The organism is Agathobaculum sp. LCP25S3_E8 (genome assembly GCF_052117165.1).
Taxonomy (GTDB): domain Bacteria; phylum Bacillota; class Clostridia; order Oscillospirales; family Butyricicoccaceae; genus Agathobaculum.
In genome coordinates, this window is the sequence record NZ_JBQKJR010000001.1 from 113,461 (window position 1) to 167,827 (window position 54,367).

71 protein-coding genes (2 of these 71 running past the window's edge) are annotated in these 54,367 nt (G+C 57.6%); 9 read left to right on the forward strand and 62 right to left on the reverse strand.

The genetic code is table 11. The features are described 5' to 3' along the window. From ACTQ34_RS00610 to ACTQ34_RS00620, 3 genes are all read right to left on the reverse strand, one after another. Positions 1-1,321: the 5' portion of a DNA translocase FtsK gene (locus ACTQ34_RS00610; protein ID WP_441362017.1), read on the reverse strand. Its footprint begins 1,190 nt before the window's first position; 1,321 of the gene's 2,511 nt are visible here — the first part of the coding sequence; the start codon lies at positions 1,319-1,321; the stop codon falls past the left edge of the window. A 150-nt stretch (positions 1,322-1,471) separates the two neighbouring features. After that, complete coding sequence (locus ACTQ34_RS00615) at positions 1,472-2,305, reverse strand: undecaprenyl-diphosphate phosphatase (protein WP_441362018.1); 834 nt, start codon at positions 2,303-2,305, stop codon at positions 1,472-1,474. Between the two features lie 106 nt (positions 2,306-2,411). Beyond that, positions 2,412-3,233 carry a Cof-type HAD-IIB family hydrolase gene (locus tag ACTQ34_RS00620; protein WP_441362019.1) on the reverse strand — a complete coding sequence of 274 codons (822 nt, stop codon included), beginning with the start codon at positions 3,231-3,233 and terminating at the stop codon, positions 2,412-2,414. 207 nt (positions 3,234-3,440) lie between these two features. Here ACTQ34_RS00620 and ACTQ34_RS00625 point away from each other — a divergent pair, with 207 nt between their 5' ends. The 6 genes from ACTQ34_RS00625 to ACTQ34_RS00650 are packed head-to-tail and all read left to right on the forward strand — an operon-like array spanning position 3,441 to position 8,231. After that, the gene (locus ACTQ34_RS00625) at positions 3,441-3,614 is read left to right on the forward strand and encodes a hypothetical protein (protein WP_441362020.1); all 174 of its coding nucleotides are present in this window, start codon (positions 3,441-3,443) and stop codon (positions 3,612-3,614) included. Between the two features lie 20 nt (positions 3,615-3,634). Next, on the forward strand, positions 3,635-4,909 hold the full coding sequence (locus tag ACTQ34_RS00630) for a phage terminase large subunit (RefSeq protein WP_441362021.1): 1,275 nt from the start codon (positions 3,635-3,637) through the stop codon (positions 4,907-4,909). A gap of 13 nt (positions 4,910-4,922) precedes the next feature. Next, positions 4,923-5,117: a hypothetical protein gene (locus tag ACTQ34_RS00635; RefSeq protein ID WP_441362022.1), complete on the forward strand. Its 195-nt coding sequence runs from the start codon at positions 4,923-4,925 to the stop codon at positions 5,115-5,117. Then, positions 5,107-6,669 carry a hypothetical protein gene (locus ACTQ34_RS00640; protein ID WP_441362023.1) on the forward strand — a complete coding sequence of 521 codons (1,563 nt, stop codon included), beginning with the start codon at positions 5,107-5,109 and terminating at the stop codon, positions 6,667-6,669. Before ACTQ34_RS00635 ends, ACTQ34_RS00640 begins: the two co-directional genes overlap by 11 nt. Further along, positions 6,641-7,168 carry a hypothetical protein gene (locus ACTQ34_RS00645; protein WP_441362024.1) on the forward strand — a complete coding sequence of 176 codons (528 nt, stop codon included), beginning with the start codon at positions 6,641-6,643 and terminating at the stop codon, positions 7,166-7,168. Before ACTQ34_RS00640 ends, ACTQ34_RS00645 begins: the two co-directional genes overlap by 29 nt. Before the next feature lie 31 nt (positions 7,169-7,199). Beyond that, entirely contained in the window at positions 7,200-8,231 is a 1,032-nt protein-coding gene (locus ACTQ34_RS00650; protein ID WP_441362025.1) for an FN3 associated domain-containing protein, read from the forward strand. A gap of 79 nt (positions 8,232-8,310) precedes the next feature. Here the strand turns inward: ACTQ34_RS00650 and ACTQ34_RS00655 are convergent, their stop codons facing one another. After that, positions 8,311-8,580: a hypothetical protein gene (locus ACTQ34_RS00655; RefSeq protein ID WP_441362026.1), complete on the reverse strand. Its 270-nt coding sequence runs from the start codon at positions 8,578-8,580 to the stop codon at positions 8,311-8,313. A gap of 138 nt (positions 8,581-8,718) precedes the next feature. Here ACTQ34_RS00655 and ACTQ34_RS00660 point away from each other — a divergent pair, with 138 nt between their 5' ends. From ACTQ34_RS00660 to ACTQ34_RS00670, 3 genes are read left to right on the forward strand one after another with little or no spacing between them, the layout of a single operon-like run. Further along, the gene (locus ACTQ34_RS00660) at positions 8,719-9,087 is read left to right on the forward strand and encodes a hypothetical protein (RefSeq protein WP_441362027.1); all 369 of its coding nucleotides are present in this window, start codon (positions 8,719-8,721) and stop codon (positions 9,085-9,087) included. Beyond that, complete coding sequence (locus ACTQ34_RS00665; protein WP_441362028.1) at positions 9,087-10,907, forward strand: hypothetical protein; 1,821 nt, start codon at positions 9,087-9,089, stop codon at positions 10,905-10,907. The genes ACTQ34_RS00660 and ACTQ34_RS00665 overlap by 1 nt, the downstream gene beginning before the upstream one ends. A gap of 18 nt (positions 10,908-10,925) precedes the next feature. After that, a complete protein-coding gene (locus tag ACTQ34_RS00670) occupies positions 10,926-11,840 on the forward strand; it encodes a hypothetical protein (protein WP_441362029.1) in 915 nt (304 codons plus the stop codon). Between the two features lie 352 nt (positions 11,841-12,192). Here ACTQ34_RS00670 and eno read toward each other — a convergent pair whose 3' ends face one another. From eno to ACTQ34_RS00960, 58 genes are all read right to left on the reverse strand, one after another. Continuing rightward, a complete protein-coding gene (gene eno / locus ACTQ34_RS00675; RefSeq protein ID WP_297283952.1) occupies positions 12,193-13,512 on the reverse strand; it encodes a phosphopyruvate hydratase in 1,320 nt (439 codons plus the stop codon). 44 nt (positions 13,513-13,556) lie between these two features. Then, positions 13,557-15,242 carry a 2,3-bisphosphoglycerate-independent phosphoglycerate mutase gene (gene gpmI / locus ACTQ34_RS00680; RefSeq protein ID WP_441362030.1) on the reverse strand — a complete coding sequence of 562 codons (1,686 nt, stop codon included), beginning with the start codon at positions 15,240-15,242 and terminating at the stop codon, positions 13,557-13,559. Positions 15,243-15,351: 109 nt separating this feature from the next. Next, positions 15,352-16,122 (reverse strand): triose-phosphate isomerase, encoded by a 771-nt coding sequence (gene tpiA / locus ACTQ34_RS00685; RefSeq protein ID WP_373164402.1) that lies wholly within the window; start codon positions 16,120-16,122, stop codon positions 15,352-15,354. Between the two features lie 114 nt (positions 16,123-16,236). Then, a complete protein-coding gene (locus tag ACTQ34_RS00690; RefSeq protein ID WP_441362031.1) occupies positions 16,237-17,427 on the reverse strand; it encodes a phosphoglycerate kinase in 1,191 nt (396 codons plus the stop codon). Positions 17,428-17,647: 220 nt separating this feature from the next. After that, on the reverse strand, positions 17,648-18,523 hold the full coding sequence (locus tag ACTQ34_RS00695; protein ID WP_441362032.1) for a DegV family protein: 876 nt from the start codon (positions 18,521-18,523) through the stop codon (positions 17,648-17,650). Positions 18,524-18,533: 10 nt separating this feature from the next. After that, entirely contained in the window at positions 18,534-19,019 is a 486-nt protein-coding gene (gene trmL / locus ACTQ34_RS00700; RefSeq protein ID WP_441362033.1) for a tRNA (uridine(34)/cytosine(34)/5-carboxymethylaminomethyluridine(34)-2'-O)-methyltransferase TrmL, read from the reverse strand. Positions 19,020-19,147: 128 nt separating this feature from the next. Further along, on the reverse strand, positions 19,148-20,137 hold the full coding sequence (locus tag ACTQ34_RS00705) for a hypothetical protein (protein WP_441362034.1): 990 nt from the start codon (positions 20,135-20,137) through the stop codon (positions 19,148-19,150). Next, positions 20,085-20,624 carry an RNA polymerase sigma factor gene (locus ACTQ34_RS00710; RefSeq protein WP_441362035.1) on the reverse strand — a complete coding sequence of 180 codons (540 nt, stop codon included), beginning with the start codon at positions 20,622-20,624 and terminating at the stop codon, positions 20,085-20,087. The genes ACTQ34_RS00705 and ACTQ34_RS00710 overlap by 53 nt, the downstream gene beginning before the upstream one ends. Positions 20,625-21,171: 547 nt before the next feature. Then, positions 21,172-22,077, reverse strand: coding sequence for a riboflavin biosynthesis protein RibF (ribF, locus tag ACTQ34_RS00715; protein ID WP_441362036.1), 906 nt, complete (start codon positions 22,075-22,077; stop codon positions 21,172-21,174). Between the two features lie 42 nt (positions 22,078-22,119). Further along, positions 22,120-23,037: a tRNA pseudouridine(55) synthase TruB gene (gene truB / locus ACTQ34_RS00720; protein WP_441362037.1), complete on the reverse strand. Its 918-nt coding sequence runs from the start codon at positions 23,035-23,037 to the stop codon at positions 22,120-22,122. Continuing rightward, on the reverse strand, positions 23,024-23,983 hold the full coding sequence (locus tag ACTQ34_RS00725) for a DHH family phosphoesterase (RefSeq protein ID WP_441362038.1): 960 nt from the start codon (positions 23,981-23,983) through the stop codon (positions 23,024-23,026). Before ACTQ34_RS00725 ends, truB begins: the two co-directional genes overlap by 14 nt. After that, on the reverse strand, positions 23,980-24,351 hold the full coding sequence (gene rbfA / locus ACTQ34_RS00730) for a 30S ribosome-binding factor RbfA (protein WP_373164391.1): 372 nt from the start codon (positions 24,349-24,351) through the stop codon (positions 23,980-23,982). Before rbfA ends, ACTQ34_RS00725 begins: the two co-directional genes overlap by 4 nt. Positions 24,352-24,694: 343 nt before the next feature. After that, positions 24,695-27,043, reverse strand: coding sequence for a translation initiation factor IF-2 (infB, locus tag ACTQ34_RS00735; protein ID WP_441362039.1), 2,349 nt, complete (start codon positions 27,041-27,043; stop codon positions 24,695-24,697). A 170-nt stretch (positions 27,044-27,213) separates the two neighbouring features. Then, positions 27,214-27,837 carry a L7Ae/L30e/S12e/Gadd45 family ribosomal protein gene (locus ACTQ34_RS00740; protein ID WP_441362040.1) on the reverse strand — a complete coding sequence of 208 codons (624 nt, stop codon included), beginning with the start codon at positions 27,835-27,837 and terminating at the stop codon, positions 27,214-27,216. Further along, positions 27,827-28,108, reverse strand: a complete 282-nt coding sequence (gene rnpM / locus ACTQ34_RS00745; protein WP_297275425.1) for an RNase P modulator RnpM — start codon at positions 28,106-28,108, stop codon at positions 27,827-27,829. Before rnpM ends, ACTQ34_RS00740 begins: the two co-directional genes overlap by 11 nt. Positions 28,109-28,130: 22 nt before the next feature. Then, positions 28,131-29,195, reverse strand: a complete 1,065-nt coding sequence (nusA, locus tag ACTQ34_RS00750) for a transcription termination factor NusA (RefSeq protein ID WP_441362096.1) — start codon at positions 29,193-29,195, stop codon at positions 28,131-28,133. A 22-nt stretch (positions 29,196-29,217) separates the two neighbouring features. After that, the gene (gene rimP / locus ACTQ34_RS00755) at positions 29,218-29,682 is read right to left on the reverse strand and encodes a ribosome maturation factor RimP (RefSeq protein ID WP_373164387.1); all 465 of its coding nucleotides are present in this window, start codon (positions 29,680-29,682) and stop codon (positions 29,218-29,220) included. 265 nt (positions 29,683-29,947) lie between these two features. Then, a complete protein-coding gene (gene rplQ / locus ACTQ34_RS00760; protein ID WP_297275428.1) occupies positions 29,948-30,292 on the reverse strand; it encodes a 50S ribosomal protein L17 in 345 nt (114 codons plus the stop codon). Between the two features lie 105 nt (positions 30,293-30,397). Next, entirely contained in the window at positions 30,398-31,345 is a 948-nt protein-coding gene (locus ACTQ34_RS00765; protein ID WP_441362041.1) for a DNA-directed RNA polymerase subunit alpha, read from the reverse strand. Between the two features lie 84 nt (positions 31,346-31,429). Beyond that, a complete protein-coding gene (gene rpsD, locus ACTQ34_RS00770; RefSeq protein ID WP_373164385.1) occupies positions 31,430-32,023 on the reverse strand; it encodes a 30S ribosomal protein S4 in 594 nt (197 codons plus the stop codon). A gap of 19 nt (positions 32,024-32,042) precedes the next feature. Beyond that, complete coding sequence (gene rpsK / locus ACTQ34_RS00775; protein WP_031472201.1) at positions 32,043-32,447, reverse strand: 30S ribosomal protein S11; 405 nt, start codon at positions 32,445-32,447, stop codon at positions 32,043-32,045. A 16-nt stretch (positions 32,448-32,463) separates the two neighbouring features. Further along, entirely contained in the window at positions 32,464-32,832 is a 369-nt protein-coding gene (rpsM, locus tag ACTQ34_RS00780; protein WP_125115736.1) for a 30S ribosomal protein S13, read from the reverse strand. A 287-nt stretch (positions 32,833-33,119) separates the two neighbouring features. Beyond that, positions 33,120-33,233: a 50S ribosomal protein L36 gene (gene rpmJ / locus ACTQ34_RS00785; protein WP_441362042.1), complete on the reverse strand. Its 114-nt coding sequence runs from the start codon at positions 33,231-33,233 to the stop codon at positions 33,120-33,122. Positions 33,234-33,333: 100 nt separating this feature from the next. After that, positions 33,334-33,552: a translation initiation factor IF-1 gene (infA, locus tag ACTQ34_RS00790; RefSeq protein WP_016148769.1), complete on the reverse strand. Its 219-nt coding sequence runs from the start codon at positions 33,550-33,552 to the stop codon at positions 33,334-33,336. Positions 33,553-33,572: 20 nt separating this feature from the next. Continuing rightward, positions 33,573-33,851, reverse strand: a complete 279-nt coding sequence (locus ACTQ34_RS00795) for a KOW domain-containing RNA-binding protein (protein ID WP_441362043.1) — start codon at positions 33,849-33,851, stop codon at positions 33,573-33,575. After that, entirely contained in the window at positions 33,851-34,615 is a 765-nt protein-coding gene (map, locus tag ACTQ34_RS00800) for a type I methionyl aminopeptidase (RefSeq protein ID WP_441362044.1), read from the reverse strand. Before map ends, ACTQ34_RS00795 begins: the two co-directional genes overlap by 1 nt. Positions 34,616-34,618: 3 nt before the next feature. Beyond that, a complete protein-coding gene (locus tag ACTQ34_RS00805) occupies positions 34,619-35,248 on the reverse strand; it encodes an adenylate kinase (protein ID WP_373164382.1) in 630 nt (209 codons plus the stop codon). Between the two features lie 20 nt (positions 35,249-35,268). Continuing rightward, complete coding sequence (gene secY / locus ACTQ34_RS00810; protein WP_441362045.1) at positions 35,269-36,558, reverse strand: preprotein translocase subunit SecY; 1,290 nt, start codon at positions 36,556-36,558, stop codon at positions 35,269-35,271. Position 36,559: 1 nt separating this feature from the next. Next, entirely contained in the window at positions 36,560-37,000 is a 441-nt protein-coding gene (gene rplO / locus ACTQ34_RS00815) for a 50S ribosomal protein L15 (protein ID WP_441362046.1), read from the reverse strand. 3 nt (positions 37,001-37,003) lie between these two features. Beyond that, positions 37,004-37,186 (reverse strand): 50S ribosomal protein L30, encoded by a 183-nt coding sequence (gene rpmD / locus ACTQ34_RS00820; protein WP_031472218.1) that lies wholly within the window; start codon positions 37,184-37,186, stop codon positions 37,004-37,006. Positions 37,187-37,203: 17 nt separating this feature from the next. Beyond that, entirely contained in the window at positions 37,204-37,707 is a 504-nt protein-coding gene (rpsE, locus tag ACTQ34_RS00825; protein ID WP_054326956.1) for a 30S ribosomal protein S5, read from the reverse strand. Between the two features lie 18 nt (positions 37,708-37,725). After that, on the reverse strand, positions 37,726-38,085 hold the full coding sequence (gene rplR, locus ACTQ34_RS00830) for a 50S ribosomal protein L18 (protein WP_373164379.1): 360 nt from the start codon (positions 38,083-38,085) through the stop codon (positions 37,726-37,728). Between the two features lie 21 nt (positions 38,086-38,106). Further along, a complete protein-coding gene (gene rplF, locus ACTQ34_RS00835) occupies positions 38,107-38,652 on the reverse strand; it encodes a 50S ribosomal protein L6 (protein ID WP_441362047.1) in 546 nt (181 codons plus the stop codon). A 15-nt stretch (positions 38,653-38,667) separates the two neighbouring features. Beyond that, positions 38,668-39,066: a 30S ribosomal protein S8 gene (gene rpsH, locus ACTQ34_RS00840; RefSeq protein ID WP_373164377.1), complete on the reverse strand. Its 399-nt coding sequence runs from the start codon at positions 39,064-39,066 to the stop codon at positions 38,668-38,670. 368 nt (positions 39,067-39,434) lie between these two features. After that, on the reverse strand, positions 39,435-39,620 hold the full coding sequence (locus ACTQ34_RS00845) for a type Z 30S ribosomal protein S14 (RefSeq protein WP_125115726.1): 186 nt from the start codon (positions 39,618-39,620) through the stop codon (positions 39,435-39,437). A 15-nt stretch (positions 39,621-39,635) separates the two neighbouring features. Continuing rightward, positions 39,636-40,181, reverse strand: coding sequence for a 50S ribosomal protein L5 (gene rplE / locus ACTQ34_RS00850; RefSeq protein WP_441362048.1), 546 nt, complete (start codon positions 40,179-40,181; stop codon positions 39,636-39,638). Between the two features lie 20 nt (positions 40,182-40,201). Continuing rightward, complete coding sequence (gene rplX / locus ACTQ34_RS00855; protein ID WP_302666247.1) at positions 40,202-40,519, reverse strand: 50S ribosomal protein L24; 318 nt, start codon at positions 40,517-40,519, stop codon at positions 40,202-40,204. 17 nt (positions 40,520-40,536) lie between these two features. Then, on the reverse strand, positions 40,537-40,905 hold the full coding sequence (rplN, locus tag ACTQ34_RS00860) for a 50S ribosomal protein L14 (protein WP_054326962.1): 369 nt from the start codon (positions 40,903-40,905) through the stop codon (positions 40,537-40,539). A 12-nt stretch (positions 40,906-40,917) separates the two neighbouring features. Continuing rightward, complete coding sequence (gene rpsQ / locus ACTQ34_RS00865) at positions 40,918-41,175, reverse strand: 30S ribosomal protein S17 (RefSeq protein WP_031475647.1); 258 nt, start codon at positions 41,173-41,175, stop codon at positions 40,918-40,920. Positions 41,176-41,190: 15 nt separating this feature from the next. Next, complete coding sequence (rpmC, locus tag ACTQ34_RS00870; protein ID WP_300185749.1) at positions 41,191-41,391, reverse strand: 50S ribosomal protein L29; 201 nt, start codon at positions 41,389-41,391, stop codon at positions 41,191-41,193. Continuing rightward, the gene (gene rplP, locus ACTQ34_RS00875; protein ID WP_441362049.1) at positions 41,391-41,819 is read right to left on the reverse strand and encodes a 50S ribosomal protein L16; all 429 of its coding nucleotides are present in this window, start codon (positions 41,817-41,819) and stop codon (positions 41,391-41,393) included. The genes rpmC and rplP overlap by 1 nt, the downstream gene beginning before the upstream one ends. Then, a complete protein-coding gene (gene rpsC, locus ACTQ34_RS00880; protein WP_441362050.1) occupies positions 41,819-42,604 on the reverse strand; it encodes a 30S ribosomal protein S3 in 786 nt (261 codons plus the stop codon). The genes rplP and rpsC overlap by 1 nt, the downstream gene beginning before the upstream one ends. 13 nt (positions 42,605-42,617) lie before the next feature. Continuing rightward, entirely contained in the window at positions 42,618-42,953 is a 336-nt protein-coding gene (gene rplV / locus ACTQ34_RS00885) for a 50S ribosomal protein L22 (RefSeq protein ID WP_125115721.1), read from the reverse strand. Positions 42,954-42,970: 17 nt separating this feature from the next. Continuing rightward, a complete protein-coding gene (gene rpsS / locus ACTQ34_RS00890) occupies positions 42,971-43,252 on the reverse strand; it encodes a 30S ribosomal protein S19 (RefSeq protein WP_054326968.1) in 282 nt (93 codons plus the stop codon). Positions 43,253-43,270: 18 nt separating this feature from the next. Further along, complete coding sequence (gene rplB, locus ACTQ34_RS00895) at positions 43,271-44,104, reverse strand: 50S ribosomal protein L2 (RefSeq protein WP_373164372.1); 834 nt, start codon at positions 44,102-44,104, stop codon at positions 43,271-43,273. A gap of 245 nt (positions 44,105-44,349) precedes the next feature. Then, positions 44,350-44,643, reverse strand: coding sequence for a 50S ribosomal protein L23 (rplW, locus tag ACTQ34_RS00900; protein ID WP_373164371.1), 294 nt, complete (start codon positions 44,641-44,643; stop codon positions 44,350-44,352). Continuing rightward, positions 44,643-45,266, reverse strand: coding sequence for a 50S ribosomal protein L4 (rplD, locus tag ACTQ34_RS00905; protein ID WP_302666242.1), 624 nt, complete (start codon positions 45,264-45,266; stop codon positions 44,643-44,645). Before rplD ends, rplW begins: the two co-directional genes overlap by 1 nt. An 18-nt stretch (positions 45,267-45,284) precedes the next feature. Then, positions 45,285-45,980: a 50S ribosomal protein L3 gene (gene rplC, locus ACTQ34_RS00910; protein WP_373164609.1), complete on the reverse strand. Its 696-nt coding sequence runs from the start codon at positions 45,978-45,980 to the stop codon at positions 45,285-45,287. 127 nt (positions 45,981-46,107) lie between these two features. Further along, positions 46,108-46,419 (reverse strand): 30S ribosomal protein S10, encoded by a 312-nt coding sequence (gene rpsJ, locus ACTQ34_RS00915; protein WP_054326972.1) that lies wholly within the window; start codon positions 46,417-46,419, stop codon positions 46,108-46,110. 502 nt (positions 46,420-46,921) lie between these two features. Further along, positions 46,922-47,923, reverse strand: coding sequence for a zf-HC2 domain-containing protein (locus ACTQ34_RS00920; protein WP_441362051.1), 1,002 nt, complete (start codon positions 47,921-47,923; stop codon positions 46,922-46,924). Continuing rightward, complete coding sequence (locus ACTQ34_RS00925) at positions 47,920-48,522, reverse strand: RNA polymerase sigma factor (RefSeq protein WP_441362052.1); 603 nt, start codon at positions 48,520-48,522, stop codon at positions 47,920-47,922. Before ACTQ34_RS00925 ends, ACTQ34_RS00920 begins: the two co-directional genes overlap by 4 nt. Before the next feature lie 32 nt (positions 48,523-48,554). Next, entirely contained in the window at positions 48,555-49,526 is a 972-nt protein-coding gene (gene dusB, locus ACTQ34_RS00930; RefSeq protein ID WP_441362053.1) for a tRNA dihydrouridine synthase DusB, read from the reverse strand. A 130-nt stretch (positions 49,527-49,656) separates the two neighbouring features. Continuing rightward, a complete protein-coding gene (locus ACTQ34_RS00935; protein ID WP_441362054.1) occupies positions 49,657-50,166 on the reverse strand; it encodes a DedA family protein in 510 nt (169 codons plus the stop codon). Positions 50,167-50,334: 168 nt separating this feature from the next. Next, complete coding sequence (gene rd / locus ACTQ34_RS00940) at positions 50,335-50,493, reverse strand: rubredoxin (protein ID WP_373164366.1); 159 nt, start codon at positions 50,491-50,493, stop codon at positions 50,335-50,337. 106 nt (positions 50,494-50,599) lie between these two features. Then, positions 50,600-50,857, reverse strand: coding sequence for a hypothetical protein (locus ACTQ34_RS00945; protein WP_441362055.1), 258 nt, complete (start codon positions 50,855-50,857; stop codon positions 50,600-50,602). 54 nt (positions 50,858-50,911) lie between these two features. Continuing rightward, positions 50,912-53,257 carry a SpoIIE family protein phosphatase gene (locus ACTQ34_RS00950; protein ID WP_441362056.1) on the reverse strand — a complete coding sequence of 782 codons (2,346 nt, stop codon included), beginning with the start codon at positions 53,255-53,257 and terminating at the stop codon, positions 50,912-50,914. Between the two features lie 171 nt (positions 53,258-53,428). Then, the gene (locus tag ACTQ34_RS00955) at positions 53,429-54,208 is read right to left on the reverse strand and encodes a sirohydrochlorin cobaltochelatase (protein WP_441362057.1); all 780 of its coding nucleotides are present in this window, start codon (positions 54,206-54,208) and stop codon (positions 53,429-53,431) included. 1 nt (position 54,209) lies between these two features. After that, positions 54,210-54,367 carry the 3' portion of a precorrin-8X methylmutase gene (locus ACTQ34_RS00960; protein ID WP_441362058.1) on the reverse strand. The gene runs 481 nt beyond the window's last position, so only the last 158 of its 639 coding nucleotides appear in the window; the start codon falls outside the window, past its right edge; its stop codon occupies positions 54,210-54,212.

A 54,367-nucleotide genomic window follows, 5' to 3' on the forward strand; every position in this document is an offset into this window, starting at 1 on the left:
TCTTGTTCGGCACCTCGATACCGACGGCGATTTTGTCCGGGATGGGCGCGATACGCACATTTGCCGCGCCGAGTGACAACGCAATATCGTCTGACAGAGCGGTAATACGCGAGATTTTGATGCCGCGCGGGATGGTCAGCTCAAACCGCGTAACCGACGGGCCGCGCACGATGCCGATAATCTGTGCGTCGATATTGAAGGATTCCAGCGTATCAATCAGACATTCGGAATTTTCCTTCAGTTCGGCTTCCGCACCGGCAACCGAGGTATGCTTGCCTTTGCTCAGCAGGTCAATCGGCGGATAGTCATACACCGGCACCGGAGTCTTCTGGTTCTCGTCCATCTGCTCACTTAGCTCCGCCTGCTCGTTTTCGCTGATTTTTTCCGTCTTTTCCGCCTTTTCCGGCTTTGGCGCAGGCTCGGCCGGCGGCTCCTCCTCGCGGTTTTCCACAAGGTCAAGGATGCTCACCTGCTCACCTGTGGTTTCCTCCTTCAAAGAGCGCAGATATTCGTCCGGCGCCATCGGCTTGCCGCCATGCGTGCGGCGCACAGGCGCATCCGGGTCCGCCCCCGGCTTATCCTCACCGGGCGGCTCGGTATCAATCGGAATATCAATATCTGCCTTGCGGCGGGCCGCGCGGCGCTCCTCACGACGCTGTGCGTGCGCATTGACCGCTTCGTGTACATTGGGCAGCTTACGCGGCGCTTCGTAGCGCTCACGTTCTTCTTCATCCTCATACTCATATTCCGGTGGGCGGAACATTTCCATCAAAACCTGCGGCGTGATGCGGCAGGCGACCAGAATTGCCGTCACCGTCAGCACCAGCAGCACCAGCAGCGCCCCAACCGAGGACAGCGCCCACTCCAGCACAATATACAGGCCGCCCGCCAGCAAACCGCCGGACTTCCCCTCAGTACCGGTTGTCAGCAGGTCGAACAGCGTTTTCATGGAAAAATCATATTCATTTGCACAAGCAAACGCATGAACAATGCTGCCGATAAACAGCGGCAACAGCGCGATGCTCGTACCGCGCAGTCGCACCGGCCCTTTTTGCCGCGCAAACAGCAGACCTGCCAACGCGAGCAGCGCAAACGGCAGCACATACCCGCCCTTGCCGATCAACGCACCGATGCCGCGATGCAGCCAGTCGAGCAGCACGCCATCAATCGGCAGAATCGCCAGCAGGCATAAAAGCCCGAGTATGCCCCAGATAGCGCCCCACGTGGCACGGGACATAACCGGCTCCGGTTCGGGCGCACGCCGCGCAGCCGTTTTCCCGCGCGACGCAGTTTTTTTGGTTGTGGTTTTCTTTGCAGCCAAAGTGTTTCCCTCGCTTTATTTGCTTTCCCGCACCTCTCAGCGTGCGGATGACGCCGGCCAATGGCCGGTATTTTTCGGATAAGTGCGAAGAAAAGTCCCGTTATCCGGAACTTTTCTTGACCCTTGCGGTATACACGCCCGCAAACGGCATTATATCATTTTTATCAGGCTTACCACGATGGTGATGGTACCTATCAAAGTGCAATACACCACGAACGGACGGAAGTTGCCGCGCTTGGAAACAAAACGCACCATACGGATGGCCGCAAGGCCGGACAGCATCGCCGCCAGAATACCCACCAGATAGCAGACGATGGATACGTCGCCCATGGACGCCGCCGGGTCCTTGAACACATCGACCAGCTCGAGAAGATTTGCGCCCAGAATCACCGGCAGGGACATGATAAACGCGAAACGCACGGCAAAATCACGCGAAAAACCGCGGAACAAACCGGTGCAGATAGTGGTGCCCGAACGGGACAGGCCGGGCAGAACGGCAAAGCACTGGCCGATGCCGACAATCAGTGCGTCCAGCCAGGTGGCAGTTTCCTCGGTCTTATGCTTTTTCGGGGCTTTCTCCGACAGGTACAGGATGGCTGCCGTCACCAGCAGCAGCAGACCCACCAGCAATGGGGAGGAAAACGCTTCCTCCAGCTTGCTTTTGACCGGCAGAATCGCAAACATCGGCACAATGGTCAGCAGCAGCATGACGATAAAGCGGCGGTATGGATGGCCGTTGATTTTAAATCCGTCATGAATCCAGCCGAAAAACTCCAAAAACAGCTCTTTAATGTCCTTCCAGAAGGCCACAATAACGCTCAGCAATGTGCCAAAGTGCAGCAGCACATTGAACAGCATATAGTTGGTTTCCACGCCGTCGCCAAACAGGGTCTGCACCAACACCAGATGACCGGACGATGACACGGGCAGAAACTCGGTCAGTCCCTGCACCAGACCCTGCAAAATCGCAAACCATAAACTCATGAAATATGTCTCCTTTTGATGGGGCAAATATTACATACGAAATTATTATAGCATATCTGCACGCCGGATACCACCATTTTCCGCAAAAATGCTGTATTTTGCACGATTATCCGTTCTCCGCCAGAATCCGATCAATTGCCGCAGCCACGCCGTCCTCCGCGTTGGTCCGTGTCTGCCATTTGCAGATTGTCTTGACCGCGTCGTTGGCGTTGCCCATGGCGATGGGCAGCTCGACCGCGCGCAGCATTTCCAAATCGTTTTCGCTGTCGCCGATGGCCGCTGCATGAGACAGGTCGGTGCCCAGCTCCCGACACAGCATCCCCAGCGCCGTACCTTTATCCGCCGCCGGTGTGACCACTTCGATATTATCCTCCGCCGAGCTCATGACGCGCACGCCCGGAATCTGTCGAATCTGATCGCGCACCATCTGCAAAGTGACCGGATCTTTGCTGCGGGCAAAAATTTTATCCACCGACACATGCCCCTCCGCGACAAACTCCGCAATCGAAGGTACAACCCGCTTGACCGCAAGATAGCCCTCGTTGGATTTGTATTTATCAAACTCAATTTCATCATAAGGGGTGATGAGCAGCGTCTCCCCAACGTAAACCATCACCATCAACCCGATGCGCTCCACCGCCGCCGCCGCACGCACGGCAGGCTCCCACGGCATGGACATGCGCATCATGCACCGTCCGGTGGACACGCGCGAGATGGACGCGCCGCCTGCAGTCACCATCAAATCGTCCGCTTTCATCTGCACGGCAAAATCACGCGCCTCACCGCAGATGCGTCCGGTCGAAATCACGACATACACGCCCGCTTCCCGCGCACGACGCACCGCGTCAACCGTTGCATCAGACACAGTATTATCCGGTGTGAGCGCTGTCCCGTCCAAATCGAGCGCGATCAGTTTGATGTTTTGCATGTTTGTTTTCCCCCTGTACATTCCCATTTCCTATTCAGAATACCGCAGAGGGCAATAAATTGCAAGCCTCAAAAGCATCAAACATTTGTTCTTGTTTTTTCTCCATTCCTCGGCTATTCTTTGACTCACGGGAAGACAAGCAAATCCACCCCAGAAGGAGTTGATGCCATCTTGCGAAGTTCAGACGACCCCGGGAGACTCGTCGGGATGCTCTACGAGATAGCCGGGGATGCCGATGCACCGGCAAACAGCCGACTGAGCGCAATCAAGGAAATCCTCGACCGGACAGTCGGCAAGGGCGCGATGCTGATGGACGAAGAGCAGGAAGCTGCGCCCATCGAAATCGTGTTTCGCATAGTAGACGATACGAATTCCCCGTAACACGACGGCAGGCAGCATTTGTGCAGTCGAGCGCATTTGAAACGCTGTTCGGCGGTGCGGCAGGCGGCGGCAAAAGTCACGGGCAGCTGCTCGACGCGCTGCGCTTCGCCGTCTGCTATCCCGGCTCGCGGCAGCTCATGCTGCGGCGCACGATGCCCGAACTGGAGCGCTCGCTCGTGCCTGCGTCGCTGCGACTGTTCCCACAGTCGATTGCCAGTTACAAGGTCAGCGACCACCTGTGGCAGTTTGCAAACGGTTCGGTACTGGAGTTCGGCTACTGCGATGCGGAAAGTGATGTGACCAAGTACCAGAGTGCGGAATACGATGTTTTGCGTTTTGATGAGCTGACTCACTTCACCGAAAGCCAGTTCACCTATCTCATCTCGCGTGTGCGCGGGGCGAACGGCTACCCCAAGCAGGTCAAAAGCACGACCAATCCGGGCGGCGTGGGCCACCAATGGGTCAAAGCACGGTACATCGACCCGATGCCGCCCGACACCGAAACTGAATTTGACGGCGGCTCTCGGCTATTCCTGCCCGCGCGGCTCAAAGACAACCCCTTCCTGCACCGTTCGGACGCAGGATATGAAAAGCGGCTGCGGCTGCTCTCGGTACGCGACCGGCGCGCGCTGCTCGACGGTGTGTGGGAGCTGGACGAAGGACGATACTTCAGCGAGTTCAGTCCTGACCTGCATATCGTGCGGCCGCATGCCATCCCCCGCGACTGGCGGCGGTATCTGACGATTGACTACGGTCTGGACATGCTGGCCGCGCTCTGGATTGCGCAAAGCCCGGACGGGTACAGCGTCGTATACAGAGAGTTATATCAATCCGGTTTGATTATCTCGGAAGCCGCAGCAGCCATGCTCGCCTGCGAACTTTCCGGCGAGCATATCGACTGCCGTCTGGCCCCGCCCGACCTGTGGAATCGACGGCAGGAGACCGGCAAAAGCGCGGTCGAGCTGTTTGCGGACTGCGGACTGGATTTTGAAAAAAGCTGTAACGAGCGCGTTGCCGGCTGGCTGGCGCTGCATGAACTGCTCGCCCCGCACAAGGACGAACAAGGACAGCCCCGTCCGCGGCTGACCATCTTCGACACCTGCCGCAACCTGATTCGCACGCTGCCGGCCTTACAGCACGATGCGCGCAACCCATCCGACGTGGCAAACACGCCGCACGAGCTGACCCACGCGCCTGATGCCTTGCGCGGTTACGCCGCGACCGTGTATGAGCCGCCCGCCCCTGTCCGCCCCACGGCATATGACTGTGAAGTCGGCGAATTTCTCGCCTATTAAAAGGAGGAACCCAATGACCATTTTACTTTACTGCATCGGCGCGGCACTTCTGGTGTTGACCGGCGCGGTCGTATCCGGCGGTCTACGCCTGCCGCGGCGCCCCGCAAAGGGCGACAACGACACGCCCACATCCGTGGACGATGCGCTCAGCCGTGATTTGGCCGCGCTGATGGCTTACGGACGGGAGGACAGCAGCGATGAAATTTGATCCGTCCCCCACCGCCATCTGGCGGAAATACGAGCGCGACCGCGACTATAAACGCTCAATTGGCCTGTACGACCGCGTGCGCCGCAACGAGGCGTTCTATCTCGGCCGCCAATGGGAGGGGCTGCGCGTGCAGTCGCTTGACCCGCTGATTTTCAACGTGCTGCACCGCTGCGTCAATCTGTTTGTATCCATGCTGGTTTCAGACGACGTGGCGGTGCGCGCCCAGCCGTTCGACATGGACGGCGATGGACGCAAGACCGCCCGTGTCCTCGAGCGCGCGTTCGCATCCGCAATTGAGCGCTCGGGCGTGAAAGCCCTTGGCCGTCCGCTGCTCAAAAACGCCTGCGTCGACGGCGATGCGTGCTTCTACATGCACTTTGACCCCGCGCTCGAAACCGGGCAGGCGGTGAAAGGCGATATCGTGGCCGAGTTGATTGATTCCACCAATGTCTGCTTCGGCAACCCGGCCTCCGACGAGGTACAGCGTCAGCCATACCTGATTCTTTCCATGCGGCGCGACGTGGACGAAGTGCGCAGGGAAGCGCGGGAAAACGGCCTGTCCGCAGAAGAAGTCGAGGCCATCGTGCCGGATGACACCGAGGACTATCTGCGCTATCGTCTAAACGGCGAAAACGACCGCGTGACCGTACTGCTGCACATGCGCCGGACCGAGCATGGCATTGCGTTTACCAAGACCACACGCACCGCGACCGTCATGCGCGAAAAGGAACTGCCTTACCGCTATTATCCGGTCACGCACCTGTGCTGGAACCGCGTGCGCGGCTCGTGCCACGGCGAAAGCCCGCTGACCGAAGCAATCCCCAACCAAATCGCCATCAACAAGCTGTACTCCATGTATGTGCAGTGTATCAAGCAGGTGGCCTTTCCCAAAATCATTTACGACATGACCCGCTTCCCGAATGGGTGGTCCAACGACGTGGGCAAGGCGGTCGGCATGCGTGGCAATCCCAACGAGGCGATTGCGACTGCGTTCAAAGCGCCTGATATCTCCTCGCAGGTGCTGGGGCTGCTCAAACAGATGATGAACGACACCGCCGAGCTGATGGGCGCGAGCGAAGCCGCGCTCGGCACGGTCAAGCCGGACAACACCTCGGCTATCGTTGCCGTGCAGAACGCGACCGCCGCCCCGCTCGAGCTGACCAAGATGGAGTTTTATCGCTTCACTGAGGACTGGGCGCGCATCTTCCTCGACCTGATGGGCGCGCATTACGGCATCCGCACGCTTGTCGTGGCCGACGAGGAGGGCGAAACGCCTTACCGGCAGAGTTTTGACTTCTCCCAGCTCGCCGGGCAGGATTTGCGCTTGCAGGTGGATGTGGGCGCAGCAAGCTACTGGTCGGAAACCATGCAGACCATGACCAACGACCATCTGCTCGAAAGCGGCGTCATCACCGACCCGCTTGTGTATTTGGAAAACGTGCCTGATTATCAGGTGCGCGGCAAAAACGACCTGCTGCACGCACTCCGCATGCAGCGACAGCAGCAAAAGGAGGCAAACACAAATGCAAACCAGACAGAAAACGACCAGTAACCAGATGACCGACGCAGCTCCGAACACACCCGTCGACCCGTTTGCGGTCGATACTGCGCAGACCGCACAGATGCCGCCCGACGGACAGGCGGCACAGTCCGGAGAGCAGACCTATCCGGTGCCGGTCGACGGTGAGATGCGTGAGCTGACGCTGGACGAGCTGATCCAAGCGGCCAGCCTGGGCCTGTCCAAGCAGAACGCTTACATTCGCCGGAATCGCGCGGCAAACGGCATGCCGAACGGCCAGATTTATGCGGCGTTTGTCGAGGAATATCCGGATGTGCGTCCGGAAGAAATCCCGCCGCAGGTATGGGAATGGGCGCAACAGGAAGGCTCGCTCGTCTCTGCCTACCGCAAGTGGGAAATCCTGACGCTCAAGGATGAACTGGCCGCGCTCGAGATGAACCAGAAAAACCGCCGCGCGGCAGTCGGAGCGGCCCAGTCGGACGGCGAGCCGGCCGGCGTTGACCCGGTTACGCTGGCACTGCTGGGAAAGTAAACAAATCGTATAATCAGGAGGTATTATACTTATGGCTATCAATCTTGCTACCAAATATTCCGACCAGATTGCAGAAGTATTCACCCGCGCATCCTTCATCAAGGGCAAGACTGCCGAGACTTTCGACCTGACCGGCGTGAAAACCCTCAAGGTGTACACGCCTATCACGGTGGAGGAAGTCGACTATGACCGCGACGGCGGTCTCAAGCGCTACGGCGACGTGACCGAAATGCAGGACGTTGTGCAGGAGCTGACCATGACGCAGGACAAGGCGTTCACGCTGACCATCGATAAGGGCAACAACCTCGACCAGAACCTGGTCAAGAACGCGGCCGACATGCTGCGCCTGCAGCTGAACGAGAAGTCCACGCCGGCAGCGGACAAATATGCCTTCCAGCGCTTTGTCACCATGGCGGGTACGCTGGCGGAAAGCGACAAACCGACCAAATCCAACATCATCTCCAAGATTGCAGACGCTTCGCAGGCGCTCGACGACGCGCTGGTGCCGGATGACAACCGTTATCTGTATCTGACCAGCGAAATGTACAAGCTGGTCTGCACCTCGGACGAATTTGCGGGCGTGGATGTGCTCGCGCGTCAGTCCATCGCCAAGGGTGTGTGCGGCGAGGTATTCGGCATGAACGTTGTGCGCGTACCCAAGAGCTACCTGCCGGACAACGTCTATTTCCTTGTCACCCACAAGGATGCGGTGCTCATGCCGTACAAGATTGCGGACGCGAAGGTACACGAGGACCCGGTCGGCGTGTCCGGCGCGCTCATTGAGGGCCGTCACTACTACGATGCCTATGTGCTGGGCGCGAAGTGCGGCGGCGTGTATGCGCTGGTGGCATCCGGTTCGATTTCCGCCGCGCCGATCATTTCGGGCAAAAAAATCACTGGTACCGGCACGATCCGCTATACGCTGGACGGTTCCGACCCGCGCTACTCGGATTCCGCTAAAGACTATGTCGCGGAAACCGAACTGACCGCCGAGGATGGCTGCCAGATTCGCGCCTTTGCAACCGAAGAAAGCAAATATCCGTCCCCTGTGGTCGCAGGCTAACCAAAAAAGCCGCCCATAGGGCGGCGTAGACAGGCTCCCAGCCTGACAGAAGTGCAGATGCAATGGTTTTAAAGTCGGTCTATATGCTGCTTGGCCCGCACCAGATCCAGGCCCGTTCTTTCCCGCAGGTATTTGACCGCTTGCACCATCTGTCATTTTGCTTCATCTGTTTTAATTCATTTTGTAATTTTTCATCTATATAATCCATTATGTATTCATCATGCCCTGTTTGAGCCGCCAAGCCATCCAGCCGCTCTTCCAGCATTTGTACACGTCGCTGTAGTGCCCGCAAAGAAATAAAGCCTGCCAGCAACAGGGCCGCTATCGCAATGAAAAGTGCGTATTCCATTTGTATCTATCTCCTACCCTAACCTTATTCGCCCAATAGTATATCTTGCGCACAGCACAAGTGCTTGAACAAACTGTAAACTTTTACGCATCTGCCTTTCTGTCAGGCTGGGAGTCAATTTTTATGAGGAGGAACTCTATGACCGGAACCGAATGCTACTACGCCGCACTCAACCTTTTAAGCGAAACACGCGATACCGGCGCATACTATGAGCAATTTGCGCTTCGCGCGCTCAACCAGTTGCTCACAAACAGCCTGCGTGAAATCAATGCGCTGCGCGCAGCACAGCACGAAGATACGCTGACCGTGCCGCCGCGCTTGACCTCACTGGAGGAGGATATCCCAGCGGATGACTGCCTTGTCAGCGAATGTTTTCCTTATGGACTGGCTGCATTGCTCGTAGCCGATGATGACAAAGCAAAATTCAACTGGGCAGCCTCGGAATATGCTGAGCGTCTGCTGTGCCATTGCCCGGCACAATTAACCGCTGTACAGGAGATGATCTGATGCGCGCCTATCAATTCCCGCAGCCCGAAACCGTGCATGAAACCGTTGTCAGCAGCTTCGGCGGCGTGGATTTTCGCACCCATCCGACCAAGCTATTGCTCTCGCGCTCCCCCGATATGCAGAACCTCATCTGCGACCAGAGCGACTATCTGGTCAAGCGAACGGGCTGGCAAACCAAATATACCTATGATGGGCCAATCTACGGTCTGTTCCCCCTGCCGGACAGCGCGGGCTGCGCGGTGCACGCGGGCAAAAAGCTGTACATCCGACAGGCGGACGGTACACAGACTGAATTATGCGCGGATATGAAAGAGGACTTTTCTCAGTCGTTCGTAATGAGCGGTGTGCTCTATCTGCTCGATGGCTCGACCTTTCGTGCCGTGCGCCGCAAAACCTCGGGAAGCGGCTGGGAAGCTGTGCGCGTACAGGACATCGCCTACGTCCCGACCACAACCATTTCCGCTCAACCAACCGGCGGCGGTACCAGTTATGAGGCGGTCAATCTGCTGACCCCCAAGCGCATCAACACCTTTATCGGAAACGGCTCGGCGACACAGTTTCAGGTGGATGCAAAGGATTTGGATGATGCTGCGGTGACTGCCGCAGTCAACGACAAAGCGGTAACGGTTTCATCCGTCAACCGTTCCACCGGCCTGGTGACGCTTGCCTCTCCTCCCGCCAGCGGCAATGGACTGGCAAACGTCGCCATCACCTTTTCCAAAACTGTCGAAGGCTATGCCAACAAAATCAACCACTGCCGCTTTGCCGGTCTGTACGGCGGCAAAAACGACACCCGCGTATTCCTCGCGGGCAACCCGGATGAGCCTGCCTGCGACTGGCAAAGTGGGCTGTATGACCCCACCTACTTTCCGGATACCGGCTATACCCGCATGGGAACGGACGCCTCCGCGATTGTCGGTTATCTCAAGCAGTACGAAAGCCAGCTTATCGTCAAGGCGGGCGGCGCACAGGAATCCGCCAGCTACCGACGCACATTTACCCTCTCCGATGACGGTACGGCGCTTTATCCGCTGACACAGGGCGCGCAGGGCGAAGGAGCGATTTGCTCACGCAGTTTCGCCTCCCTAAACGATTTGCCGTTGTTTTTATCTGCCCATGGCGTGCAGGGTGTGTTCGGCACAAGCGTTGCCGAGCAGCGCACCATCCATTCTGTATCCGAGGTGGTCACGCCCCGTCTGGAAACCGAGCCTGGGCTGGAAAACGCCTGCGCCATTGTATTTGAGGGCAAATACTATCTGGTAGTCAACGAACATGTTTACATTGCAGACGGCACGATTGCCGATACCGACGGCAGTCCCGCATGGTTTTACTGGACCAACGTGCCCGCACAGTGTCTGGCCGTTCTGGACAACGAGTTGTGGTTCGGCACGGCGGACGGCAGGCTGTGCCGCTTTCGACAGGCGGAAGAGGATGATGCCTACTGCGATGACGACGCTGCCATCGACGCTTATTGGCGCACTCCCACGCTACCGCTCGGCGACTGGGGGCGGATGAAAACCGTACGCGACGTCATTCCCACGCTGATGCCGCATTCACGCTCGGGCGCAACCGTGCAGTATGAAAGCGAGGATGGCAAAGTTCTTGCGCTCTCACGCAACATGGATTTGTTTTCCTTCAAAACGCTGGATTTTTCGCGGTTTTCCTTCCGCTGTATTCCGGGTGCGCTAAGCTACCGTACCCGCTACCGTCAGCATCGCATGCCGTTGCTCGCTGTACGCATCGGCAACGACCGCATTGGCGAGCCGTTCGGCCTGCTGGCGTTGACAATCCGGTGGACGACCGGACAAACCATTATCTAAGAAAGGAGGAGGTTTCGGATGGCATCTAATTACAAGAAGGATTTTGACTATGCCGAGGCAATCGCAGGCACGCAGGATGCCGACGAGCGTCAGCAGCTGCTTGCCGAGCGTCAAAACAAGATTGAGGCCGAGGGACTGGCAGGAAAAGTCGCATCCAATGACGCTGTTTCCACTTGGAACGGCAATTACCGGCCTTATTCGGTTTCCAGCACGGAGAGCGGCGGCAACGAGGTCAGCCAACTGTACGACGCGGCAGAACAAGCACGTCTGCAACGCTTGGAGGCCGCTCGTACTCGCATCCAACAGCAACTGCAACGCAACCTTTCCTCAATCGAAAGCGATTACACTGCCAGTATGACACAAACCGACATCAACGCACGCCAATCCGTCATTTCCAACGAGGAAAAACTCGCAGCACTCGGCCTGAACATGGGCGCACGGGGCGCGGCAGCGACCTCGGGTGCTGCGGAGACCAGCCGCATTGCGATTGACAACCAATATCGCAGCGACCTTAACGCGCTCGGTCAGGCACGCCTTACCGCACGCGCAGCGGCGCAGGACAGCGCCTCTGCACAGCAGGCCGCTTTGGAGAACGAGTTTTTCACTGCCACGGAAAACGCTGCACTCCAGCAGGCCCAATCCGCGCTGACGCAGTTCAATGCCGACCGGGATTACAGTCTGTCGGTCGCCGGACTGACCGGCTTTCTAAACGGCACACCCACATTGGCCTATCGGGATTACGCTTCGGGTTTAACCAGTCAGGCACAGACGCAGGCATACGAGCAGGCCTTCAATCGCTGGAAAACATCCGGCTATGTGCAGTCGGGCGACGCCACTATTCTCGGCGTGCCTGCCGGCACACCGACCGCAGATGTCAGCTACAAAAACGCCAGTCTGGCCTTGCAGCAGTGGAAGGCCGGATATTGGTATTAACATACATACTGTTGCATAAAAAGCCGGTCTCTGCTATAAAAGCAGAGACCGGCTTTTGAAAGAAATGAAGGTATGGGCTAAGTTATTAAATATTAGGCGTTATAGTTGTCTGTTATTTTCCAATGCAGCCAATTTTCATCTTGTATAAACAATCATAGCACAGCCCTATTCTCAGGTCAATACTTTCCCCTTACAAATACTTGTATTTTTTCTTATATGTTCCATTATTTTAGCTTTTTATCCCTTTTTCGCAAAATAATTCGTGTATTCGACCGATTCCTGTCCTGTTCTTCGCAAAACAAAAGCCGTTCATCTTTTGATGAACGGCTTTTTTCAAAGCATACGTTGATGCTTACTTGTTCTTCAGATTGAAGAAAGCGTCCTTGCCGAGGTACTTTGCAACATCCTCGCCCAGCTCTTCCTCGATGCGGAGCAGCTGATTGTACTTCGCAACGCGGTCGGTACGGCTCGGAGCACCGGTCTTGATCTGGCCGGCGTTGAGCGCAACAGCGATGTCAGCAATGGTAGCGTCCTCGGTCTCGCCCGAACGGTGAGAAACAACCGCGGTGTAGCCCGCACGGTTTGCCATCTGGATAGCGTCCAGGGTCTCGGTCAGAGAACCGATCTGGTTAACCTTGATGAGGATGGAGTTTGCAACACCCATATCGATGCCCTTCTTCAGGCGGGTGGTGTTGGTAACAAACAGGTCGTCGCCAACCAGCTGGATCTTGTCGCCAAGAGCCTTGGTCAGCATCTCCCAGCCTTCCCAGTCCTCTTCAGCCATGCCGTCCTCGAGGGAGATGATCGGGTACTTCTCAGCAAAGCCCTTCCACATCTTAACCAGCTGCTGCTGGGTCATCTTCTTGCCGGACTTGGGCTGGATATAGCACTTCTCTTCGTCGTTCCACCACTCGGAGGAAGCAGCGTCGATTGCAATCATGAAGTCCTCGCCGGGCTTATAGCCAGCCTCTTCGATTGCCTTAACGATAACCTTGAGCGCGTCCTCATCCTTCTTCAGGTTGGGAGCGTAGCCGCCCTCGTCGCCAACGCCCGCAGCCGGGGTGCCGTTCTCCTTGAGGGTGGTCTTGAGCTGATGGAACACTTCTGCACAGCGGCGCAGCGCCTCACGGAAGGACGGAGCGGAAACCGGCATAATCATGAATTCCTGAATCTCAACGTTGTTGGTCGCATGTGCGCCGCCGTTGAGGATGTTCATCATGGGCATCGGCAGGGTCTTGGCATTGCAGCCGCCGATATAGTTGTACAGCGGCAGAGACAGAGCCTCAGCAGCAGCCTTTGCAACTGCCAGCGATACGCCCAGGATAGCGTTTGCACCGAACTTGGTCTTGTTCGGGGTGCCGTCCGCATCGATCATCGCCTTGTCGATAGCCTGCTGGTCAAGCGCGTTCATGCCGATGATGGTCTCAGCGATCTCGCCGTTAACAGCGTCAACCGCCTTCAGAACGCCCTTGCCATTGTAACGGGACTTGTCGCCGTCACGCAGCTCGCAAGCCTCAAAGATACCGGTGGAAGCGCCGGACGGAACAGCCGCGCGGCCCATATAGGCGCCGGTGTCGCCCTCAACGTAAACCTCAACCTCAACGGTCGGGTTGCCACGGGAGTCCATGACCTCGCGGCCGAGTACATCAACAATTTCAATGTAGCCCTTCATAATTCTTACTCCTTTTTATTTGAAATTTGGGGATACGCAATAGTTTACTTGATGAGCAGGCTATGACCGGTCATTTCCTCCGGCTGCGGCAGGCCCATCATTTCCAGCAGTGTCGGCGCCAGATCCGCCAGCACGCCGCCCTCTGCCAGCTTGCCCGGATGGCCTACCATCACGAGCGGCACCGGATTGGTCGAGTGCGCAGTGAACGGAGTTACGCCGTCTGCATCGAGCATCTGGTCAACGTTGCCATGGTCCGCGGTAATCAGGCACTGGCCGCCCATCTTGAGGATAGCGTCCACAACCTTACCCACGCCGTCATCGGTCGCTTCGATCGCCTTAACAGCAGCATCGAACACACCGGTGTGGCCAACCATGTCGCAGTTGGCAAAGTTCAGCACGATAACGTCATACTTACCGGACAGGATGCGCTTGACACACTCCTCGGTCACGGCAGGCTCGCTCATCTCCGGCTGGAGGTCGTAGGTGGCCACCTTGGGAGACGGAATCAGCGCGCGGTCCTCGCCCGGGTATTCCTTCTCCACGCCGCCGTTGAAGAAGAAGGTGACGTGTGCATACTTCTCGGTTTCTGCGATACGCAGCTGGGTCAGGCCCTTGTTCGAGATATATTCGCCGAAAGTGTTCTTCAGGCTCTGCGGCTTGAAAGCAACCTCTACGCCCGCGATGGTCGCATCATACTGCGTCATGCAGACATAGTGGATGTTGCGGCGCTGACGCTTGAAGCCGTCAAACTCATGGTCAACGAACGCGCGGGTGATTTCACGCGCACGGTCGGGACGGAAGTTGGCAAAGATAATCGCGTCGTCATCCTTGACGGTCGCGCCCTCGGTTACGATGACCGGAACGACAAACTCGTCGGTGACGCCTGCGTCATAAGACTTCTGCATCGCCTCATGCGCGGTAGCGGCATGCTCGCCGATGCCCTCGGCAATCGCCTGATATGCCTTTTCTACGCGGTCCCAGCGCTTGTCGCGGTCCATCGCGTAGTAACGGCCGGAAATCGTGGCAATGCAGCCAAGCTCCAGCGTATCAATCTTGTTCTGCAGGCGGTCGATATACTCGATACCGGACTGCGGCGGTGTGTCACGGCCGTCCATAAAGCAGTGGAAGCATACCTTGCGCAAACCGTTGCGGCGCGCCAGTTCGAGCAGCGCGAACATATGGTCAATATGCGAGTGTACGCCGCCGTCGGACAGCAGACCGAAGATGTGCAGCGTGGAATCAAACCACTTGCACTGGTTGATTGCGCTCATCAGCGCTTCATTCGAGAAGAAATCGCCGTCCTGAATGGACTTGGTGATGCGGGTCAGTTCCTGATATACGATGCGGCCCGCGCCAATATTGGTGTGGCCAACCTCGGAGTTGCCCATCTGGCCGTCCGGCAGACCAACATCCAAGCCGGAAGCGCCGATATAAACCAGCGGATTCTCCTTAAAGATGCGGTCAAGGTTCGGGGTGTTGGCCGCCTCAATTGCGTTGCCCTTTTTCTCCTCGCGGTGACCAAAGCCGTCCATGATGATCAGCGCGGTCGGCTTCTTCGGCTCGTCTGCCTTCTTAGCAGCAGGCTTACGAGTGGTCGTCTTCTTCGCCGTCGTGGTCTTTTTCGCAGCGGTCGCCTTGGGGGCTGCGGACTGTTTCTCAACCTGAGTCTCCGCAGCCGCAGTCTTTACCTCTTCAGCTGCCGCCTTGCTCGACACATTTTGCTTTTTCATATTCTTTACTTACTCCTTTACAAAAGCGGACGAAAGGGGACAACGCTGTTTCCGATGTCCCCTCCCGCACGCACGGCGCGGGGAGTAAACCCTCACCGTAATCCTTATCTTATTGATTAGCTGCTTCGACGATGGTTGCGAAGTCAGCGCTCTTCAGGGAGGCACCGCCGATGAGGCCGCCGTCAACATCCGGCTGAGCCAGCAGCTCGGCTGCGTTCTTGGCGTTCATCGAACCACCGTACTGGATGGTGATGCCACGGGCCGCACGCGCGCCATACTTCTCGCGCAGGCAGTCGCGGATCGCGCCGCAGACCTCACCCGCCTGCTCAGCGGTAGCGGTCTTGCCGGTGCCGATCGCCCAGATCGGCTCGTAAGCGATAACAACCTTCTTGATATCCTCCAAAGCAACGCCCTGCAGAGCAATCTTGATCTGCTTGCGGATAACCTCCATGGTAACATCCTGCTCGCGTTCGGTCAGGCTCTCGCCAACGCACAGGATCGGGCGAAGGCCGTTTTCAAGCGCAACCAGAACCTTCTTGTTGCAGGCCTCGTCGGTCTCGTTGAAATACTGACGGCGCTCGGAGTGACCGATGATGACGTACTTCACGCCCAGCTCCTTGAGCATATCGGCAGAAATTTCGCCCGTGAACGCGCCGGACTTCTCAAAATGCATATTTTCCGCACCGATGGCAATCTTGGAGCCCTTGGCAGCCTTCACAGCAGCCTGAATATCGGTAAACGGCACGCAAAGAACCATCTCGCACCACTTGGTCTTGGAAAGCAGCGGCTTCATCTCTTCGATGAGGGCCTTTGCCTCGCTCGGCGTCTTGTTCATCTTCCAGTTGCCGGCGATGATGGTCTTACGGTATCTGCGATTCATTTTGGTTTTACCCCTTTCAAACTTTTCGACGGCGTATCCGTCCTGATCAATATGTATTATAGCGGGGCAGCACACGCCCCGGTATAAAGCACATTTTCGCGCAAAACGCGCAATTTACTTGTCCTGCAGGCAAGCGATGCCGGGCAGCTCCAGACCCTCGAGGAACTCAAGGGAAGCGCCGCCGCCGGTGGAGATGTGGGTCATCTTGTCCGCAAAGCCCAGCTTCTCAACCGCAGCCGCAGAGTCGCCGCCGCCGATGATGGAAACCGCACCGGAAGCCGCGATTGCCTTGGCAACCTCCTTGGTGCCGACTGCAAAGGTATCGAACTCAAACACGCCCATCGGGCCGTTCCAAACAACCGTGCCGGCGTTCTTCACCGCATCGGAGAACAGCGCAATGGTCTTCGGGCCGATATCCATGCCCATCATGTTGTCCGGCAGCTGGCCTGCCTCGTAAACGACCGGCTCTGCGTCCGCGCCGAAGTGGTCGCCGCAAACCGTGTCAACCGGCAGCAGGAGCTTGACGCCCTTGTCTTCCGCCTTCTTGATAAGGCCGAGCGCAAGGTCCATCTTGTCATCCTCGCACAGCGAAGTGCCGATCTTGCCGCCCTGCGCCTTGGAGAAGGTGTAGGCCATGCCGCCGCCGATGATGACGGTGTCGCACTTGTCAATCAGGTTGTTGATGACATTGATCTTATCGGAAACCTTCGCGCCGCCCAGAATAGCAACGAACGGACGAGCCGGATCGGAGAGCGCCTTGCCCATGATGGAGATTTCCTTGTTGATGAGGAAGCCGCAGACAGCCGGCAGATAGTCGGCAATACCAGCGGTGGAAGCATGCGCACGGTGAGACGTGCCGAATGCATCGTTAACAAAAATTTCAGCCATATCGGCAAACGCCTTTGCCAGCGCAGGATCGTTCTTGGTCTCGCCCTTCTCAAAGCGGACGTTCTCGAGCAGAATAGCCTCGCCCGGCTTGACTTCCGCCGCGAGCTTCTTGGCATCCTCGCCGACAACATCCTTCGCCAGCTTTACTTCCTGACCGAGCAGCTCGCTCAGGCGCTTGGCAACCGGCGCGAGAGAATACTTCATATTAACTTCGCCCTTCGGACGGCCGAGGTGCGAGCACAGAATCACAGCCGCATTGTGATCCAGCAGATACTTGATGGTCTCGAGCGACGCGCGAATGCGCTTGTCGTCGGTGATGTTGCCGTTCTCATCCTGCGGAACGTTAAAATCGCAGCGAACGATAACCTTCTTGCCGTTTACGTCGATGTCCTCAACGCTCTTCTTGTTATACTGCATAAATATCCCTCTCCCTTTCTGAATATAAAAGTTAGCGATACGGAGCAAATTTCCGGCCTTCCCATAAAAAGAATTCCGTTTCCATTACAAAATTATACTCGTTTCTCCTGTGATTCGCAAGCCAAATTGTGAAAAACCTTGTCTTTCCGTTCTCTTTTAGAGGATTTTTGCGTTTTGCCGGAAATAATTGTGAAAAATTAAACAATATGACCAATTGACCTCACGTGCGCGGCTGTCCATAGAACGCAACGGCCAGTGCCTGTGGACCGGTATTGGTCAGCACAGACGGTCCAATCGGGCTGCGCAGCACGTCCTTAAAGCCTATCTCCGTGCGCAGGCGCTTTTCCATTTCATCGATGCGCGCAGCCGGTACATCGCCGTAGAGCAGCAGCGCCGTCTGCTTTTCCGGCTGCACCACGCGGCCGGATACCTTGCGAATCATGCCGCTGACCAACGCTTTCTCTCCACGCACCTTGTCACAAACCTTGACTGCGCCGCCGTACACATGGCTGATAGGCTTGAGTCCCAGCGCCTCGCCGACAAAAGCCGCGCCGCCCGAAATCCGGCCGGATTTCTTCAGATGCGTCAGGCTGTACACACCGAGGAATGCCTCCACGCGGTTCAAACGGCTTTTTACTACGCCGCAGATCGCATCGAAGCTGTCGCCCTGATCGCGCAGCTGCGCCGCCATCACCACGATATGTCCATAGATATAAGTGTAAGTGGCCGAGTCGAACAATGCAATCTGCATCGCCTCGCCCGCCTCCTCGCGGAACATATCGCGCGCAAGACAGGCCGCCTGATAGGTTCCCGAACCGTTCGCATTGATGAGCACGCCCATATAATGCGTGCAGCCGCGCTCTGCCGCGCGCCGGTAGGAATCCAGAAATACCGTCGGCGTAATCATCGCAGTCGTCGGAATCTCCCGGCTGGTCTCCAGCAGCTTGCAGTATTCCTCAGGTGTGATGTCATAGTATTCGCGGATGGTTCGTCCCTCATGCGTGAGCGTAATGGGGATGATTTCAATACCGTACTTTTCCACCAGCGCCTGCGGGATATCCGCGGACGAATCGGTCATAATATGTATTTTTTCCATGTTTCCCTCCTTATCCCTGCGGGAACGGTCCCGCGAGCCTGAGGTTTTCAAAACCAGTCTGCCGCAGTGCTTCAAACGCAATCACCGCCACCGAGTTGGACAGATTGAGGCTTCTTGCGCCCTCGCGCATCGGGATACGCACGCAGCGTTCCGGATGTGCTATCAGCAGGTCCTCCGGCAGTCCCTTTGTCTCCTTGCCGAACATCAGATAGTCGCCGTCGCGGTACTCCGCTTCGTGATAGGCGCGCGGCGCTTTCGTGGTCGCGTAGAAGTAGCGGCCGTTTGGATTTTTCTCAAAAAACTCATTTAAGTTTTTGTACATGCGAACGTCCAGCAGGTGCCAGTAATCCAGCCCCGCGCGTTTCATCCGCTTGTCATCGATTGCAAAGCCGAGCGGCTCTATCAAATGCAGCACGCAGCCCGTTGCCGCACAGGTGCGGGCAATGTTGCCGGTATTCTGCGGAATCTCCGGCTCGACCAGAACAATATGCAGCATATGTCTCTCCTCATTTTTCAAAGCTCTTTTTATTTTAGGCGATACCCATGCATTTTTCAAGATATTTGCTGTTTTTTCGCAAAAATAAATCCCCCAATCAGAAAAGATTGGGGGAAAATAACACTCTGTTATGCAATTTCCGCGTAAACGCCGTAAACATATCCTTGCTCGGCGGCCTGCTCATCAGTCAGCACCTCGCCGGTAAGCCGCATACCACTGCCGTCATCCGGGTAGGTGACGCCCAGTTTGCCGGTGTGCAGGGTGAGGGTCTGGGTGTCGGTCGTTCCATCGGTGAAGGTCACCGTGACGGTCAGCACCGCGCCGTCAAATTCGTCGATGCGGCCGTGCCACGCTTCGCGTAGATCGGCATTGGGATCATACGGCTTGGGCTCGCCCCAGAATCCATAACTTACTTCCGGATCATAGTCGTCCACAAAACCGTTTTCCAGCTTCCAACAGGCATCGATCTCGGATGCATTCTCTGTTTCGCCTAAACCGTATGACATCACCTCATCCGCGCCTTCCAACCGTGGGTCGGATGCAGCTTCCGCTGCCGCAACAGCGGAACTTTTCCCTGCCCGCAAGGCCTCTTCCGCCGCTGCCGTCATCTGATAATATGCATCTACATCAAAACCGGTCAGCGTCTTGGTGCGATACAGACCACCTTTATCCATCGACGCGCTCACGCTTTGGATATTCTCGCCTGTCACCTTGAACAAACAGCCGGAGAAAAATCCTTTTTCTGGGTCGTCCACGCCAGCTCCATCATCGAACACAATCTTGCTGTTCTTTGGCTCCAGCACCTCCCCTGTTTCCGCAGCATACGCCACGATGCCGAACGAGTGCGCGACCGCCTCAGCCACTGCATCGGAAGCGGGCTGGCCGCTTTGCTGCGACTTCCAAACCGCCGTGCCGCCGACCACCACGCCGAATGCACATGCCACGGCTACAATCCTCTTTGCCATGCCGAACCGGCGGCGCGGCGCAGCTGCCAGATGCTGCGGTGTGTTCTGTTGCTCTTCCCGACGCGCCTGCCGCGCTGCTGCAAGGGTGCGCTCCTTCAGTTCATCTGGCGCTTTGATATTCTTCAGTCGGTTCCAGTTGTTCCGGTTGTCCATCATCATTTCCCTCCAGTTCGATTCTCAGTTTTTTGCGGGCGCGGTGCAGGCGGGTGCGCACCGTCGCGGGGCGGCAGCCCACCAGCGGCGCGATTTCGTCCGTACCATACCCCTCGACGTAGTGCAGCCAGACCACGATACGCAAATCGTCCGGCAGTGCGCGCACCGCCTGCCAGAGTTCGTCGTTTCCGTCTTGTGCCGGTGCTGCGGCATCTGGAGCGGCCTCAAGCGGCGCAGTGCGCCGAAACCATGCCGACCGACGCAGGTCGTTGCAGCAGTTGACTGTCACGCGCAGCAGCCACGCCTTGAGGTGCTCGTCATCACGGAAGTCGGTTGTATCGCGCAGCAGCCGCAGAAATACCTCCTGATACACATCCTCCGCATCCGCGCGCCCGCCCAGCCGGCACAGCGCCAGCCGATAGACTGCATCGCCGCAGCGCTCCATTGCATCATATAGGAATGTGTCCGAACGCAGGTTAGTTTGCATCTTGCTCCATCCTCCTTTCTGCCAACAACACGAGGGAACGAGCCGGATTGTTCCCGACCGGATGCCGTCTTTTCCTTATTTCCCGCCACATCTTACCTCGACTTTGTTAACAATGTGCAATTTCTTTCTCATCAAATAGTCATATTCAACAATAATATCTTAAATTCTACGGAAATATTGAATAAATTTCATCTTGCAGTTTTATATAAAATAACTATAATAAAGTTATCAAATGAAAGCAAAGTACATCATGAAACGGAGGTCATTCCAATGCGTAAGAAGTCTTCTTATTTTGAAGCGCTCGACCAGATGCTGTCCGATGCCTATCATGTAAACACTGCACCGTTTCACATTCGCTCTGGTTTCCTGTTCGGCCGCACTTCGCGCTGAGACAGAGCTTTAAACGATTTTCGATATTTTCAATTACCTTTTCTCTTTATACCATTCTCTTTCACGGGGCTGCCCATATGGGCAGCCCCATCTCTTTGCGTTTGCAACAAATCAAACGGGCGGCATCGAAAGATGCCGCCCGTTTTGTCTGAAAGGTTTATTTTGCAAAAAAGTCACGTGTCTGCTTCACATTTTCGTCGATTGCCGCGCGCAGTGCCTCGGCCGATTCAAAACGTTTTTCCGGTCGCAGGAACTTGTGCAGCTCAACATGAATCATCTTACCATACAAGTCGCCCGCAAAATCAAGCAGATGCGGTTCGATGGTCGGCGCACCGCCATCTATAAACGTCGGCTTGATGCCAATATTGGTTGCCGCAATATAGCTCTTGCCGCCCACCAGCACGCGTGTCGCGTATACGCCATAAGGCGGCAGCGCCATTTCGGGCGGCAGCGCGAGATTGACGGTCGGCACTTTCAGCACGCTTGTGCCCACACGCCGGCCATGCTCAACCACACCGGTCACGGTGTACGGATGACCGAGGAAACGTGCCGCACCCTCCATGTCGCCCTGCGAAATCAGCTGTCGGATGTAGGTCGAGGAAACCACAATTCCGTCCACCTTGATATCCTCAATGCAGTCATAGCCGATACCGGCCTTTTTGCACTCCTCTGCCATGCCCTCGGCATTTCCCTGTCCCTTATAGCCGAAACGATTGTTGCGGCCCGAAATGATCCAACGCGCACCGAACTGCCCGATGAGCATTTTGTGAATGAAATCGCGCCAGTCCATATGCTGCATATGCTCATCAAAGTGACCGAAGATGACCTCATCCACGCCGCCGAGCGTTTTAATTTCCTCACGGCGATAGGCATTGGCCGTCAGCAGCGGCACCTGACGCCCCAGCACGACGGAATCCGGATGTACGTCAAACGTGAACACCGCGCTTGTGCCGCCAATCTGCTTTGCGCGCTCAACTGCGCGCTCCATCAGCGCCTGATGACCCAGATGGACGCCGTCAAAATAGCCCAGCGCAATCGCACGCGGCTTTTGATATTCCCGCATAGGGTTGCCCCCTTCTGAACACCTGCCCGCAGACAGGCTGTGTTATTTAAAATTCTTGTAGACAAACAGGCCCAATCCGCCCTTGTTGAGCGCACGCACCTGTCCGAGTAAGAGAAACTGCGCCTGATGGTATACGCGGCACAACGCGCTTTCGATTTCGGGCATTCCCGCCGCCTGCCGCGGAAAAACCACCGCGCCGCGCGCAATGCGTTCTGCTCCCTCGTCGGTAAGCGTCACCGCCGGATATTCGGCAAACAGACCGTCCACCGGCAGCAGCAAATCCTGTGCCTTGCCGTCCTGCATCGCCTGCTCGACCTCGTCAAACGTGTGGCAGGCATCCAGCGGATACGCGCCCGCGCGCGTGCGCACCAGACTGTGCATCACCGCCAGCGTACCGAGCGATACACCCATATCATGCACCAGCGTGCGCACATAGGTGCCCTTGCTGACCGTCAGCCGCAGCATTCCTTTCTGCGCCGCCTCATCAAAGTCCGTGAGCATCATCTCATGCACAAAAATGTCACGCGCGGGCCGCTCAACCTCCTTGCCTTTGCGGGCAAGGTCATAGAGCTTTTGCCCATTCACCTTGACCGCCGAATACATCGGCGGCACCTGCTGCTGCGCGCCCAGAAAGCGCGCTGCCGCCTGCATAACCTCATCGCGCGTCGCGGTTTTTCCGCTGCGGCGCAGTGTTTCGCCGGTCACATCCTGCGTGTCGGTTTCATAGCCGAGCGTAAAACCCGCAACATATTCTTTATCCTGCGCAGCGGCGAAATCCGCCGCTTTGGTTGCCCCGCCGACAAACACCGGCAGCACACCGGTTGCCATTGGGTCAAGCGTGCCGCCGTGACCGATACGCCGCGTGTGCAGAATGCCGCGCAGCTTGGCGACCACGTCATGCGAGGTAAAGTCCTGCGGCTTGTCCATCAGCAGGATACCGCAAAGCTCACTTTGCTGCATGATACTGCTCCCGTGCGGCCGCAAGGATAGCCGCTTTGGCCTCCTCCATGCCGCAGTCAAAGCTCGCGCCGGCCGCGCGGATGTGTCCGCCGCCGCCGCATTTCCTGCAAATGGCCGATGCATCCATCTCCTTGGTGGTGCGTACGGATACCTTGACCGTTTTATCCTTGTTTTCGGTCAGCGTAATACCGATTTGCACACCCTCAATCTGCCGTGTCAGCGACGCAATCGAATCCAAGTCATCCATGTCCGCACCTGTACGGTCGATGTCCGCACGCCACAGCATCGCGATTGCTATCGCGCCATCCTCACAGAACTCCATCGTATCAAAAATGATGCGCTCCATCTGGAAACGCGGCATGGTCTTGGTCTCAAACAGGGCGCGATTGATTTCGCCGCCGTCGATGCCCGCGGTCAGGCATGCCGCCGCGACCGCATGCGTGTGCGCAGTGGTGTTGGAAAACTTAAAGCAGCCCGTATCAGTCGAAACGCCGACATAGATACACTCGGCAATGTCGGTGGTCAGCTTCACGCCAAGCGCCATAATCACATCGTACAGCACCTCGGCGCATGCGCCCGCGTCCGGCCGAACCAGATTTTTCTTGCCGAAACCAATATTCGAACGATGGTGGTCGATCACCAGATCGACCTTACCCTTGAACTCCTCCGCCGTATCAGGAAACAGCTTTTCCTCCGCAATGTCGGTGGAAACCACAAACTGCGGCTGAAAGCCCTCCGTCGGATAACAGGGTACAATCATCGGCGCATAACGTTTGGTGATCTCAGGATTCTCCAAAATAAACGCAGTCTTGCCGATCTGCCGCAGCGCACGGCACAGCGCACCCGCGCAGCCCGTGGTATCACCGTCCGGACGGCGGTGGCTCAGGATGAGGATATTATCCGCGCCTTGCAGCGCCGCGGCAGCGCCCGCAACGTCTACGGTCATTCCTCGTCCTCCCCTCCGAGCTTGCCCTCGTTTTTCAGTTCATGCAGCATTTCCGAAATGTGCGCGCCATGGGTGATCGAGTTATCCAACTCGAACACCAGCTCGGGCGCATAGCGCAGCTGCACCTTGTGGCCTACCTCGCGCCGCAGCCAGCCCGCGGCGGATTTCAGGCCCTTCATGACCTCTTTGGCCTGCTGCTCGCTGCCCAGCACCGAAATAAAGCACTTGGCATAGCGCAAGTCGTTTGTAACCTCGCAGTGCACGACCGAAACCAGACCGTTCTGCACGCGTGGGTCCTTAACGGAACGCATGGCCTCAGCCAGCGCCTTCATCACTTCTTCCGAAATGCGGTCAATTCGTGTAGACATATTTTCCTCCCTTCGGTCCGGGTCTAAGGGGGACCAGTCCCCCTTAGATACGAAACAAGTTCCGGGAGAAACTTGTTTCGATAACCCCCTCGCCCTTGCACCGCAAGGGCGGTTCGGGACACGTGTCCCGAAGCAGGGGTACAAAACCGAGGCAAAGCCCCGGTTTTGTAAAACTCTGATTGCTTCCGCACCCGCGGAAGCGCAAAAAGCCGCGACATGTGCGTGGTTTTTTGCACCAGTACGGCAAAAGTTTCGCATATCGGAACTTTTGCCGCCCGTGCTGTGTCCGTGTCTCACACGGCACAGCGCCCTCGTTTGAAAGCGTGCTTTCAAACGAAACCCTTTATTGCTTTACTTCCTCCATCACGAAGCATTCAATAATATCCTGCTCCTTGATGTCGTTATAGTTCTCGATGCTCATGCCGCACTCGTAACCGGAAGCAACTTCCTTGACATCGTCCTTAAAGCGCTTGAGCGTGTTGAGGTGGCCCTCATGGAATACGATACCGTCGCGCACCACACGCACCTCGGCATTGCGCTGAATCTTGCCGTCCTGCACATAGCAGCCGGCAACCGCGCCTGCGCCTGTAATTTTGAATACCTGACGCACTTCGGCATGACCGAGCACAACTTCCTTAAACTTCGGCTCGAGCATGCCCTTCATCGCCTGCTCCATTTCCTCAATCGCATCATAAATGACGCGGTACATACGCATATCTACGCCCTGCTGCGCTGCCGAATCGGTAGCCGTGCGGTCAGGACGCACGTTGAAGCCGACGATAATCGCACCAGATGCTGCGGCCAGCATGACGTCGGACTCGTTGATAGCACCGACCGCGCCATGAATGACCTTGACGCGCACCTCGTCGTTGGAGAGCTTCTCGAGCGAAGAGCGAATCGCCTCGACCGAACCCTGTACGTCGGCCTTGACGATGATGTTCAGCTCCTTCATCTCGCCTTCCTGAATGGAAGCGAACAGGTTGTCGAGCGTGACCTTGTGGAACTGCTTGTTACGCTCTTCCTTTTCCTTGTCCTTGCGCTGCTCAACCAGCTCACGCGCCATCTTCTCGTCATCGACTGCATCGAAGATATCGCCCGCGCCCGGTACTTCGGCCAGACCGATGATCTCAACCGGAACGGACGGGCCGGCTTCCTGAATCTTCTTGCCGTCATCGTTGGTCATCGCACGCACGCGGCCGACCGCCGTGCCGGCAATGACCGTATCGCCCGCATGCAGCGTGCCGTTCTGCACCAGCAGCGTTGCCACCGGGCCGCGGCCCTTGTCGAGCTTGGCTTCAATGACCGTACCGTGCGCCTTGCGGTTCGGGTTGGCCTTGAGGTCGGCCATTTCCGCCGTCAGCAGCACCATTTCAAGCAGGTTTTCAATGCCCTGACCGAACTTTGCCGAAATCTGGCACACAATCGTGTCACCGCCCCACTCTTCGGGGACGATTTCGTACTCGGTCAGCTGCTGGAGCACGCGGTCCGGGTTTGCGCCCGGCTTGTCGATTTTATTCACCGCCACAATGATTGGCACGTTGGCCGCCTTGGCGTGGTTGATGGCCTCAATGGTCTGCGGCATGACGCCGTCGTCCGCCGCGACCACCAGAATGGCAATGTCGGTTACCTGTGCGCCGCGGGCACGCATGGATGTGAACGCCGCATGGCCGGGGGTATCCAGGAAGGTAATCGGCTTGCCATTCACCTGCACGCGGTATGCGCCAATGTGCTGGGTGATGCCGCCGGCCTCGCCCTCGGTCACCTTGGTCTTGCGGATTGCGTCGAGCAGGCTGGTCTTACCGTGGTCAACGTGACCCATAACAACGACAACCGGGTCGCGGGGCTGCAGTTCGTCCTCGCTGTCCTCGTGTTCGTCAAACAGGCGCTCCTCGATTGTGACGTGTACTTCCTTCTCGACCTTGCAGCCCATTTCCTCCGCAACGATTGCCGCGGTGTCAAAGTCGATGATCTCCGAGATGGAAGCCATCACACCCAGCTTGATGAGGCCCTTGATAACGTCTGCTGCGGTGCGCTTCATGCGGGAGGCCAGCTCGCCGACCGAAATTTCGTCCGGAATCATGACCTTGACCGGAATCTTCTTGAGTGCCGCCATCTGCTGCTGACGCTGCAGGCGCTTCATCTTCTCCTGCTCCTCCTGCCGGCGCTTGTTGCCGAAGGGCTTGGAGCGCTGGTCGGACTTCTTGGTCAGCTTCTGCTTTTTCTGGCCGCGCGATTCCATGCGCTCGGCTTTCGCGTCAACCAGCTTGTCGACATGGTCATCGTACTTGGCAAGGTTAACATCGCCGGTACCGCGGGTGTCGATACGGTGCACCTGCTTGACCTTGGTGCTGGTCGGCTGGGCCGGCTTCTCACTTTCCACATTGGTTTCCTTCGCGGCGCCCGCTTCCTTCTTGGTCTCCGGTGCCGGCCGCTCCTTTGCCGGCTTCTCTGCCTGCTCTGCCTTGGCGGACGCGCCGGACGATGCCTGACTGTTGAGCACCTGCTCCAGATCGGCAACCTGATGGTGCTGCGTCATATATTCAAAAATGACGCTCAGTTCCTCATCGCCGAGCACCTGCATATGATTTTTAGGCGTGGTACAGTACTCGGTCAGGATTTCCGTAATCTCCTTGGTGGATGCACCGAAATCTTTGGCGACCTCGTGTACGCGATATTTATTCTCTATTGCCATGGGCAACTCCTCCTAACACTGTTCTTCGATGCAGCCATACAGACTGCATCGAGCGGGGACGCACCGCGTGAGACACGGATGCATCCGAAGCTGCGCAAAGTTCCGATGCGCGAAACTTTGCTCCGCTCTGGTATCCCATGCGCTGGCAAAGCCGGTGTATGGGATGAAAATCACCGCTCTGCTTTGCTGTGCGGGGATTTTCTATTGACGACGCGCTTTGCGCGTTTGTTTTCGCCGGGTTTTCGCTGCGAAGCCGGACGGCTGCCTGCGCCGGACGGACGCGCGTGACGTTTGCCAGTTGCGCCGCGCTGTGAAACACCGCGTCTGCGTTGCTCCGGCTTGCGCTCCGGTTTGACGGGCACAGACGGTTTTTCATCCGCTTTGCGCTGTGTCTCCCGGTCACGTGGTTTCTTTTTGCCCCGGCGGGACTGAATGCGTGCATTCTTTTCGCTCAGCTGTTCCGCCACGGCCGTATATTCCTCATGTGCTGCGGCAAGTTTGCCGATGGCCGCAGCCGCCATGCCGATGTCGCTGAGTGCGCACACAGCGCAGCCGTTCTTGCAAATCGCCGCGCCCAGTTCCTCCTTGCCATGCGGCAGGGTGATGCACGGCACATTCGCCCGCGCGGCATATATCGCTGCTTTTTTTGCGGTGCTTTCGCCCGCATCCGCCGCGACCAGCACACAGCGTGCTTTATGGTCTGTGCAGAGCTGACGCACCAGCTCATCACCAAACGCCAGCTTACCGGCGCGCCGCGCCAGCCCCAGCATACCGAGACAGGGATCACTCGCCATGCGCACCCTCCTGTTCCATCTGCTGCTCCAGCTGATCGTAAACCTCTTCGGGAACCGTCACGGACAACGCGCGCTCGATTGCGCGGCTTTTGCGCGCCTTTTTCAGGCACTCCGGCTTGCCGCACAGATACGCACCACGGCCGGGCGCCTTTCCCTTGAAGTCAAGCGTTATCTCGCCTTCGGGTGAGCGCACCACGCGAATCAGCTCGCGCTTGGGAAAATGTTCGCGGCAGCCAAGGCATTGCCGCATGGGGATTTTCTTCTGCACCATATTCTGCCGCACCCCCGTAATGTTATTCGCCCTGAGATGCGGGAGCGATGTCGATCTTACAGCCGGTCAGCTTGGCAGCAAGACGCGCGTTCTGGCCCTCCTTGCCGATGGCCAGCGACAGCTGATCGTCCGGTACAATCACGCGGCAGGACTTGTTATCCGCCTGCATGGTGGCGGAGATGACGTCCGCCGGGGCCAGCGCTGCGGAAACAAACTGCGCGGTATCCTCGTTCCACTTGATGATGTCGATTTTCTCGCCATTCAACTCGCCTGTGATGTTGGCCACACGCGCGCCGCGCGTACCGACGCATGCGCCGATGGGGTCGACGTTTTCATCGTGCGAAACAACCGCAATCTTGGTACGGTTGCCCGCCTCACGCGCAATGCTCTTGACCTCGACCACACCGGAATGGATTTCCGGCACTTCCAGCTCGAACAGGCGCTTAACCAGACCCGGATGCGTGCGGGAAACGACCACCTGCGGGCCGCGCGTGCCGCGGCGCACTTCGATCAGGTAAACCTTGATGCGCTGGCCCTCGACCAGCTCTTCGCCGCGGACCTGCTCGGATGCGGACAGAACCGCCTCGCTCTTCTCGCCGCCCGAAACCACATCAAGATATGCATTGCCCGAGCGCGGGTCGATACGGGCGATAACACCGGTCAAAATTTCGTGTTCCTTGCTCTCAAACTCGGAAATCACCATGCCGCGCTCCGCCTCGCGGATGCCCTGAATGATAACCTGCTTGGCGGTCTGTGCCGCGATGCGGCCAAACGACTTGGTCGGGATATCAATGTCGATGATGTCGCCCACCATCGGGTTTTTCTTGTACTCTGCGGCCTCTTCGAGCGTAATCTCCTCATACGGCTCGTAAAGGTCCTCTGCTTTGACCACGGTTTTTCGTACATACATGCGAATGGTTTTCTTGTCTCGGTCCGGCTCAACAAACACGTTATCCGTCATACCGTCGTTATCACGCTTGTATGCGGTAATGAGCGCCTGACCGACGCGGTCCAGCATGTAATCCACCGGGATGCCTTTTTCCTTTTCGAGCTGCTCCAGCGCATCAAAAAATTCTGCGTTCACCATTTTTTCCAATCAAACTCCTTATTTATATCTCGACCGCGAGCCGTACAGCCGCAATATCCGCCGGCTCATATACCGTGCGCTGTCCGCCGGTTTCCAGCGTGACATTACCGTTTTCGTAGGCAACCAGTGTGCCTTCCACCTGTTTTGCCCCATTCACCGGCTTATAAAAGCCGACCTCAACCGGATGGCCAAGGAACGCGGCGAAATGCTCAGGCTTTTTCAGCCGCCGCGACAGTCCTGCCGAGGATACGCACAGCGTATAGGACGGCATGCTGTCAAATTCCTTTTCGTCGAGCATCGGATCAAGCGCGCGCGAAACCTGCTCACACTGGTCGATGTTCACGCCGTCCGGATGGTCGACGGTGACGGTCAGCATATACTGTCCGCCTTCCTTTTCAAATTCCACGTCCCACAGGGAAACGCCGGCCTGTTCGCACAGGGGCCGAACCAGTTCCTCCACGCGGGCGACAATCTGCTTTGCCTGCAAAGCCGTCCCTCCTTCAAAAAAATACTCCAAGCAAAGCGTAAGGAGTGGCTTTCGCCACTCCTTACGGTTACTTTCTTACTGAACGTGCTTAGTATATCACGTTTTCCATGTAAATGCAAGGCATTTTCTTGCAGAAAGCGTGTTTTTTCTAAAATTTGTTTATTGCATGCGCCGATGCCGCCGCATACAGAAAAAAGGTTATCCAGTAAGCACGCTACTGGATAACCTTTTTGGGTCTTTCCCTGTTTACGGGCGAGCCGTTACCTTACTTAACCAGCTCGATGATCGCCATTTCGGCAGCGTCGCCGCGGCGGGGACCGGTCTTGATGATGCGGGTGTAGCCGCCGTTACGGCTTGCATACTCCGGCGCAATCTCAGAGAACAGCTTTGCTACAACAGCTTCCTTGGTGATGAAAGCCATCGCCTGACGGCGGGAAGCCAGCGTGTTCTTCTTGCCAAGGGTAATCATCTTCTCAGTCAGCGGGCCGACTTCCTTGGCGCGGGCAACGGTGGTCTCAACCTTGCCGTTCTCCAGCAGGTAGGTCACCATCGCACGCAGCATAGCCATACGGTGGTCCGTCGGACGGCCGAGCTTGCGATTGTTAGCCATTCGTGTTTACCTCCAAAATAAAGTAAAGGCGGCGGCGCGGCTTATCGTGCCGCCGCGTTATCGTTCTTTTTATGAACCGATACGGTTATGCAGCAACCGTCCGGATCATTCCTCGGACTTGGCCAGATGCAGGCCCATGGCCTCCAGCTTGCCGATAACCTCTTCGAGCGACTTGCGGCCCAGGTTGCGGACCTTCATCATGTCCTCTTCGGAAGTGTTGATCAGATCCTCAACGGTGTTGATGCCGGCGCGCTTGAGGCAGTTGAACGAACGCACGGAGAAGTCCAGCTCCTCGATGGTCATTTCAAGCACCTTATCGTGCTGCGCTTCGGCCTTCTCCACAACCGTGGACTTGGAGCCGATCTCCTCGGACAGGTCGACGAACAGGTCGAGGTGGTCGCGCAGGACCTTCGCGCCGAGCGAAACTGCGTCGCGCGCGGTGATCGTGCCGTTGGTCCATACCTCGAGCGTGAGTTTATCATAGTCGGTCAGGTCACGCACACGGGTGTTTTCCACCGTGTAATTAACCTTGTAGACCGGCGTGTAGATCGAATCCACCGGAATGACCCCGATGGAGGTCTGATGCTGCTTGTTCTTCTCAGCCGGTACATAGCCGCGGCCGGAAGTCAGCGTGATCTCCATGGACAGACGCGCGTCGCTCATCAGCGTGGCGATGTGCATGTCGGGATTGAGAATCTCAACCTCGCCGTCGGCATGGATATCACCGGCCTTGACTTCGCCCTCACCGGCGGCCTCGATGTAGACCGTCTTGGGGCCGTCGCAATGCAGCTTGGCAATGATGCCCTTGATGTTCAGCACGATCTCGGTCACGTCTTCCTTAACGCCCGGAATGGTGGAGAACTCATGCTGCACGCCGGCGATCTTGATGCTGGACGCTGCCGTACCGGGCAGCGAGGAGAGCAGGATGCGGCGCAGGGAGTTACCCAGCGTGGTGCCGTATCCGCGTTCCAGCGGCTCTACAACGAACTTACCGTAAGAACCGTCCTCAGCGAGCTGTTCACAGTCAATGCGCGGCTTTTCGATTTCGATCATTTGGTACCCTCCTTCACGTTGGTTGGAAACTTTAAGCGGAGCAGGCGAAGCAGACACCTCGCCAGCTCCAAAAGCGAGGGTCTATTATTTCGAGTACAACTCGACGATGAGGTGCTCTGCAACATCGTAGTCGATGTCATCGCGGGCCGGCATCGCAACGATCTTGCCCTCGAAGGAGTCCTTAGCCTTGTCAATCCACTTGGGGCAGGCCTTCTTGCCGTTCTCCTCCAGCAGGGTCTTGAACTTGGTGGAGGTGCGGGACTTCTCACGGACAGCAACAACATCGCCCGGCTTTACCTGATAGGACGGGATGTTGACGCGCTTGCCGTTTACGGTAAAGTGCGCGTGGTTTACCAGCTGACGCGCCTCGCGGCGGGTGTTGGCAAAGCCCATGCGGAAAACAACGTTGTCCAGACGGCGCTCGAGCTCCTGCAGCAGGATCTCACCGGTGATGCCCTGCTTGCGCTCTGCCTTCTCGTAGTAAGCATGGAACTGCTTCTCGAGAACGCCGTAAATGAATTTTACCTTCTGCTTTTCAGCCAGCTGCATGCCATACTCGGACTGCTTACGGCGGGTCTGCTTGGGCTGACGCTTGGTGGACTTGGAGTAGCCCAGAACCGCGGGGGAGAGACCAAGCGTCTTGCAGCGCTTGAGAACGGGCTGTGTATTCTTAGCCATTTATCGGTTTCCTCCTCTATTAGACTCTTCTTCTCTTGGGCGGGCGGCAGCCATTGTGCGGGATCGGGGTTACGTCCTTGATCATGGTAACCTCGAGGCCGGCAGCCTGCAGCGCACGGATCGCAGCCTCGCGGCCGGAACCAGGGCCCTTAACGTAAACTTCAACAGTCTTGAGGCCGTGCTCCATCGCAGCGGCAGCAGCGGTCTCAGCCGCGGTCTGCGCAGCGAACGGAGTGGACTTACGCGAGCCGCGGAAGCCCATTTCGCCGGAGGAAGCCCAGGAAATCGCGTTGCCGTTCAGGTCGGTGATGGTAACGATAGTGTTGTTGAAAGAGGAACGGATGTGAGCCGCGCCCTTTTCAATGTTCTTGCGCTCGCGACGGCGCGTACGGGTCGCCGCGCCCTTCTTCTGTACCTTAGCCATTTATACGTTCCCCTCCTTACTTCTTCTTGTTCGCAATGGTCTTCTTCGGGCCCTTGCGGGTACGTGCATTGGTCTTGGTGCGCTGGCCGCGAACCGGCAGGCCGCGACGGTGGCGCAGGCCGCGGTAGCAGCCAATTTCAACCAGGCGCTTGATATTCAAACCGATTTCGCGGCGCAGGTCGCCCTCGACGTTGTAGTCGCGGTCGATTACTTCACGCAGCTTAGCGGCTTCTTCTTCGGTCAGGTCCTTTACGCGGGTGTCCGGATTGATACCGGTCTTCTTAAGGATCTCGTTGGACGTCTTGCGGCCAATGCCGAAGACGTAGGTCAGGCCGATCTCCACGCGCTTCTCGCGGGGAAGGTCAACACCGGCAATACGTGCCATATTTTCTATAACCTCCGATTTGTTACACTGAGGCGTGTTGGCAAACACAGTATAGGGACCGCCTCCGCCCCTGCAGCGCCGCACTCGCCGTGCGTGCTTGTCGTGTTCACGTAAACCATCATCCCGCGCCTTTCACGCGGCAATTTATCATCAAAAGCGCGAGCTTTGCCCGTGCTTTTGATACCTCGACTCAGCGGCCCTGGGCCGCGTCCGGGGGTATCGAAAGAAAGTTTCTACCGGAACTTTCTTTCGTATATAGGGGGTATTGGATACCCCCTATAAGGGTTTTAGCCCTGCTTCTGCTTGTGCTTCGGGTTCTGGCAGATAACCATAACCTTGCCCTTGCGGCGAATGATCTTGCACTTCTCGCAGATCGGCTTTACAGACGGTCTTACATTCATGACATTTTACCTCCATCAAAATTTTTGGTGGGATGGGACACCGGCAAAACCGGCGACCACTGGCGCTCGGGTCACATACGCGCCTCCGCCCGCTTTTTCTTTACTTGGAACGCCAAGTAATACGACCGCGGGTCAGGTCGTAGGGCGACATCTGAACGGTGACCTTGTCGCCGGGGAGAATGCGGATAAAGTTCATGCGGAGCTTGCCGGAGATATGAGCAAGAATCTTATGCCCGTTGGGCAGCTCCACCTGGAACATCGCGTTAGGCAGCGCCTCTATGACGGTACCTTCCAGTTCGATTACATCATCTTTTGCCATTTATGGGATACCCTCCTCGGTCAATTTGCGTCCTCCGCCCCCGTCCAGAGGGCGAGCGCTTTACGGATATCGCTGTTGGTCAGGCGGCCGTTTTCCAGCAGCTTGCGCTGGGTGCGTTCATCGCATCGGCCCTGGCGGCTGACATGCCGGCGGCGCTTGCGCTTCGGGCTTTCCGCCCGACGGCCGCGCCCGTTGGCCAGCAGAAGAAAATCCCCCTCTTCCGCGACAACCAGCATCAGCATCCCTTTGTCCCTTCCGGTCAGCGACAGGACAATGTCGGCTGTATGAGTCTCTGCCATTACAGTACCTCGCCGTCGATATTGGTCATAATCTCCGGCTCTCCATCTGTGATGGCAATGGTGTTTTCATAGTGGGCGGACAATTTGCCGTCCTTGGTTTTGACGGTCCAGCCGTCGGGCAGGACCTTGATGTCATACACACCCACGTTGACCATGGGTTCCACTGCGATGGTCATACCGCGCTGCAAACGGAGGCCGTGGCCGGGACGGCCAAAGTTCGGCACTTCGGGGGATTCGTGCAAATTCTCGCCCACGCCGTGACCGACGTACGCGCGCACGACCGAAAATCCGTTTTTCTCCACATAGGCCTGCACGGCCGCGGAGATATCCGAAACGCGGTAGCCCTCGCGGGCAAATTTGATACCCTCATAGAAGCTCTGCCGGGTCACCTCGATCAAGCGCTTGGCCTCATCGCTGACCGCACCGCAGGGTACGGTGCAGGCGCAGTCGCCGTGAAAGCCGCCGATATAGGCGCCGACGTCCACCTTCACGATGTCGCCTTCGTGCACCACGCGGGTGTCCGAAGGAATGCCGTGAATTACCTCGTCGTTGATCGATACACAGGCGCTGCCGGGAAAGCCGGCATAACCGAGGAAAGAGGGCTTGCCACCCGCATCCTCGATTGTTTTGCGGACAATCCGGTCAATTTCGCCCGTAGTGACACCGGGATGGACGGCGTCCGCCGCCGCCTTGCGCGCAATGGCGGTCAGGCGGCAGGCAACGCGCATCCGTTCGAGCTCCTGCTCAGTTTTAATGCGTATCATAGCTTACAGACCCAACGCGGCAACCGCGAGCTTCTCGGTTTCCCGAATGCCCTGCGTACCATCGATGCTCTTGAGCTTGCCCTGCGCTTCGTAATAGCCCTTGAGCGGCTCGGTCTGCTCGTGATAGGTTTCCTGACGGCGGCGGACTACATCCGGCTGGTCGTCGCTGCGGATGACCAGCTTATCGCCGCAGATATCACATACGCCTTCCACACGCGGCGGGTTCGCCTCGATGTGGTAGGTGGCGCCGCAGCGCAGGCACACGCGGCGGCCGGTCATGCGCTTCTCAATGACCTCGTAGGGAACCTCGAGGGAGAGGGCGCAATCAATATCGGAAATCTTGTCCAGCGCTTCCGCCTGCGGAATGGTGCGCGGGAAACCGTCGAGGATGAAGCCGCTCTTGCAGTCGCGCTGCGCGATGCGCTCCTCGAGCAGATTGATTACCAGATCATCCGGCACAAGCTGGCCGGCATCCATGAAGCCCTTGGCCTTCTGGCCGAGGGGGGTATTGTTCTTGATTGCCTCACGCAGGATATTGCCAGTGGAGATGCTGGGAATGCCCATCTTTTCAATCAGATAGGATGCAAGCGTTCCCTTGCCGGCGCCCGGAGCGCCCAAAAGAATCAATTTCACTTTTTAATTCGCCTCCAGCATTATTCCAAGAAGCCCTTGTGATGACGCATCAGCATCTGCGCCTCCAACTGCTTGACCGTGTCAAGCGCAACACCGACCACGATGATGACCGAGGTGCCGCCCAGCGCCACATTGGACAGCGTGGGGGAAATCGCACCGACCACCAGCGGCAGAATCGCAACGATTGCCAGGAAGATTGCACCGACAAAGGTGACCTTGCCCAGCGCCTTGGTGATGAAGTCCGAAGTCGGCTTGCCCGGACGGAAGCCCGGAATAAAGCCGCCGTTCTTCTTGAGGTTGTTGGCGATCTCGATCGGGTTGAACTGAATGGATGCGTAGAAATACGCAAACGCAAGGATCAGCAGGGCATAAACCACGATATAGAACGGATTAGCCTGCGAGAACAGGTTCAGGATGTGATAGCCGACCGTACCCGACTCCGGCTGCCAGAATATCGTAATGGTCTGCGGCAGGGAGAGGATGGACGATGCGAAGATGATCGGCATAACGCCGGACGCATTGACCTTGATCGGCAGGTGGGTGGACTGGCCGCCATACATCTTACGGCCAACCACACGCTTTGCGTACTGTACCGGAATGCGGCGCTCCGCATTGGACATAAACACAATGAACACCACGATGGCCAAACCGATGATAACCATCAGTACAGCCGACAGGATGCCCTGACCGCCCGTCTGCAGCAAATTCCACAGCGTGCGCAGCAGCGACGGACCGCGGGAAACAATACCGGCAAACAGGATAATCGAGATACCATTGCCGATGCCGTTCTGGGTGATGTGCTCGCCCAGCCACATGATCAGCGCGGTACCAGCGGTAAAGGTCAGGATGATTGCAGCACCGGCCAGCGCGCCCGTGTTGGACAGGAAGCCCTGATTGCGCAGCAATGCATAGTAAGAGAAGCCCTGCAGAAGACCGAGGATAACCGCCAGATAGCGGGTCCAGGAAGCGATCTTCTTGCGGCCTTCCTCGCCGCCGTCCTTAACCATGCGCTCAAGAGCGGGAATGGCAACGGTCAGCAGCTGCAGGATAATGGACGCATTGATATAGGGCGTGATGGACATGGCGAAGATCGTCGCTTTGGACAGACCGCCGCCGGTGAACATATCCAGATAACCGAGCATCGATCCGCCGACCGCTGCCTGATTAAAATACTCAGACAGCAGCGAGGTGTTGATGAACGGAACGGGAATGCAGGAGCCAAAGCGGAAGATCAGCAGGATAAACAGCGTATACAGGATCTTCTTGCGCAGCTCAGGCATACTCCAGGCGTTTTTAAGGGTTTGAAACACCTTAAATCACCTCGGCCTTTCCGCCTGCGGCTTCGATCTTCTCCTTTGCGGACGCGGAGAACGCTGCGGCCTTAACCGTCAGCTTCTTAGTCAGCGTGCCATTGCCAAGGATCTTGATGCCGTCGAGAGCATTCTTGACGATACCGGCCTCGCGCAGGGACTCTGCGGTGACCTCGGTGCCGTCTTCAAACTTCTCCAGAGCGGAAACATTGACCGGTGCGTAGGTGGTGCCGAAAATATTATTGAAGCCGCGCTTCGGCAGACGACGTGCCAGAGGCATCTGGCCGCCTTCAAAACCGGGACGGACGCCGCCGCCCGAACGGGCCCACTGGCCCTTGTGACCGCGGCCTGCGGTCTTGCCGTTGCCGGAACCAGCGCCGCGGCCCTTACGGTAAGCCGGCTTGGTGGAACCCGCGGCAGGCGATAATTCGTGAAGCTTCATGGGTTACGCCTCCTCTACAACTTCGAGCAGGTAACCGATCTGCTTTACCTTGCCGCGCGTCTGCGCGTTGTCCGGCTGAACGGTTACGTCGTTAATCTTCTTAAGCCCCAAAGAATGAGCGGTCGCGATGTGCTTATCCAAGCGGCCGACCAGGCTCTTTTTCAGGGTAATCTTCATGTTAGCCATTGTGAGTTACCCCTTTCTTACAGTTCTTCTACGGCTTTGCCGCGAACAGCCGCTACCTGAGCAGCGTCGCGCAGGCTCTTGAGGCCTTCCATCGTTGCGGTAACAACATTCTGCGGGTTGTTGGAACGCAGGCACTTGGTACGGATGTCCTTGATGCCGGCAGCCTCAACGACCGCACGAACTGCGCCGCCGGCGATAACGCCGGTACCGGGAGCGGCGGGCTTGAGCAGAACGCGGCCCGCGCCGAACTCACCAATCACCTCATGCGGGATGGTGGTGCCCTTCAGCGAAATCTTAACGAGGTTCTTCTTGGCGTCCTCGATGCCCTTACGGATTGCGTCCGGAACCTCGGAAGCCTTGCCGAGGCCGAAGCCAACCGTGCCCTTGCCGTCGCCAACAACGACCAGCGCCGCAAACTTGAAGATACGGCCGCCCTTAACGGTCTTGGCAACGCGGTTGAGCGCGACTACGTTCTCGGAGAACTCGTCCTCGCGCTTATCGTTTCTGTTAAACTGAGCCATGTTTTACCTCCTCCCGACTTAAAACTGCAGGCCGCCCTCACGGGCGCCTTCCGCGAGTTCCTTCACGCGGCCGTGGTACAGATAACCGCCGCGGTCAAACACGACGTTTTCAATGCCCTTGGCCTTGCAGCGCTCGGCAACCAGCATGCCAACCTTCTTGGCTGCGTCCTTGTTGCCGCCGTACTCGGTGAAGTCCTTCTCGGCAGTCGAGGCGGAAACGAGGGTAACACCGGCGATATCGTCGATGACCTGTGCATAGATGTTCTTTGCGGAACGGTAAACGTCCAGACGCGGACGCTCGGCGGTACCGCTGATCTTTGCGCGCACGCGCTTGTGGCGCTGCAGACGCGCCTTGTTGGAATCCTTCTTCGAAACCATTTAAATTCGCCTCTCCTTTCCTTACTTCTTCTTCGCGCCGGTCTTGCCTTCCTTGCGGCGGACATACTCGTCAGCGTAGCGAATGCCCTTGCCCTTGTAGGGTTCCGGCGGACGCTTCTCGCGGACTTCCGCAGCAAACTGGCCGACCTTCTGCTTGTCAGGACCGGAGATGATGATCGTGTTCGGATTCGGAACGTCGATCGTGATGCCGTCGATTTCGCTCATGGTAACCTGATGCGAGTAACCGAGGTTCATAACCAGATCCTTGCCCTGCTTCTGTACACGGTAACCAACGCCCTGTACGCTCAGTTCCTTCTTGAAGCCGTCGGTTACGCCGACAACCATGTTGTGAACGAGCGAACGGGTCAGGCCGTGCAGGGCACGGTTGTGCTTGTCATCGTTCGGACGGGTGACAAGAATTTCATTTCCCTCCACCGCTACGGTGATGTTCGGGTGGATTTCGCGGGTAAGGGTTGCCTTTGCGCCCTTGACCGTTACGACATGGCCGTCGATCTTGACCTCCACACCGGACGGGATGGCAATCGGCATTCTACCAATTCGAGACATATTTTATACCTCCCCTTACCATACAAATGCGAGGACTTCGCCGCCGACATTCAGCTCGCGAGCCTTCTTGTCGGTCATGATGCCTCTCGACGTGGAAATGATGGCAATACCAAGGCCGCGGAGCACCTTCGGAAGCTCCTGAGCGCCGGCATACACACGCAGGCCGGGCTTGGAAACACGCTTGAGGCCGGTGATAGCCTTCTGGCGGCCGTCCACATACTTGAGCGTGATGCGGATGATGCCCTGGGTGTTGCCCTCGACGGTCTCAAAGGACTTGATATAGCCCTCATCGAGCAGGATCTGGGCAATTGCCTTCTTCATTTTGGACGCGGGTACGTCCACGCTGGCATGACGAGCATTGCCGGCGTTGCGGATACGGGTCAGCATATCCGCGATAGGATCAGTGATCTGCATAAATGCTCTCCTTTTCAAGAAGTTTGGGGGTAGTGCAGCAATCGGAGCGGGGCTGGGTTGGGTCCCCTCTTGATTGACCTGTTTGCCTCCCACTTTTCTTTACACTGCCTGTGGCCCTTCCACGGACAGCGGCTGGGGTAAGCTGTTTTATAATTACAGCCGATAAGCCCGCATGGGCGGGCTATCGACTAATTATAGCATGGTTTTTTGCGCGTTGGCAAGCAACAAAATGCATATTTTTATAAAATATTCTGGTTTCGTTCCCGTCAAAACGCAATAAAACTTCGTTTGCCGACACACTTCGGCAGCATTTGCGAAAAGCGGGCGCCGGAGCGCCCGCTTTTTGTCGTTTTCAATCGACGCAAGCCTTACCAGGAAGCCTTGCGAACGCCCGGGATCTGGCCCTTGTAAGCCAGCTCACGGAAGCAGATACGGCAGATACCGAAATCACGCAGGTAAGCGTGCGGACGGCCGCAGATCTTGCAGCGATTGTAAGCGCGGGTAGAGAACTTCGGCTTCGCCTGCTGCTTGAGGATCATTGCCTTCTTAGCCATGTTGTTTCTCCTCCCTTACTTTGCAAACGGAGCGCCCATCAGCGTGAGCAGCTCTTTGGCTTCTTCGTCGGTCTTTGCGGTGGTGCAGATAACGATATCCATACCACGGATCTTGTCGATCTGATCGTAGGAAATTTCCGGGAAGATCAGCTGCTCCTTCAGGCCGAGGGCGTAGTTGCCGCGGCCGTCGAACGCATCGCCGTTGATGCCGCGGAAGTCGCGGACACGCGGCAGCGCTACGTTGAACAGACGATCGAGGAACTCCCACATGCGGTCGCGGCGCAGGGTAACCTTGACGCCAACCGGCATGCCCTCGCGGAGCTTGAAGTTCGCAACCGACTTGCGGGCGTGGGTGACAACCGGCTTCTGGCCGGTGATGGCTGCGATGTCGCGGACAACGGACTCGATAACCTTGGAGTTGCCGTTGGCTTCCTTGCCGCAGCCGACGTTAACGACAATCTTGTCGATGGTCGGGATCTGCATCGTGCTCTTGTACTGGAACTTCTTCATCAGAGCAGGCGCAACATCCGCAGTATACTTGGCTTTCATATTCGGAACCATTTATTGCTTGCCTCCTCTTCTTAAAGCGTCTCGCCGCAGTGCTTGCACACCGTCAGCTTTGCACCGTTCTCAGCGAACTTGTGCGCGGGGCGGGTCGGCTTGTTGCACTTCGGGCAAACACGCATAACCTTGCACGCACGCAGCGCGCCCTCGCGCTCGATGATGCCGCCGGTCTCACCCTGACGGCGGGGCTTGGTGTGGCACTTAATCATGTTCACACCTTCGATAACAACCATACCCTTCTTCGGGTTTACGGACAGAACCTTGCCGCGCTTGCCCTTTTCCTTGCCGGAAAGAACGACTGCGGTGTCGCCCGTCTTAACATGCAGAGTATTCATATTTCTTGGCGACCTCCTTACAGTACTTCCGGAGCAAGCGACAGGATCTTCATATAGTCCTTATCGCGCAGCTCACGAGCGACAGGCCCAAAGATACGGGTGCCGCGGGGGTTTTTATCATCACGGATGATGACGCCGGCGTTCTCGTCAAAGCGGATGTAGCTTCCATCCGCGCGGCGCAGGCCCTTAACGGTGCGGACGATGACCGCCTTAACGACGTCGCCCTTCTTCACGCCGCCGCCCGGGGTGCACTTGCGCACCGAGCAGACGACTACGTCACCGATGTTGCCGTACTTGCGTGCGGAGCCGCCGAGAACACGGATTACCTTCAGTTCCTTCGCGCCGCTGTTGTCAGCTGCACGCAGAAAAGTTTCCTGCTGAACCATGTGCTCTCCTCCTTACTTTGCCTTCTCAATGACTTCGACCAGTCTCCAGCGCTTATCCTTGGACAGCGGGCGGGTCTCCATCACCTTCACCTTGTCGCCGATGCGGCACTCGTTGTTCTCGTCGTGCGCCTTCAGCTTGTAGGTGTGCGGAATAACCTTCTTATACAGAGGATGCGCAACGCGATCCTCGATTGCGACGACAATGGTCTTGTCCATCTTATCGGAAACGACCTTGCCGACTCGCGTCTTGCGTAATGCTCTTTCGCTCAATTCGTTTCCCTCCCTTTACGCCTTCTCCGCGAGCTGCTTCTCACGGATTACGGTGTTGACACGCGCAATGTCGCGCTTGACCTCAGTGATCTTGTTGGTGTTTTCGAGCTGATTGGTAGCGAGCTGAAGACGGAGGTTGAAGAGGTCCTTCTTCAGGTCGCCCAGCTTTGCAGCCAGTTCCTCGGCCGTCAGTTCTCTGATCTCAGATGCCTTCATCATGCTTCACCGCCATTCTTGGTCTCACGGGCAACGAACTTGGTCTTGCACGGCAGCTTGTGGCTGGCCAGACGCAGAGCCTCGCGGGCGACCTCTTCGGATACGCCGGCGATTTCAAACAGTACGCGGCCGGGCTTTACGACCGCTACCCAGTACTCGGGCGAGCCCTTACCGGAACCCATTCGGGTCTCGGCCGGCTTCTCGGTAATCGGCTTATCGGGGAAAATCTTGATCCAAACCTGACCGCCACGCTTGGTGTAATGGGTCATGGCGATACGAGCGGCCTCAATCTGGTTCGAGGTGATCCAGCAGGGCTCGGTAGCCTGCAGGCCGAAATCGCCGTTGGATACGAAGTTGCCGCGCATGGCCTTGCCCTTGAGGCGGCCACGATGCACGCGACGGTATTTAACTCTCTTGGGGAGCAGCATTAGCGGTTGCCTCCTTCCTGACGGGGTGCGCGACGCTCGCCATTGCCACGGTTGAAGTCGCGACGGCCGCCACGGCGGTCATCACGGCCACCGCGACGCTCGCGGCGCTCGAAAGCGGGCTTGGGAGCCTCGATGGAACGGCCCAGACGCGGACCGCCGTGGAGAACCTCACCCTTGTAGATCCAAACCTTAACGCCGATGCGGCCATAGGTGGTCGCGGCCTCGGCAAAGCCATAGTCGATATCCGCGCGCAGGGTCTGCAGCGGGATGGTGCCCTCATGATAGTGCTCGGTGCGGGCGATTTCCGCGCCGCCCAGACGGCCGCTGCAGGAAACCTTGATGCCCTTGGCGCCCATGCGCATTGCGCGGCCCATGGACTGCTTCATGGCACGACGGAAGCCAATGCGCTTCTCAAGCTGCGCGGCAATGTTTTCCGCAACCAGCGTTGCATTGGTGTCCGGGTTCTTGATCTCGATGATAGAGCAGCGAACCTTCTTGCCATACTTGCGGGTCAGCTCTTCCTCGAGCTTCTTGATGTCCTCGCCGCCGCGGCCGACAACCATGCCGGGACGCGCGCACTGGATCATGATCTTGATTTCGTCGTTCTTGCGCTCGATTTCGATCGCCGGAACGCCTGCGTCGTACAGACGCTTCTTCAGTTCCTTACGGATGTTGTAGTCTTCCACGAGGAGGTCGCCGAACGCATTGTCCTTTGCGAACCAACGGGAATCCCAATTCTTGATAACGCCGACACGGAGACCGTTCGGATTTACTTTCTGGCCCATTGATTACCCTCCCTTATTCTCTCTCGCCAAGAACCAGCGTGATGTGCGAGGTTCTCTTGAGGATTCTGAATGCACGGCCCTGTGCACGCGGCATAACGCGCTTCATGATCGGGCCGGGACCGACGTGTACTTCCTTAACGTACAGCTTATCGGTGTTCATGCCGTGGTTGTTCTCGGCATTGGCGACTGCGCTCTTGAGGAGCTTCTCCATCGGCTCGCAGGCCGCCTTGGGGGTATTCATGATGATAGCCATCGCTTCGCCCGCATCCTTGCCGCGGATCAGATCGCAGATCAGCTTGATCTTACGCGGGGTCATGCGCACGTTGCGTACGATTGCTCTTGCTTCCATGTTTCCTTAACTCCTCCTTACTTACCGTTATTGGAGGTCTTGCTGCCCGCGTGACCCTTATAGGTACGGGTGGGAGCAAACTCGCCCAGCTTGTGACCAACCATGTCCTCGGTGACATACACCGGAACATGCTTGCGGCCGTCGTGTACCGCGAAGGTATGACCGACGAACTCCGGGAAGATCGTGGAAGCGCGGGACCAGGTCTTGAGAACCTTCTTCTCGCCCTTTTCGTTCATTTCAACGACTCTTTTGATAAGCTCAGGAGCCACAAAAGGGCCCTTCTTGACACTTCTGCCCATATTACGTTAACTCCTTTCTTACTTGCCGTTGCGACGACGCACGATCTGCTTATCCGTGCGGTGGTTCTTCTTGCGGGTCTTGTAACCCATCGCCGGCTTGCCCCACGGGGTAACCGGGCTGGGACGACCGATCGGGCTCTTGCCTTCGCCGCCGCCGTGCGGGTGATCGCACGGGTTCATAACAGAACCGCGGACGGTCGGACGGATACCCATGTGACGGGTACGGCCGGCCTTACCGATCTGAACGTTGGAGTGGTCGGAGTTGCCGACAACGCCGATGGTTGCCTTGCACTCCAGACGGACGTAACGCAGCTCACCGGAGGGCAGACGAACCATCGCCTTGCCGTTCTCCTTCGCCATCAGCTGAGCGCCGACGCCTGCGGAACGAACCAGCTGCGCGCCCTTGCCGGGGTACAGCTCAATGTTGTGAATCATGGTACCAACCGGGATGTTCTCAACCGGCAGGCAGTTGCCCGGCTTGATGTCGGCATCCTTGGAGGATACGACCTTGTCGCCGATCTTGAGGCCTTCCGGCGCGAGGATATAAGCCTTGACGCCGTCCTCATACTGAACCAGCGCGATGTTCGCGGAGCGGTTCGGGTCGTACTCGAGCGTCAGCACGGTTGCCGGCATATCCAGCTTCTGGCGCTTGAAGTCAATGATACGGTACTTTTTCTTGTTGCCGCCGCCAATGTGACGAACGGTGATACGGCCGTAGCTGTTGCGGCCGGCGGTCTTCTTGACCTTTTCGAGAAGGCTCTTCTCGGGCTTCACCTTGGACAGACCCTTGTAGGAAAGCACAGTCATATTTCTGCGCGAGGGCGTCGTCGGGTTGAAAGTCTTGATAGCCATTTGGATTTTCAACTCCTTAGAATCTGTTTCTTATCGGGGTGACATCCCCATACAAGCACGTTTCCGTGCATTCAATCGCCCCGCAGGGGCGCTGTTTTGAGCGGGCTTAGCCCGTTCAAAACTCCACTGCTTCGGGACGCGTGTCCCGAACCGCGTTTGCGTACAAACGCGAGGGGGTTATCCAGAAAAGTTTCCATCGGGAATTTTTCTGGTATCTAAGGGGGACCGGTCCCCCTTAGAAGATATTACATCATGTTCTCAAAAAGCTCGATGCCCTTGGAGTCCGGGGTCAGGGTGACAATCGCCTTCTTGATGTCGGGACGCTTGCCAACGTGGACGCCCATGCGCTTCCACTTGCCCGGCAGCTTGATGGTGTTGACCTTCTGCACCTTTACGCCGAAGATCTCTTCCACAGCCTTCTTGATTTCAATCTTGCCAGCGTCAGCGGCAACTTCAAAGGTGTACTTGTTGTTCTGAGAACCCATCATGGAACGCTCGGTGATGACCGGCTTCTTGATAATATCGTAAGCGAACTTCATTATGCGTACACCTCCTGCAGCTTCTCAACCGCCGCCTTGTCGATGATGAACTTGTCGGCGTTGAGGACTTCGTAAACATTGAGGGTAGACGCGATCGTCGTGCGCACGCCCGGAATGTTGGCGGCGGACTTGACGACGTTCGTGCGAACCTCGGGGGTAACAACCAGGCTCTTGCCGGTGGCTTCCACAGACTTGAGGAAGCCGGCGAAGGTCTTGGTCTTGATTTCGCCCATGTCCAGACCATCGATGACGATGATTTCGCCGGCAGCTGCCTTTGCGCTCAGCGCGGAGAGCATCGCCAGACGACGGGTCTTCTTGGTCAGGGAGTAATTATAAGAACGGGGCTTCGGGCCGAGGGCAATACCGCCGTGGGTCCACTGCGGAGAACGAATCGAACCCTGACGGGCACGGCCGGTGCCCTTCTGACGCCACGGCTTGATGCCGCCGCCACGGACCTCAGCACGGGTCAGCGTGGACTGGGTGCCCTGACGCTGATTTGCCAGATAATTCTTTACTGCGGCATGAACCACAGCCATGTTGGGCTCGATGCCGAAAACGGCCTCGTTCAGCTCCATCTCGCCGGTCTTCTTACCGGTCATATCAAAAACTGCTACTGTAGGCATGAGTTGCTCCTCCTTCCCTTACTTTCTCGCGGAAGCCTTCTGCGGGTTCTTGCTGACGCCAGCCTCGCCCTTGGCAACCTTGTTATTCTTGACGGTGTTCTTCAGCACCACGATGCCGCCCTTCGGGCCCGGAACCGCGCCGCAAACAGCGATGAGGTTCAGCTCCGGATCGACCTTGACCACGTCGAGGTTCTGAACGGTAACCTGCTCAGCGCCCATGTGGCCCGGCATCATTTTGCCCTTCATGATCTTGGAAGGATCCGAGCACGCGCCCATGGAGCCCTGATGACGGTGCATCGGGCCGGCGCCGTGGCTCATCGGGGAGCGGCCCGCGTTAAAGCGCTTGATAACGCCCGCGTAGCCCTTACCCTTGGAGGTGCCGGTCACGTCGACATAGTCGCCAGCGACGAACATGTCGGCCTTTACTACATCGCCAAGCTGGAAGGTGGAGCAGTCCGCAAAGCGGAACTCCTTGAGGTACTTCTTAAGGGAGTCGCCAGCCTTCTTCAGGTGGCCCTTCTCCGGCTTGTTGAGCTTGCGCTCCTTGATGTCCTCAAAACCGAACTGAACCGCATTGTAGCCGTCCTTCTCTTCGGTCTTGAGCTGGGTGACAACGCAAGGGCCTGCCTCGATAACGGTGCAGGGAATCACCTTGCCGTCAGCGTTGAAGATCTGGGTCATGCCGACCTTCTTGCCGATGATTGCTTTCTGCAGCATAGTGTTTTTCCTCCTTAAAGGTTATTGGTTGACGGCATTTGGCCGCCAACATGACCTCGCCGCGCGTGTCGCGGCAGGGCTTCAAGCAGCCGGTTGGGTTAGTCCGTCTGCCTGTTGACAGAAATTAGAGTTTCACCTCGAACTCGACGCCAGCCGGCAGGTCGAGGGTGGTCAGCGCCTCGATGGTAGCCTGATTCGGGTTGATGATGTCGATCAGGCGCTTGTGGGTGCGGCGCTCGAACTGCTCGCGGGAATCCTTGTACTTGTGTACCGCGCGCAGGATGGTGACGATCTGCTTCTCGGTCGGCAGCGGAATCGGGCCGGAAACCTTCGCGCCGTTGCGCTTAGCGGTCTCGATGATCTTCTCCGCGCTCTGATCGATGAGCTCGTGGTCGTACGCCTTGAGGCGAATGCGAATCTTCTGTGCGTTTGCCATGGTGGTTTTTCCTCCTCGTATGTGTGCCATACATTAAATAATGTTTTGACTCGCTACGGAGAGAAACTGCAACCCCGCCGTGTGTATCACACGCGGGCATGAAAATAACCGGGCACACTGATAGTGTAACGATCCGGTCACAATAAGAAACACAAGTGGTTCGAACCATCGGCTTTACGGCGCACGCGCCGCGAGTCCCGAATTTACGTACGAACATTGCATTTTTGCCAAAAGGCGCAAAGCCTTTGGCTGATAGCAGTTATCTCAACCGCCCGATTGTCGGACCTACTCCGCCGAAGTTACCTGCAAATTGCAGCAATCTCCGGCATCATCGCGTTTTACCCGCTTTCGCAGGTGCTTCTATAGATTACTACAAGCATTTCCCAAAGTCAAGCGTTTACACAAATTTTTTGCAATTTTTTTGTGAAACCCTCCGAAATTTCCATGCCGCAGAAAAGCGGTTCGGAAGCCATGCTTTCCAAACCGCCTTTATCATTGCTTTTTACGATGCTGTTTCTACAATCAGCAGCCAAGAGCTTGCCTTGCTGTCAATGGTCAGGCCCACATCCTCGTAAGCCGATACCGTGAAGCCTGCATCCTCCAGCCGCCCCAGCGTATCCTGCAAGTTGGACATATTGTTCTGCAGCAGGAACCAGGAAATCCCGTCCGTCGTAGATACCATTTGTCCGTCAACATCCGGCAGCTCGGTTCCGCCGCTGGCAAAATAGCAGTGTGCCACGCTGGTGCCGCGCAAGGAATCCGGCAGTGTGAGCACCGGCTGCGCTTCCGCCAATGCGATGCTTCCTTGTGGATCGGATTGCTTGGTAGCATCGCCTGCACCGGCTTTCGCGCCGGGTTGCAGTTCATCCCAAGCCTCACCACTGCCGGTTGCAGCGCCGCTGCCTGCCGTCTGTTCCGACGCGCTTTGCGTATTGCTGCTCGGTGCGGAAGCGCCGCTTTCCGGCACGCTGTTGCGCGGCTGCACGGCCTGCCCGCCCTCAGGGGGCACAACCGCTGCGCCGGCATTTCCCTCGCTGCCTGCCGCCAGTCCGGCGTTCTCTGCCGCGTCCGCAACCGCCTCACCGGCGGTTGTATCGCCATAGGCCGCACCTTCTGCCGCAGAAGCATCGGACGCCCCTGTCGTATTGCCGCCGCTGTCCACCGTACTAAACGCGGGCATCAGTCCGCCGCCGAGCACCACCAGCACCACAACCGCAGCGGCTGCCACCATCGTGAATACCGGCATACGGCGTACCGGCTTCTCCGGCTGCACCACCCGCATCTTTGTTTCCTGCTCCAGCTTGTGCATGATGCCTTCATGCAATCCTTCGGGCACCTCCACCTCTTCGGCAAACCATGCCCGCATCTGCTCCAGATCCTGTTTCAGCGCGGCGCACGAGGGGCACTCCGCCAGATGCTCTTCCAGCTTTTCCCGCTCGGAATCGGTCAACGTACCGTCCAGACTGTTGGACACCAGCTGCTCAAAATATTCTTCATCACTCATGCGTCCCCGCCTCCTTTCGATGGATTAGACGCGGCAGACAGAAAAAGGTTCCCTCTGCGCAGCAAAACCTTGCGCAGCGCAATACGCGCACGCGAAAGCCGAGACTTGACCGTGCCTTCGCTGATCTCCAGCACCTCCGCAATCTCGGTGTAGCTCATGCCGGACACATCGCGCAGCAGCACGATACGGCGATGCTCCTCGCTGATTTCCTCCAGCGCCGCCGCAAGTTCCCGCCCAAGTTCCCGGTTTTCCAGATGCTCCTCGGGCGTCGGCGCCGTATCCGGCATCGGACGTTCATTCTCCTCCTCGTCCACCATGGACTGCGTTTGCGGCTGGGCATGCTTATGGCGGGCAAAATCCACACACATATTCATGGTGATGCGAAACAGCCAGGTGGAGAAGCCGCTGTCCCCGCGAAAAGACTCGATCGACCGCCAGGCACGCAAAAAGACCTCCTGCACGATGTCGGCGGCATCCTCCGGACTGCCGGACGAGCGCAGCGCAACCGCATATACACGCTTCTCATACCGGCGCACCAGCTCTTCAAAGGCGTCCAGCTCGCCGCGCTTGGCCCGCGCTAGAATATGCTTTTCGTCCACAGCTTCGGCCTCCTTCTGATGTCAAATATCGTTCAGCAACCGGCTGCGCGCTTCATCTCCTCCGCCAGCGGATAAAGCTGCTCGAGCCGTTCCAGTGCGCAGATACGCATTTTAAATGCTTTCAGTCCGCTTTGCCCCTTGAGATACCAGTTGACATGGCGGCGCGCCTCCAGCATCGCCACGCGCTCACCCTTTTGCTCCGCCGCCAGCTCGATTTGCCGGACTGCTGTGTCAATCCGTTCGGCAAAGGGCGGCAGCGGCGGGCATATACCGGTCTCCAGCAGCGCGTTTGCCCGCTCAAAAATCCACGGGTCGCCCAGCGCGCCACGACCAACCATCACCGCGTCCGCACCGGTATGCTCCAGAATGCGCACCACATCCTCCGGCACGGCCACGTCACCGTTGGCAATCACCGGAATGAACACGGCCTGCTTAACCGCGCGGATTGCATCCCAGTCTGCTTTACCGCTGTACTGCTGCGCACGCGTACGGCCATGCACTGCAATGGCCGACGCACCAGCCTGCTCCGCCATGCGCGCAAATGCAACATAATTGATGCTCTTCTCATCCCAGCCCTTGCGGAATTTAACCGTCACCGGCACATCCACCGCGCGGCAAACCGCCTCAATCACGCTCGCAGCCAACGCCGGGTCGCGCATCAGCGCGGAGCCGTCACCATTATTGACAATCTTGGGCGCAGGACATCCCATGTTGATATCAATGATATCGCACCCGGACACCGCACGCGCAATCTTTGCGCCTTCCGCCATGGTTTCCGGCTCATGACCGAAAATCTGCGCCGCTGCGGGATGCTCGTTTTCTGCCAGCGCCAGCAGTCCCGGTGTTTTTTTATCGCCATAGGTCAATGCCTTGGCAGAGACCATTTCGGTCACGGTCAGCGCCGCGCCATGCTCGCGGCAAATCTGCCGGAAGGCGCGGTCGGTCACGCCGGCCATCGGCGCAAGCACCATCCGTCCGGCAAGCGTTACGTTCCCGATTTGCATAAATCTCCCCCACTGCGCATAATTTAACGCAGTATATTGTAACATACAGCCCCACTGATTGCAACTTGCAAAGTGGTGACAAAATCGCATCATGCCCAAAACGCCAAAAAAGCTCCCGCAAGGGAGCTTTTTACAATACCATCATTAAAATCTTTTCGCTGAAGAAATAACCAAACGAAATCAGCACCGTGTTCCATACCGCAATGCCGAGCGCCGACCAGCCGACAAACCACTTAACCGGCATGCGGATGAGTCCCGCCGGGATGGACACAATCGTGCGCAGCACCGGGATAATGCGGCACAGCGCCAGTCCACGGCCATGCTGAGCGTCAATATACGCATGGCAGCGTCTGACAAACGAGCGGAATTTCTCACTTTTTCCAAACAGCTTTTCCATGATAGGTTCGCCGCCCCAGTAGCATGCCCCATAAATGACCAGACTGCCCAGCACGCCAAACACAACACTCAGCGCAACCGTCAGCACGAGCGACAACTCGCTCTGCGCAATCAGCACGCCGATGGACGGCATAATCACGCCCGCCGGAAAACCGGGCAGGTTCATATATTCGCAGAAAATGACCGCACAGACCAGAATCAGTCCGTACTGATGAAACAACTGGAAAAATAATTCGGCGGTCATACGCCAAGCCACCTCTACTGTTTTTCAGACCGCGCCCGGTTCGGCGCGCCTTACTATTTGTCTTTAGTATAACAAGTCGATTGCGGCAAAACAAGGGCGCGCGCACGCAATTTGCAATCTGTTCACAAAAAGGGGCCGCTGATACAGCGACCCCTTTTGTCTTTACAGTTATGCCGGCTCAAACTCTTCCTTGCCGACTGCGCACAGCGGGCAAACCCAATCCTCCGGCAGGTTTTCAAACGCCGTGCCGGGCGCAACACCGTTATCCGGATCGCCTTCCGCAGGATCATAAATATAACCGCAAACCTTGCACACATACTTGCTCATTTTGCTTTCTCCTTTTATTATTAATATTTGATATTAATATATAGCATTTATCATTTATTGTCTACCGGGATACTGTACAATATTGCCGCGGGTTTTTCATCCTTTTTCATAAGAGCAGCCAAAACACAACCCAAATACTGCTTGCTGCCACCGCGCCGAGCGCAAATGCCACCGCCAGACGCAGCCATGGTGAGCGCCGTCTGACACCGCGCCCGACCAGATAACGGTTTGCAATCCGGCAAGCCTCGCGCACTGCGTCGCTGCGCGGCACAGTGCAGTCCCGCACCAGAAAAATCGCCTGCTCAAATACCCCGTGCTCATCCGGACGCACCACTACCACACGGCGGCTGATTCCCTTTACCATAGCAAATCCCTCCCTTTTGCAGCAAGTATTGCCACAAAGGGAGGGATTTAACCATCACATTTTTTCCACTCGCATCACCAGCGCCGTGCGGTCGTCATCATGCCCCCGACCCGCTGCACCCGTGACCAGATGCATGGCCAGTTCCTTCGGACTGTCCTCTGCATGCGCCAGCAGCGTTTCCCGCACCCAGCCGTCATCCATGCCGTCCGAAATACCGTCGGACAGCAGGATACACAGGTCACCATGCCCGAAACGCAGCGGCACCGGCTCACCCAGCGCGTCCTCTTCGGCCAGACCAATGGGCAGCGCCTTGCCGGTCAGCATCTTCCACTGACCACCCATGCGCAGATAGGAGGGCGCCGCACCGCACTTGAGGCTTTCCGCCCGTCCGGTAAACAAATCAAGCGTCAACGCGTCGAGTGTGGTAAACCGTGTCCCGTCCGAGCGCAGCCGCAGCGCGGGAGAGACTGCTTTGAGCGCGTCCGCAATTGTGATGCCCGCGCGCAGGAAGCGCTCGAGCGAGGTAATCAGCATGCGGCTGTCCTGCTGCGCCGCCGTCCCCGACCCCATGCCGTCGGACAGCAACAAGCAGGCAATGCCCGCATCGGTCAGGAAGTAGCAGCCGCTGTCGCCGGAGACTGCGGATTCTTCCTTCTGCTGCCGGCCGATGCCGACAATTGCACGAAAGGGCGCGCGCTCCCGCATCTCCACATGCGGGCCAAACTCGTCCTCCACCCGTTTTGGGGCGGTCAGCGTCACACCGAGCAGCGCGCTCAGACCCGCAGAGAAGCCCTCGCCCTGCCGCAGCACATCCTCGATGCCCTCGCCATACAGCTCAATCGCAAGCCGGCCCTGCGCGTCGCGTACCGCGCACACGCGGTCAATCCAGCCGAACGCCGCCGCATACCGCCGAACCTGCCGCTCCATCATGGGCTGGGCGGTCACATCCTGCGTCGCCTCCGCGCCCAGCTGACGAAGAATATCCGTAATGCCCGCATATTGGCGCGCCAGCAGGCTCTGGTTTTCCTCCTGCTGCCGCCGAAGGCTTTGGCGCTCGCGCAGCGCAAACAACGCGCTGTTGATGGCGCGCATCAGCTCGGGCAGATGCACGCAGCGCGAGGCAAAATGATAAGGAAAGTCGGAAAGCTCCGCCCGTCCGCGTTTGAGCATGGGCTGGGTCACATCGTTGAGCGCGGCCAGCGTCGTTACATAGTCGCGCTGCCAGCACTGAGAGCACAGCACGCAGTTTTTGCACACCCGGTCGCTCGCGCGGTCGAACACCGCGCGCACATTCTGGTCGCCCGCCGCCTTGCCCTCGCTGATGCCGTTCAGCATCGCCAGATACAATTCATAAAACGCCTGCGCCGCTTCCGTGGCGCATCTGCTCGCCGTCTGCCGCACCGTGCGGTGCGCCGCCTCGCCCATGAGCGTGTCGGGCAGGAAGCTGTGGCGCATCGCATCCCATACCAGCGGCGGCATGACAGCAAACGCTGCCACCGCGCAGATAAGCTCGAGAATCATCGGCACAAACAGCACATGCTCCACACCCAGCATCGCCGCGCACAGTCCGGAGCCTAGCGCGCACAGCGCAAACCAACCGCGTCCGCTGTCGCGGAACAGACCAGCAACCAGCGCACACAGACCATAACAGCAGGTGAACAGCGCGCCGTAGCCGCAGGCGATATCCATCGCAGCGCCCAGTGCCACGCCGGTCGCCGCGCCGGGCGCAGCCCCGCCAAGATAAGCCGCTGCAAGCGTCAGCAGAAGCGCCGCCACACGGGCAGGCGAGAGCAGAGAAAACAGACTCAGGTCGGACAGCGACAGCAGTACGGTCGCCACCAGCACCAGCAGCGTCGCCGGTCGCCGCCAGTCGTTTTCATCCCGCGGTGGAGAGAGCGCCGCGCCATAAACGCGGCATGCCCCGAGCGTCAGCAGCTGCACAGCCACAAACGGCATCAGCGCGGATAAAGTCAGCGCCGCGCCCGACGGCAGAAACACGAAGGTGCATGCCGCCCCCGCAAACGCCGCTACAATCGGCGCAAACCACGCCGTGCGCACGATACGCAAGCCCGCGCACACGCTCATCACGCACAAAACCAGCAGCACCGCCGCAATGTACACGCCGCTTTTCAGTCCGCTGCCCAGCAGCATCAGCCCGCAGACCACACCGCCAACCGCACTCAGTCCCGCGCCGCGCGCCATCAGCGCCGCCGCCATTGCTAGTCCGAACGGCGCATACCCACCGAACACCGTGCCGCGCGCGAGCACCGCACACAGAATAAACCGCTGCACACCGGTGACCAAGATGTGTAGATGTTCCTCGTTCCACAGCCGCGCCACCCATGCCGCCGCGCGGCCCAACACAAGCGGCGCAGCCCGCTTTGTTTTTTGCTTGTCCATTTTCGTTCTGCCTCCCTTGTTTTCCCAGTATAGCCCAAAGAATATGCGGGCTTTGCCGGAAAATAAGGGCGGGAATAGAACTTTTTCCGTTTTTCTATGCGCCGCCGCGGTTCTGACAGAAAAAAACACAGCGGATGACAATATCACCCGCTGTGTTCTGCGATTTTTCTCTTATAATGATTCCGCGGCGCGGCAATGGCCGACGAAAATCTCCCCTACCGCGTCCAGTTCGCCCAGCCCGCGCAGATGGGTTTCCACCGTATAGCCCTCGCTCTCCAGGCGGCTCTTCCAGCTATCCTCTTCTTCACCCGCAAGGTCGTTGTGCGCATGGTCGCCCGCCACAATCATCAGCGGCGCAAGGTGCACATGCGTAACCCCATGCGCATCCAGCCGTGCAAGCACATAATCCAGATGAGGAAAACCCTCGACCGTGCCGACATACACCCGCTCGGCGCGGTGATACCGGAAGCAGTTCTCCACCAGCGCATACGCGGCGTTCGCCGGATGCTCGGTGCCATGCCCCATGAACACATACGCCTCGTCTGCCGCAAGGCGCGGCATTTCGGTCAAAAGCGCGCGCGTCAGCCGCAGATAATCCTCGGTATCCCACAAAAGCGGCCTGCCAATCAACAGCCGCGCAAACCGACCACAATATGGGCGCAGCTGCGCCAGCAGCTTTTCGTACTCCTGCCCGAAGATGACGTGCAGGCTCTGACAGCGCACTTCCTCATATCCTTGCTCTGCCAAGCGCTCCATCAGCTCCTCCGGAGCAGGGATGTGCACGCCCTCCTCCCGCTCGATTTTGCGGGCAACCATGCCCGAAGTGAAGGCGCGGAAAAAATCATGGTCCGGGAACGCCTTGTGCAGCCGCTCCTCAATTTTCTCGATTGCGCGCCGCGCCTGCGGCATGCTGGTGCCAAAGCTGACGACCATCAGCGCTTTTTTGCCCATATCAGAATCCCTCCCGTTTGACCATCTGGTATAGCAGCGCGTTGACAATAGCTGCGGCCACATTCGAGCCGCCCTTGCGCCCGCGCGCGATGATATACGGCGTGTCCCCGCCGATGAATAATTCTTTGGCCTCAACCACGTTGACAAACCCGACCGGCA

Coding starts and splice junctions, on each gene's coding strand:
- truB (WP_441362037.1), bottom strand. CDS start 23,037: ATGCAGCAAAGTGAGCTTTGCGGTATCCTGCTGATGGACAAGCCGCAG.
- rplN (WP_054326962.1), bottom strand. CDS start 40,905: ATGGTTCAGCAGGAAACTTTTCTGCGTGCAGCTGACAACAGCGGCGCG.
- ACTQ34_RS00935 (WP_441362054.1), bottom strand. CDS start 50,166: ATGACCGCCGAATTATTTTTCCAGTTGTTTCATCAGTACGGACTGATT.
- rpsK (WP_031472201.1), bottom strand. CDS start 32,447: ATGGCTAAGGTACAGAAGAAGGGCGCGGCGACCCGTACGCGCCGTCGC.
- rplB (WP_373164372.1), bottom strand. CDS start 44,104: ATGGCTATCAAGACTTTCAACCCGACGACGCCCTCGCGCAGAAATATG.
- rplD (WP_302666242.1), bottom strand. CDS start 45,266: ATGCCTACAGTAGCAGTTTTTGATATGACCGGTAAGAAGACCGGCGAG.
- ACTQ34_RS00845 (WP_125115726.1), bottom strand. CDS start 39,620: ATGGCTAAGAAGGCAATGATCCTCAAGCAGCAGGCGAAGCCGAAGTTC.
- gpmI (WP_441362030.1), bottom strand. CDS start 15,242: ATGAAAAAGCAAAATGTGTCGAGCAAGGCGGCAGCTGAAGAGGTAAAG.
- ACTQ34_RS00765 (WP_441362041.1), bottom strand. CDS start 31,345: ATGATCGAAATCGAAAAGCCGCGCATTGACTGTGAACAGCTCGCTGAG.
- rpsD (WP_373164385.1), bottom strand. CDS start 32,023: ATGGCTAAGAATACACAGCCCGTTCTCAAGCGCTGCAAGACGCTTGGT.
- ACTQ34_RS00635 (WP_441362022.1), top strand. CDS start 4,923: ATGACCATTTTACTTTACTGCATCGGCGCGGCACTTCTGGTGTTGACC.
- ACTQ34_RS00665 (WP_441362028.1), top strand. CDS start 9,087: ATGCGCGCCTATCAATTCCCGCAGCCCGAAACCGTGCATGAAACCGTT.
- rplP (WP_441362049.1), bottom strand. CDS start 41,819: ATGCTGCTCCCCAAGAGAGTTAAATACCGTCGCGTGCATCGTGGCCGC.
- ACTQ34_RS00695 (WP_441362032.1), bottom strand. CDS start 18,523: ATGGAAAAAATACATATTATGACCGATTCGTCCGCGGATATCCCGCAG.
- ACTQ34_RS00670 (WP_441362029.1), top strand. CDS start 10,926: ATGGCATCTAATTACAAGAAGGATTTTGACTATGCCGAGGCAATCGCA.
- ACTQ34_RS00725 (WP_441362038.1), bottom strand. CDS start 23,983: ATGACCGTAGACGTTGCGGGCGCTGCCGCGGCGCTGCAAGGCGCGGAT.
- ACTQ34_RS00650 (WP_441362025.1), top strand. CDS start 7,200: ATGGCTATCAATCTTGCTACCAAATATTCCGACCAGATTGCAGAAGTA.
- rnpM (WP_297275425.1), bottom strand. CDS start 28,108: ATGGTGCAGAAGAAAATCCCCATGCGGCAATGCCTTGGCTGCCGCGAA.
- map (WP_441362044.1), bottom strand. CDS start 34,615: ATGATACGCATTAAAACTGAGCAGGAGCTCGAACGGATGCGCGTTGCC.
- ACTQ34_RS00615 (WP_441362018.1), bottom strand. CDS start 2,305: ATGAGTTTATGGTTTGCGATTTTGCAGGGTCTGGTGCAGGGACTGACC.
- rd (WP_373164366.1), bottom strand. CDS start 50,493: ATGAGCAAGTATGTGTGCAAGGTTTGCGGTTATATTTATGATCCTGCG.
- ACTQ34_RS00795 (WP_441362043.1), bottom strand. CDS start 33,851: ATGGCAGAGACTCATACAGCCGACATTGTCCTGTCGCTGACCGGAAGG.
- ACTQ34_RS00945 (WP_441362055.1), bottom strand. CDS start 50,857: ATGGTAAAGGGAATCAGCCGCCGTGTGGTAGTGGTGCGTCCGGATGAG.
- nusA (WP_441362096.1), bottom strand. CDS start 29,195: ATGGTGAACGCAGAATTTTTTGATGCGCTGGAGCAGCTCGAAAAGGAA.
- ACTQ34_RS00620 (WP_441362019.1), bottom strand. CDS start 3,233: ATGCAAAACATCAAACTGATCGCGCTCGATTTGGACGGGACAGCGCTC.
- ACTQ34_RS00955 (WP_441362057.1), bottom strand. CDS start 54,208: ATGGGCAAAAAAGCGCTGATGGTCGTCAGCTTTGGCACCAGCATGCCG.
- rpsM (WP_125115736.1), bottom strand. CDS start 32,832: ATGGCACGTATTGCCGGTGTTGACCTTCCCCGCGAGAAGCGCGTGGAG.
- tpiA (WP_373164402.1), bottom strand. CDS start 16,122: ATGAATCGCAGATACCGTAAGACCATCATCGCCGGCAACTGGAAGATG.
- ACTQ34_RS00705 (WP_441362034.1), bottom strand. CDS start 20,137: ATGGACAACCGGAACAACTGGAACCGACTGAAGAATATCAAAGCGCCA.
- rpmC (WP_300185749.1), bottom strand. CDS start 41,391: ATGAAGGCATCTGAGATCAGAGAACTGACGGCCGAGGAACTGGCTGCA.
- rpsH (WP_373164377.1), bottom strand. CDS start 39,066: ATGCAGATCACTGATCCTATCGCGGATATGCTGACCCGTATCCGCAAC.
- ACTQ34_RS00920 (WP_441362051.1), bottom strand. CDS start 47,923: ATGAGTGATGAAGAATATTTTGAGCAGCTGGTGTCCAACAGTCTGGAC.
- rplV (WP_125115721.1), bottom strand. CDS start 42,953: ATGGAAGCAAGAGCAATCGTACGCAACGTGCGCATGACCCCGCGTAAG.
- eno (WP_297283952.1), bottom strand. CDS start 13,512: ATGAAGGGCTACATTGAAATTGTTGATGTACTCGGCCGCGAGGTCATG.
- infA (WP_016148769.1), bottom strand. CDS start 33,552: ATGGCAAAAGATGATGTAATCGAACTGGAAGGTACCGTCATAGAGGCG.
- ribF (WP_441362036.1), bottom strand. CDS start 22,077: ATGCGGGAATATCAAAAGCCGCGTGCGATTGCGCTGGGCTATTTTGAC.
- rbfA (WP_373164391.1), bottom strand. CDS start 24,351: ATGTCTACACGAATTGACCGCATTTCGGAAGAAGTGATGAAGGCGCTG.
- infB (WP_441362039.1), bottom strand. CDS start 27,043: ATGGCAATAGAGAATAAATATCGCGTACACGAGGTCGCCAAAGATTTC.
- rplO (WP_441362046.1), bottom strand. CDS start 37,000: ATGAAGCTTCACGAATTATCGCCTGCCGCGGGTTCCACCAAGCCGGCT.
- trmL (WP_441362033.1), bottom strand. CDS start 19,019: ATGCTGCATATTGTTCTGGTCGAGCCGGAGATTCCGCAGAATACCGGC.
- ACTQ34_RS00710 (WP_441362035.1), bottom strand. CDS start 20,624: ATGCAAACTAACCTGCGTTCGGACACATTCCTATATGATGCAATGGAG.
- rpsC (WP_441362050.1), bottom strand. CDS start 42,604: ATGGGCCAGAAAGTAAATCCGAACGGTCTCCGTGTCGGCGTTATCAAG.
- rplQ (WP_297275428.1), bottom strand. CDS start 30,292: ATGGCTAACAATCGCAAGCTCGGCCGTCCGACGGACCACCGTATGGCT.
- dusB (WP_441362053.1), bottom strand. CDS start 49,526: ATGCAAATCGGGAACGTAACGCTTGCCGGACGGATGGTGCTTGCGCCG.
- rpsS (WP_054326968.1), bottom strand. CDS start 43,252: ATGGGCAGAAGTGTCAAGAAGGGCCCTTTTGTGGCTCCTGAGCTTATC.
- rpmJ (WP_441362042.1), bottom strand. CDS start 33,233: ATGAATGTAAGACCGTCTGTAAAGCCGATCTGCGAGAAGTGCAAGATC.
- ACTQ34_RS00950 (WP_441362056.1), bottom strand. CDS start 53,257: ATGGACAAGCAAAAAACAAAGCGGGCTGCGCCGCTTGTGTTGGGCCGC.
- ACTQ34_RS00640 (WP_441362023.1), top strand. CDS start 5,107: ATGAAATTTGATCCGTCCCCCACCGCCATCTGGCGGAAATACGAGCGC.
- rpsE (WP_054326956.1), bottom strand. CDS start 37,707: ATGGCTCAGTTTAACAGAAACGATAAGCGCGAGGACGAGTTCTCCGAG.
- ACTQ34_RS00645 (WP_441362024.1), top strand. CDS start 6,641: ATGCAAACCAGACAGAAAACGACCAGTAACCAGATGACCGACGCAGCT.
- ACTQ34_RS00690 (WP_441362031.1), bottom strand. CDS start 17,427: ATGCAGTATAACAAGAAGAGCGTTGAGGACATCGACGTAAACGGCAAG.
- rplF (WP_441362047.1), bottom strand. CDS start 38,652: ATGTCTCGAATTGGTAGAATGCCGATTGCCATCCCGTCCGGTGTGGAG.
- rplW (WP_373164371.1), bottom strand. CDS start 44,643: ATGAAGTTCGCTTACGATATTATCAAGAAGCCGGTCATCACCGAGCGT.
- rpmD (WP_031472218.1), bottom strand. CDS start 37,186: ATGGCTAACATGAAGATTACCCTGAAAAAGAGCCTGGTCGGCCGCTTG.
- ACTQ34_RS00740 (WP_441362040.1), bottom strand. CDS start 27,837: ATGGCGAGTGATCCCTGTCTCGGTATGCTGGGGCTGGCGCGGCGCGCC.
- ACTQ34_RS00660 (WP_441362027.1), top strand. CDS start 8,719: ATGACCGGAACCGAATGCTACTACGCCGCACTCAACCTTTTAAGCGAA.
- rplE (WP_441362048.1), bottom strand. CDS start 40,181: ATGGTTCCGAATATGAAAGCCAAGTATACTGCGGATGTTGCGCCTGCT.
- ACTQ34_RS00625 (WP_441362020.1), top strand. CDS start 3,441: ATGCTCTACGAGATAGCCGGGGATGCCGATGCACCGGCAAACAGCCGA.
- ACTQ34_RS00655 (WP_441362026.1), bottom strand. CDS start 8,580: ATGGAATACGCACTTTTCATTGCGATAGCGGCCCTGTTGCTGGCAGGC.
- rplR (WP_373164379.1), bottom strand. CDS start 38,085: ATGGTTTCGAAGAAGGATTCCAACAAGGCGCGTCTGCAGCGCCACAAG.
- rpsJ (WP_054326972.1), bottom strand. CDS start 46,419: ATGGCAAACGCACAGAAGATTCGCATTCGCCTCAAGGCGTACGACCAC.
- rplX (WP_302666247.1), bottom strand. CDS start 40,519: ATGAATACTCTGCATGTTAAGACGGGCGACACCGCAGTCGTTCTTTCC.